Origin of the sequence: Kribbella sp. NPDC048915, assembly GCF_040649595.1 — a bacterium.
Lineage (GTDB): Bacteria > Actinomycetota > Actinomycetes > Propionibacteriales > Kribbellaceae > Kribbella.
Window position 1 is genome coordinate 1 of the sequence record NZ_JBEZFT010000057.1, and the last position, 45,054, is coordinate 45,054.

At 69.1% G+C, this 45,054-nt stretch carries 41 protein-coding genes and 1 pseudogene; 35 read left to right on the forward strand and 7 right to left on the reverse strand.

Annotated features, from left to right (window positions below; genetic code table 11):
• Positions 1-851: 851 nt before the first annotated feature.
• The 8 genes from hemW (at position 852) to AB0B82_RS24770 (ending at position 11,988) form a co-directional block, all read left to right on the forward strand.
• Positions 852-2,063 carry a radical SAM family heme chaperone HemW gene (gene hemW / locus AB0B82_RS24735; RefSeq protein ID WP_360172948.1) on the forward strand — a complete coding sequence of 404 codons (1,212 nt, stop codon included), beginning with the start codon at positions 852-854 and terminating at the stop codon, positions 2,061-2,063.
• Between the two features lie 101 nt (positions 2,064-2,164).
• Positions 2,165-4,558 carry a polysaccharide lyase 8 family protein gene (locus AB0B82_RS24740; RefSeq protein WP_360172951.1) on the forward strand — a complete coding sequence of 798 codons (2,394 nt, stop codon included), beginning with the start codon at positions 2,165-2,167 and terminating at the stop codon, positions 4,556-4,558.
• An 80-nt stretch (positions 4,559-4,638) separates the two neighbouring features.
• The gene (locus AB0B82_RS24745) at positions 4,639-5,484 is read left to right on the forward strand and encodes a M60 family metallopeptidase (protein ID WP_360172954.1); all 846 of its coding nucleotides are present in this window, start codon (positions 4,639-4,641) and stop codon (positions 5,482-5,484) included.
• Complete coding sequence (locus tag AB0B82_RS24750) at positions 5,481-5,672, forward strand: hypothetical protein (protein WP_360172957.1); 192 nt, start codon at positions 5,481-5,483, stop codon at positions 5,670-5,672. The genes AB0B82_RS24745 and AB0B82_RS24750 overlap by 4 nt, the downstream gene beginning before the upstream one ends.
• Entirely contained in the window at positions 5,632-6,732 is a 1,101-nt protein-coding gene (locus AB0B82_RS24755) for a LacI family DNA-binding transcriptional regulator (protein WP_360172960.1), read from the forward strand. Before AB0B82_RS24750 ends, AB0B82_RS24755 begins: the two co-directional genes overlap by 41 nt.
• Before the next feature lie 214 nt (positions 6,733-6,946).
• The gene (locus AB0B82_RS24760; RefSeq protein ID WP_360172963.1) at positions 6,947-8,266 is read left to right on the forward strand and encodes an ABC transporter substrate-binding protein; all 1,320 of its coding nucleotides are present in this window, start codon (positions 6,947-6,949) and stop codon (positions 8,264-8,266) included.
• An 86-nt stretch (positions 8,267-8,352) separates the two neighbouring features.
• Positions 8,353-9,360, forward strand: coding sequence for a LacI family DNA-binding transcriptional regulator (locus AB0B82_RS24765; protein WP_360172966.1), 1,008 nt, complete (start codon positions 8,353-8,355; stop codon positions 9,358-9,360).
• A gap of 48 nt (positions 9,361-9,408) precedes the next feature.
• Positions 9,409-11,988, forward strand: coding sequence for a DUF3376 domain-containing protein (locus AB0B82_RS24770; RefSeq protein WP_360172969.1), 2,580 nt, complete (start codon positions 9,409-9,411; stop codon positions 11,986-11,988).
• Here AB0B82_RS24770 and AB0B82_RS24775 read toward each other — a convergent pair.
• The 3 genes from AB0B82_RS24775 to AB0B82_RS24785 form a co-directional block, all read right to left on the reverse strand.
• Complete coding sequence (locus AB0B82_RS24775; protein ID WP_360172972.1) at positions 11,963-12,832, reverse strand: DUF3097 domain-containing protein; 870 nt, start codon at positions 12,830-12,832, stop codon at positions 11,963-11,965. The genes AB0B82_RS24770 and AB0B82_RS24775 overlap by 26 nt on opposite strands.
• Positions 12,833-12,945: 113 nt before the next feature.
• Positions 12,946-13,716 carry an MBL fold metallo-hydrolase gene (locus tag AB0B82_RS24780; RefSeq protein WP_360172975.1) on the reverse strand — a complete coding sequence of 257 codons (771 nt, stop codon included), beginning with the start codon at positions 13,714-13,716 and terminating at the stop codon, positions 12,946-12,948.
• A gap of 22 nt (positions 13,717-13,738) precedes the next feature.
• Complete coding sequence (locus tag AB0B82_RS24785; RefSeq protein WP_360172978.1) at positions 13,739-14,125, reverse strand: EF-Tu/IF-2/RF-3 family GTPase; 387 nt, start codon at positions 14,123-14,125, stop codon at positions 13,739-13,741.
• 130 nt (positions 14,126-14,255) lie between these two features.
• On the opposite strand from AB0B82_RS24785, the gene AB0B82_RS24790 reads away from it, so the two are divergent.
• The 6 genes from AB0B82_RS24790 to AB0B82_RS24815 all read left to right on the forward strand — a co-directional run bounded on the left by AB0B82_RS24790 (position 14,256) and on the right by AB0B82_RS24815 (position 20,187).
• Positions 14,256-14,906, forward strand: coding sequence for a ThuA domain-containing protein (locus tag AB0B82_RS24790; protein WP_360172981.1), 651 nt, complete (start codon positions 14,256-14,258; stop codon positions 14,904-14,906).
• Complete coding sequence (locus tag AB0B82_RS24795; protein WP_360172984.1) at positions 14,903-15,994, forward strand: Gfo/Idh/MocA family oxidoreductase; 1,092 nt, start codon at positions 14,903-14,905, stop codon at positions 15,992-15,994. The genes AB0B82_RS24790 and AB0B82_RS24795 overlap by 4 nt, the downstream gene beginning before the upstream one ends.
• Before the next feature lie 59 nt (positions 15,995-16,053).
• Positions 16,054-17,076, forward strand: coding sequence for a heat-inducible transcriptional repressor HrcA (hrcA, locus tag AB0B82_RS24800; protein WP_360172987.1), 1,023 nt, complete (start codon positions 16,054-16,056; stop codon positions 17,074-17,076).
• A gap of 24 nt (positions 17,077-17,100) precedes the next feature.
• A complete protein-coding gene (dnaJ, locus tag AB0B82_RS24805; RefSeq protein WP_360172990.1) occupies positions 17,101-18,243 on the forward strand; it encodes a molecular chaperone DnaJ in 1,143 nt (380 codons plus the stop codon).
• Between the two features lie 695 nt (positions 18,244-18,938).
• The gene (locus AB0B82_RS24810) at positions 18,939-19,655 is read left to right on the forward strand and encodes a 16S rRNA (uracil(1498)-N(3))-methyltransferase (RefSeq protein WP_360172993.1); all 717 of its coding nucleotides are present in this window, start codon (positions 18,939-18,941) and stop codon (positions 19,653-19,655) included.
• 202 nt (positions 19,656-19,857) lie between these two features.
• Entirely contained in the window at positions 19,858-20,187 is a 330-nt protein-coding gene (locus AB0B82_RS24815) for a helix-turn-helix domain-containing protein (RefSeq protein ID WP_360172996.1), read from the forward strand.
• A gap of 136 nt (positions 20,188-20,323) precedes the next feature.
• Here AB0B82_RS24815 and AB0B82_RS24820 read toward each other — a convergent pair whose 3' ends face one another.
• On the reverse strand, positions 20,324-21,496 hold the full coding sequence (locus tag AB0B82_RS24820; RefSeq protein WP_360172999.1) for a Gmad2 immunoglobulin-like domain-containing protein: 1,173 nt from the start codon (positions 21,494-21,496) through the stop codon (positions 20,324-20,326).
• Positions 21,493-22,002, reverse strand: coding sequence for a SigE family RNA polymerase sigma factor (locus AB0B82_RS24825; RefSeq protein WP_360173002.1), 510 nt, complete (start codon positions 22,000-22,002; stop codon positions 21,493-21,495). The genes AB0B82_RS24820 and AB0B82_RS24825 overlap by 4 nt, the downstream gene beginning before the upstream one ends.
• A 283-nt stretch (positions 22,003-22,285) precedes the next feature.
• Between AB0B82_RS24825 and AB0B82_RS24830 the strand changes: the two genes are divergently transcribed.
• From AB0B82_RS24830 to AB0B82_RS24855, 6 genes are read left to right on the forward strand one after another with little or no spacing between them, the layout of a single operon-like run.
• Positions 22,286-23,212: a PhoH family protein gene (locus tag AB0B82_RS24830; RefSeq protein WP_360173069.1), complete on the forward strand. Its 927-nt coding sequence runs from the start codon at positions 22,286-22,288 to the stop codon at positions 23,210-23,212.
• A complete protein-coding gene (gene ybeY / locus AB0B82_RS24835; RefSeq protein WP_360173005.1) occupies positions 23,209-23,688 on the forward strand; it encodes an rRNA maturation RNase YbeY in 480 nt (159 codons plus the stop codon). Before AB0B82_RS24830 ends, ybeY begins: the two co-directional genes overlap by 4 nt.
• Positions 23,689-23,721: 33 nt before the next feature.
• Complete coding sequence (locus AB0B82_RS24840; protein ID WP_360173008.1) at positions 23,722-25,026, forward strand: hemolysin family protein; 1,305 nt, start codon at positions 23,722-23,724, stop codon at positions 25,024-25,026.
• A gap of 32 nt (positions 25,027-25,058) precedes the next feature.
• On the forward strand, positions 25,059-25,391 hold the full coding sequence (locus AB0B82_RS24845) for a cytidine deaminase (protein ID WP_360173011.1): 333 nt from the start codon (positions 25,059-25,061) through the stop codon (positions 25,389-25,391).
• Positions 25,375-26,304, forward strand: a complete 930-nt coding sequence (gene era / locus AB0B82_RS24850; RefSeq protein ID WP_360173014.1) for a GTPase Era — start codon at positions 25,375-25,377, stop codon at positions 26,302-26,304. Before AB0B82_RS24845 ends, era begins: the two co-directional genes overlap by 17 nt.
• Entirely contained in the window at positions 26,304-27,023 is a 720-nt protein-coding gene (locus AB0B82_RS24855; RefSeq protein WP_360173017.1) for a GNAT family N-acetyltransferase, read from the forward strand. The genes era and AB0B82_RS24855 overlap by 1 nt, the downstream gene beginning before the upstream one ends.
• A 76-nt stretch (positions 27,024-27,099) precedes the next feature.
• Here AB0B82_RS24855 and AB0B82_RS24860 read toward each other — a convergent pair whose 3' ends face one another.
• Positions 27,100-28,086 carry a GNAT family N-acetyltransferase gene (locus AB0B82_RS24860; protein ID WP_360173020.1) on the reverse strand — a complete coding sequence of 329 codons (987 nt, stop codon included), beginning with the start codon at positions 28,084-28,086 and terminating at the stop codon, positions 27,100-27,102.
• Between the two features lie 149 nt (positions 28,087-28,235).
• On the opposite strand from AB0B82_RS24860, the pseudogene AB0B82_RS24865 reads away from it, so the two are divergent.
• Positions 28,236-28,690, forward strand: a pseudogene (locus AB0B82_RS24865) (Fur family transcriptional regulator).
• Complete coding sequence (katG, locus tag AB0B82_RS24870; protein WP_360173023.1) at positions 28,683-30,890, forward strand: catalase/peroxidase HPI; 2,208 nt, start codon at positions 28,683-28,685, stop codon at positions 30,888-30,890. Before AB0B82_RS24865 ends, katG begins: the two are co-directional and overlap by 8 nt.
• A gap of 12 nt (positions 30,891-30,902) precedes the next feature.
• Here katG and AB0B82_RS24875 read toward each other — a convergent pair whose 3' ends face one another.
• On the reverse strand, positions 30,903-31,322 hold the full coding sequence (locus AB0B82_RS24875) for a PPOX class F420-dependent oxidoreductase (protein WP_360173026.1): 420 nt from the start codon (positions 31,320-31,322) through the stop codon (positions 30,903-30,905).
• 274 nt (positions 31,323-31,596) lie between these two features.
• On the opposite strand from AB0B82_RS24875, the gene leuA reads away from it, so the two are divergent.
• The 13 genes from leuA to AB0B82_RS24940 all read left to right on the forward strand — a co-directional run bounded on the left by leuA (position 31,597) and on the right by AB0B82_RS24940 (position 44,855).
• Entirely contained in the window at positions 31,597-33,270 is a 1,674-nt protein-coding gene (gene leuA, locus AB0B82_RS24880; RefSeq protein WP_360173029.1) for a 2-isopropylmalate synthase, read from the forward strand.
• 246 nt (positions 33,271-33,516) lie between these two features.
• A complete protein-coding gene (locus AB0B82_RS24885; RefSeq protein WP_360173032.1) occupies positions 33,517-34,617 on the forward strand; it encodes an ABC transporter permease in 1,101 nt (366 codons plus the stop codon).
• A 4-nt stretch (positions 34,618-34,621) separates the two neighbouring features.
• Positions 34,622-35,518: an ABC transporter permease gene (locus tag AB0B82_RS24890; protein WP_360173035.1), complete on the forward strand. Its 897-nt coding sequence runs from the start codon at positions 34,622-34,624 to the stop codon at positions 35,516-35,518.
• A 5-nt stretch (positions 35,519-35,523) separates the two neighbouring features.
• Complete coding sequence (locus AB0B82_RS24895; RefSeq protein ID WP_360173038.1) at positions 35,524-36,606, forward strand: ABC transporter ATP-binding protein; 1,083 nt, start codon at positions 35,524-35,526, stop codon at positions 36,604-36,606.
• Complete coding sequence (locus AB0B82_RS24900) at positions 36,603-37,664, forward strand: ABC transporter ATP-binding protein (protein WP_360173041.1); 1,062 nt, start codon at positions 36,603-36,605, stop codon at positions 37,662-37,664. Before AB0B82_RS24895 ends, AB0B82_RS24900 begins: the two co-directional genes overlap by 4 nt.
• Positions 37,664-37,867 (forward strand): hypothetical protein, encoded by a 204-nt coding sequence (locus tag AB0B82_RS24905; RefSeq protein ID WP_360173044.1) that lies wholly within the window; start codon positions 37,664-37,666, stop codon positions 37,865-37,867. The genes AB0B82_RS24900 and AB0B82_RS24905 overlap by 1 nt, the downstream gene beginning before the upstream one ends.
• Positions 37,868-37,924: 57 nt before the next feature.
• Positions 37,925-39,790: an ABC transporter substrate-binding protein gene (locus tag AB0B82_RS24910; RefSeq protein WP_360173047.1), complete on the forward strand. Its 1,866-nt coding sequence runs from the start codon at positions 37,925-37,927 to the stop codon at positions 39,788-39,790.
• 42 nt (positions 39,791-39,832) lie between these two features.
• Complete coding sequence (locus AB0B82_RS24915) at positions 39,833-41,275, forward strand: bifunctional GNAT family N-acetyltransferase/NUDIX hydrolase (RefSeq protein ID WP_360173050.1); 1,443 nt, start codon at positions 39,833-39,835, stop codon at positions 41,273-41,275.
• Positions 41,276-41,324: 49 nt separating this feature from the next.
• Complete coding sequence (locus tag AB0B82_RS24920; protein ID WP_360173053.1) at positions 41,325-42,314, forward strand: aldo/keto reductase; 990 nt, start codon at positions 41,325-41,327, stop codon at positions 42,312-42,314.
• Positions 42,311-43,132 (forward strand): SDR family oxidoreductase, encoded by an 822-nt coding sequence (locus AB0B82_RS24925; RefSeq protein WP_360173056.1) that lies wholly within the window; start codon positions 42,311-42,313, stop codon positions 43,130-43,132. Before AB0B82_RS24920 ends, AB0B82_RS24925 begins: the two co-directional genes overlap by 4 nt.
• Before the next feature lie 12 nt (positions 43,133-43,144).
• Complete coding sequence (recO, locus tag AB0B82_RS24930) at positions 43,145-43,888, forward strand: DNA repair protein RecO (protein ID WP_360173059.1); 744 nt, start codon at positions 43,145-43,147, stop codon at positions 43,886-43,888.
• Positions 43,888-44,073 (forward strand): antitoxin VbhA family protein, encoded by a 186-nt coding sequence (locus AB0B82_RS24935; RefSeq protein ID WP_360173062.1) that lies wholly within the window; start codon positions 43,888-43,890, stop codon positions 44,071-44,073. The genes recO and AB0B82_RS24935 overlap by 1 nt, the downstream gene beginning before the upstream one ends.
• Entirely contained in the window at positions 44,073-44,855 is a 783-nt protein-coding gene (locus tag AB0B82_RS24940; protein ID WP_360173066.1) for a Fic family protein, read from the forward strand. Before AB0B82_RS24935 ends, AB0B82_RS24940 begins: the two co-directional genes overlap by 1 nt.
• The last annotated feature ends 199 nt before the right edge of the window (positions 44,856-45,054 follow it).

Genomic DNA, 45,054 nt, shown 5'->3' on the forward strand with positions numbered 1-45,054 from the left:
CGTGCTGTGCCGTGCTGTGCCGTGCTGTGCCGTGCTGTGCCGTGCTGTGCCGTGCTGTGCCGTGCTGTGCCGTGCTGTGCCGTGCTGTGCCGTGCTGTGCCGTGCTGTGCCGTGCTGTGCCGTGCTGTGCCGTGCTGTGCCGCGCTGTGCTGGACGACCGCGTGCGTTCCCGCACGGTGGGTTCACCCACGGTGTTGTGGGTTCCTGACCCGTGTGAAGGGTGCGGAACCCACAACACGGTGGGTGAACCCACCGTGTTGTGGAAACCCGGAAGCCCCGACGACCGCACCGCATCGCCGCGGCACCGCATCACCGCGGCACCGCGGCACCGCATCGCGGCACCGCATCACCACGGCACCACGCCAGGGGAGGGGCATCCGGTTATCTGGGTCCGCTGATTCGTGTGTGGGTTGGCTTCTGCCCGAGCAGATGTGGTCGCGGGGCGAGGGATAGCCGGGGTGATAGGGCGCGGTGATCGGGCGCGGTGATCGGGCGTGGGGTGATCGGGCGTGGGGTGATCGGGGCGTGGGGTTGTTGGAGCCGCGTCTGTGGAGGGTTTTCCCCCGTATGGCGGGTAAAAGCCTCCAGTGTCGTGCGGAAAACTCTCCTGGGAGAGTTTTCGCGGGTCAGCATTCCAAGGTTCCGGGAAGGTGTGCAAAGGTCCCGGGAAGTGTGCAAAGGTCCCGGGAAGGTGTGCAAAGGTCCCGGGAAGGTGTGCAAAGGTCCCGGGCGGGGTGCACTGTCCCGGGCGGGGTGCATTGTCCCGGGTGGCGTGCACTGTCCCAGGTGGGGCGCCCCGCGAGCCCACGGGCGGAGGGGGCGGGGGTTTGGGGCGTCCGTACCATGGGTGGGTGCCGTCGACTTTGTCTGAGGGGGAGGTTGCGCCTCGGGACGGGGCGTTGCCGGATGCTGCTGTGCAGGAGGCGGCCGGGCGGCCGTTGGGGTTCTACCTGCATGTGCCGTTCTGCGCGTCGCGCTGCGGGTACTGCGACTTCAACACCTACACCGCGACCGAGTTGGGCGGTGGTGGTTCGCAGGCGTCGTACGCCGACACCGCGGTCGCCGAAGTACGGCTGGCACGGCAGGTGCTGCGGGATCTCGACCGGCCGGTCGACACGGTGTTCTTCGGAGGTGGTACGCCGACTCTGCTGCCGGCCGCGGACCTGGGCAAGATGCTCAAGGCTGTGCGCGACGAGTTCGGGTTCGCGCCGGACGCGGAGGTGACGACCGAGGCGAACCCGGAGTCGGTGGACCCCGCGTATCTGGAGGGGTTGCTGGAGGCCGGATTCACCCGCGTGAGCTTCGGGATGCAGAGCGCGGCGTCGCACGTGTTGCGGATCCTCGACCGGCAGCACACGCCGGGCCGCGCGTTGCAGGCCGTCAAAGAGGCAACGGCCGCGGGCTTCGAGCACGTCAACCTCGACCTGATCTACGGCACGCCGGGCGAGTCGCTCGACGACTGGCGTGCGTCCCTCGAGTCGGCGTTGTCGGCGCAACCCGACCACGTCAGCGCCTATGCCTTGATCGTCGAGGACGGTACGCAGCTCGCGCGCCGGATCCGTCGCGGTGAGCTGCCGATGCCGGACGACGACGACCTCGCCGACAAGTACGTGCTGGCCGACGAGCTGCTGTCCGCCGAGGGCCTGCGATGGTACGAGGTGTCCAACTGGGCCCGCAGTACGGCGGCGCGCTGCCGGCACAACGAGTTGTACTGGCGGGGCGATACGTGGTGGGGCGTCGGCCCTGGTGCGCACAGCCATGTCGGCGGTGTGCGCTGGTGGAACGTCAAGCACCCGAGCGCGTACGCGGAGCGGATCACCGCCGGCGAGAGCCCGGCGTACGCCCGCGAGACCCTCGACGCGGAGACCCGCCGGATCGAACGCGTCCTGCTCGAGGTCCGGCTGTCCGCCGGCCTGCCGCTGGACGTGCTGGACCCGGCCGGCCGCGCCGCCGTCGGCCGGATCGTCACCGCCGGCCTCGCCGGTCTGTCCGGCGACCGGCTGGTCCTGACCGACCGCGGCCGCCTCCTGGCTGACGCGGTGGTCCGCGATCTGCTGCCCTGAGAACTGATCAAAACTGATCACAATGACCTGTTGACGACTGTTGTGAACACCCGGCAGGCTACGGGGTAAGCGTTTACTACCCGCCGCCCGAGGAGTCCGCGATGCCGCCCTTCATCCGTCGTCGACTGTTGCTCCAGGCCGGGCTCGCCGCCGGCGCGCTCACCAGCCTCGGCCTGCCGACGCACGCGTTCGCCACTCAAGAGCCCGACGAGTTCGACGTCCTCCGCGCCCGCTGGGCCGAACTCGCCACCGGCGGAGCGATCGACGCCGCGGATCCGGCGTACGCCGGCGCGCTCGCCGGCCTGAGCACGCAGGCGCAGGAGCTGATCGACACGATGCTCACCGCGCCCGACCGGACCGCGTTGTGGCCCGACCTCCCGCTGAGTCCGTCGAGCGGCAACTTCTCGATCAGCTACACCCGCCTGAAGACGATCGCCCTGGCGCGCGCGACGGCGGGTACGACGGTGACCGACGCCGGCCCGCAGCTCGCCGCAGCACTCGACTTCCTCAACGCCACCTCCTACAACGAGACGCTCAAGGAGACCGGAAACTGGTGGTTCTGGGAGATCGGCGCGCCGCGCGCCCTCCTGGACACCTGCGTCCTGGCGGACGACGCGCTCACAGCCGAGCAGCTCACCAACTACCTCCGGGCCGTCGACCGCTTCGTCCCCGATCCGAACCGCCGGACCAACTCGCCCTCGCTCCGCGAGACCGGCGCGAACCGCGTCGACAAGGCACTGATCGTCGCTCTGCGCGGCATCGTCGGCAAGTCCGCGGACAAGCTGGCGGCCGCCCGCGATGCACTGAGCGACGTCGCCGAGTCCGGCAAGAACAGCGTCTTCACCTACGTCACCAGCGGCGACGGCTTCTACCGGGACGGATCGTTCGTCCAGCACGGCAACCTCGCGTACGTCGGAACGTACGGCAACGTCGCGCTCGGCGGCGTCGCGAACCTGATCGCCCTGCTCGGCGGCTCCACCTGGGAGATCACCGACCCGAGCCGCGCCGTACTCCTGGACGCCGTCGAGGCGAGCTTCGCCCCGTTCATGGTCGACGGCCGGATGATGGACTGTGTCTCCGGTCGCGCGATCTCCCGCGAACGCGCCGGCGACCACGGCAACGGCCACGGCACGACGTCGACCGTCCTGCTGCTCGCGAGTGGCGTGGCCGAGCCGTACGCGAGTCGGTACAAGGCGCTCGCCAAGGGCTGGATCACCCGCGACACGCTCGGCGATTACTTGCCCGGAGCATCGATTCCGGAGATCTCCCGCGCGCAGGCGCTACTGGCCGACGGTACGATCGCGCCCGCCCCGGCCGAGCCACGGCACTTCCAGTTCTACAACCAGGATCGCGTCGTGCACCGCCGCCCGGGCTGGACGTTCGCGATCGCGCTGTCGTCGAAGCGGATGGCCCGGTACGAGTGGGGCAACGGCGAGAACCTGCGCGGCTGGTACGTCGGCGACGGCATGACGTACCTGTACAACGCCGACCAGTCCCAGTTCACCGACGCCTACTGGCCGACGGTCGACGCGCACCGGATGCCAGGGACGACGGTGAGCACGAAACCCCGGCAACCCGGCGGAACGGGCGGCGGCACCGGCACGGTCGCCGCGCATGCCGAGTGGGTGGGCGGAGCGTCGTACCGCAACGAGGCCGGCGCGGTCGGGATGCACCTGATCAACCACGACAAGACGTTGCAGGCCCGGAAGTCCTGGTTCTGCCTGCGGGACTCGATCGTTGCGCTCGGCGCCGGAATCACCGGCACCGACGGTTTCGCGGTCGAGACGATCGTGGAGAACCGCAACCTGCACGAGGACGGCACGGCCGAACTCCGGCTCGACGGTGCCGCAGCGGTCGACGGGACGTACGGCGATCCGCGCTGGGCGCACCTCGAGGGCGTCGGGGGCTACCTCTTCCCGGCGGGCGGCGTACTGCGCGTGCAACGCGAGGACCGTACCGGATCGTGGTCGGAGATCAACGTCGGCAACGACACGGCCGGCTCGACCACACCGCACACGCGCCGCTACGCGAAGCTGATCCTGGAGCACGGTACGACGACCGGCGCGTACACGTACGTCGTTCTGCCCAACGCCACGCACCGGCGCACCGCCGAGCTCGCGGCCGATCCGGGGATGGCGATCTGTGCCAACACCGCCGACGTCCAGGCGATCACGTCGTACCGCGAGAATCTGGTGCTGGCGAACTTCTGGACCGCCGGCGCCGTGACCGAGATCGTCGGAGGCACCGGTGTGCGCGCCGTGACCACCGACCGGCCGGCTTCGGTCGTCATTGGCCGGCGCGGGCCGGTGACGACCGTCGCCGTGTCCGATCCGAGCCGTACCGCCCAGACGGTCCGCCTGACCGTCGACTGCCGGGCCGGCGAGGTGCTCGCCAAGGACCCGGCCGTCACGGTGGTTGCCACCGGCAAGCAGCTGGTCCTGGACGTCGCTGTGGGCGGCTCCAGAGGCGCCACCCACAGCATGTCCTTCCACTAAGTTTCGCAAGCAACCGGGGCCGGCCATCCAGGGCCGGCCGGGTCGCCGGGTGCTGGCAAGTTCAACCAGGAGGTTGTTCGATGATGCCGCACGCCCGCCCACTGCAGTTCACCAGGCGACGTGTCCTCCAAGCAGCCGGCGCCGGGGTCGCGCTGGCCGCCGTACCAGGTCTGGCCCAGGCCACGACCGGCCGCACCATCACCGTCCAGGCATTGCCGTCGGCGCGCACGACCGAGCTCGAACGGACGCAGAACTCGCTGAGCGCCAGCGAGCTCCGCACCACCGGCTGCTACCTTCCGGCGGACACCGCCCTCAACGTGGTCGTGCACGCCGGGAGCCTGGCGCCGACGCTCGTGATCGGCGCTCCCGACGCCGACGCCCGCAAGGAGTTCAAGTCCCCGCGGCAGTACCCGCTTCAGGTCGGCCGCAACACCGTCACCGACGCCGGCGGCGGAGTCGTGTACCTGAAGCTGATCGGTACCTCCGGTCAGGCCAAGGTGTCGATCGGGGACCAGGCGCAGGCGATGCCGTACTTCGTCCTCGGCCGCACCGGCGAGGCCGAGTTCCAGCGCCAGCTCGATGAGCGCACCACGCCGTACGTCGAACTCGTCGGGCCGCACGCGATGCTCACGGTGGAACGCGCGTCCGCACTGATCTACCGCACCGAGAACCACGCGCAGCTGCTGTCCACCTACGAGGAAATCATCGCGATCGAGGACGCCACCAGCGGGTACGACGGATCCGCACCGCAGCACGTCCGGCTGCCGCACCGGTACCACTTCGTCGGGTACCCGGCCGCGATCACCGGCGTCGGGGCGTACGCGACACACGGGCACATGTCGTTCCCGCCGCCGATCCAGGACCGGATGCTGACCGTGGAAGCGCTGCGGACCCGGGGCTGCAACTGGCGGAGAGCATCGAGGTGACGGTGGACGGGCTGCGTGTCACGCTGCGGTTCGCCGACGGCACGATGGAAACGGTCGAGCTGGGCCGGCCGGAAGCGGCTGCGGGCGAGGCTGATGGCGAGGCTGCGAGTGTGGCCGAGAGTGTGGCCGAGGGTGAGGAGGTAGGCGATGGCGGCGGAACCGCCCCGGGCGCGGGCGCGCCGGCGTGATCCCGAGGCGGCGCGGACGATCCGCGACGTGGCCGCGCGGGCCGGCGTCTCCACCGCGACCGTCTCCCGTGTTGTCAACGGCAACTATCCGGTCGCGGCCTCGACCCGGGCTGCGGTCGAGCGGGCGATGCGCGACCTCGGGTACGTCGCGAACGCGCACGCCCGGGCGCTGGCCGGGTCCACCGCCCGCATCGTCGGCATCGTGGTCAGCGAGATCGTCGACCCGTTCTTTGCCTATATCGCCCGTGGCGTCCAGGCCGAGGCGCTCGCGTCCGGCCGCCTCTGCCTGGTCTGCTCGACGCAGGGCGGTGAATCCGCCGAGCTGCGGTTCGTCGACCTGCTGCTGGAGCAGCGCGCCGACGCGGTGATCCTGGTCGGCGGCGCGGTCGAGGACAAGGAGTACTTCGCCGCGGTCGGACAGCGCGCCCGGCAGTTGGCGAGCAGCGGATCCAGCCTGGTGCTCTGCGGGCGGCCCGGTTTGACCGACGACGTCCCGGCGTACGCGGTGGAGTACGACAACACCGGCGGCGCGGCCGCGATCACCGACCACCTGCTCAGCGCAGGCCACACGAGGATCCTGTACCTCGGCGGCCCGACGGCGCTGTCCACGACGACCGCCCGGCTGCGCGGCTTCCGCCAGGCCTTCGCCGCGCGCAAGCTCGAGCACGACCCCGCCCTGGTCCGGACCGGCGCGTTCGGTCGGCAGTGGGGTTATCAGGAGACGCTGCGTGCGCTTGACGACGGCCTCGACTTCACCGCGATCTTCGCCGCCAACGACATCGTCGCCGCCGGTGTGTACGCCGCGGTTCGGGAACGCGGCCTGCGGATCCCGGACGACCTGTCGGTGGTCGGGTACGACGACGTACCGGTGGCGACCGAGCTGCAGCCGGCCCTGACCACCGTCCGGGTGCCGTTGGAGGAGCTGGGGCGGGCCGCCGTACGGGCCGGGCTGGCGGGTCAGCAGCCGAGCGCGGACCCGTTCGCGCACCAGCAGCCGATGACCACGCTGGGCACCGTCGTGGTGGTCCGCGACTCGGTCGGCCCGCCGCGCCGGAACTGATCACGCACAGCGAGCGCACCGGGTTTCAGCGCCCTGGGTGATCGCGAGGATTCGCTGCGTGAGCAGGGATGACGGTATGTCAGGACTTTCCCGGCGGTGGTGTCTCAGAGTGACGGTGCGGTGCTTGACATCTCCCGCGCGGAGCGTTGAGACTCAGCTCACTTTCGTGATCCGAGAGCGCTCTCAACTCCGTCCAAGTTCCAGGGAGCTTTTCATGCGGCCCAGTGCCCGCTATCGGCCCGTAGCCGGCGTGCTGGTGTGCGCCGCGATCCTGCTCGCCACCGCCTGCGCCGGCGACGGTACCCCTCAGGCGGCCAAGGCCGACAAGGCCGGGCCGAAGATCGAGCTCACCGTCGCCACCTTCAACGAGTTCGGCTACACCGACCTGTACGCCGAGTACGAGGCCGAGCATCCGAACATCTCGATCGTGGAGGAGCGCGCCAAGACCGTCGACGACCACGTCAAGAACCTGGACGCGAACCTCACCCGGGGCTCCGGCCTGGCCGACATCGAGGCGATGGAGGTCAGCTGGATCTACAAGTACCTGGCCAAGGAGGACAAGTTCGTCGACCTGCGCAAGTACGGCGCGGACGACCTGCGGAACCGCTGGCTGGACTGGAAGGTGGCCGGCGCGACCACCCCGAGCGGGAAGATCATCGGCTACGGCACCGACATCGGCCCGGAGGCGATCTGCTACCGCCGCGATCTGTTCGCGAAGGCCGGCCTGCCGACCGACCGCGCCAAGGTCGCCGAGCTGTTCCAGGACTGGCCGTCGTACTTCGCTACCGGCCGCAAGTTCAAGCAGCGGGTGCCGGACTCGGCCTGGTACGACTCCGCGGTGCTGACCTGGGAAGCGATGCGCAACCAGCTGATCGAGGCGTACTACTCCAACGAGGACCGGTTCCTCGGCAACGAGAACCCGTTGCTGAAGAAGACCTGGGACCAGGTCGTCGCGGGCAGCAAGGACGGCCTGTCCGCACAGCTGCCGGCCTGGAGCGACGCGTGGAACGCGGCCTTCAAGAGCGACAGGTTCGCGACGATCGCGTGCCCCGGCTGGCTGCTCGGCGTGATTCAGGACAAGGCGGGGGCCTACGGCAAGGGCAAGTGGGACGTCGCCGACGTGTTCCCGGGCGGCGGCGGCAACTGGGGTGGGTCGTACCTGACCGTGCCGGCGCAGTCGCCGCACCCGGAGGAGGCCGCCAAGCTGGCCGCCTGGCTGACCGCTCCGGAGCAGCAGGTCAAGGTGTTCAAGAAGATCGGTTCGTTCCCCTCGACGGTCGACGCGTACGAGGATCCGCAGGTGAAGTCGCAGGTCAACCCGTACTTCAACAACGCCCCGGTCGGGGAGATCTTCGTGAACCGCGCGAAGAACGTGATCCTCAAGCAGCACAAGGGTCCGCGCGACGGTGAGATCAACCAGATCTTCAGCGCGGCGCTGAACCGGGTCGACGACGGCAAGCAGGCGCCGGGCGTCGCGTGGAAGCAAGCTCTCACCGAGGCGTGGAAGGCGGCCAACACGCGGGCCGGCAGCTGACGACTGGCGCGCGTTCGCCCGGGGGAGGTACTACGGTGTGAACGCGGGTTGATCAGGCGCACAGTCGAGAACACAGAGGAGGGCCGATGAACGAGTCCGGTTCTCCGACCTTGGAGCAGGTCGCGGCACTGGCGGGGGTGTCGAGGGCGACCGTTTCGCGGGTGGTGAACGGGTCGCCGAAGGTGCTGCCGGACACCGTCGCCGCGGTCGAGCAGGCGATCCGCCAGCTCGGGTATGTACCGAACCGTGCGGCGCGGGCCCTGGTGACCCGCCGGACCGACTCGGTCGCGATCGTCGTCCCCGAACCGGACAGCCGGGTGTTCTCCGACCCGTTCTTCGCGCGCATGCTGAGCGGCGTCAGCCGGACCCTCGCGCCGACGTCGTCGCAGCTGGTGCTGCTGATCGAGCCGGCCGAGGCCGACGACCAGCGGCTGCTGCGGTACCTGCGCGGCGGGCACGTGGACGGCGCGATCGTGATCAGCCACCACGGCCGGGACAACGTCCTGCAGGAGCTCGCGCAGATGCCGCTGCCGATCGTGTTCAGCGCGCGGCCGCTCGGCGTCGACGTACCGGTGGCCAGTGTCGACGTGGACAACGTCGCCGGCGCCCGGACCGCGGTCGAGCACCTGCTGTCGATCGGGCGCCGCACGATCGGGACGGTCGCCGGGCCGCTCGACATGACGGCCGGTCTCGACCGCCTCACCGGCTACCAGGAAGTGATGAAGGAGGCCGGGCTGCCGGCCATGATCGGGTACGGCGACTTCACCGCCGACGGTGGTGAGCAGGCGACGTTGCGGCTGCTGGACGACCATCCCGATCTGGACGGGCTGTTCGTGGCCTCCGACCTGATGGCGACGGCGGCGCTGCGCGTGCTGTCGCAGCGTGGGCGACGCGTCCCGGCGGATGTGGCCGTGGTCGGCTTCGACGACTCGGTGCTCGCCACCACGACGACGCCGAAGCTCACCACGGTCCGCCAGCCGGTGGAACAGCTCGGCGCCCGGCTGGCCGAGATCCTGCTCGCGAAGATCGCCGGCGCCGACCACACCGATCCGGAGATCTACGACACCGAACTCATCATCCGCGACAGTGCTTGATCAGACCCCGATCCCTCCGCTCGCCAGCAATGCTTCGGGAGACCACGCATGACGACCGACCATGAGATCCGGATCGCCCTGGTGCTGAACGGGGGTGTCAGTCTCGCGGTCTGGATGGGCGGCGTCACGCACGAGCTGGATCTGATCCGGCGGGCGTCCGGTGCCGAGGATGCGCCCGGCCCGCAGCCGTACGACTCGGTGCTCGCGGATCGGTGGCGCGAACTGTGCCGGCGCGGACAGGAACGCCGCCGCGTGGTGGTCGACGTGATCGCGGGCACGAGCGCCGGCGGGCTGAACGGCTCGCTGCTGGCGACCGCGATCGCGAACGGCTCGACCCTCGACCCGGACGGCGACGACGGCCCGTGGCTGCGGAAGAAATGGGTCGGCCTCGGGTCGCTCGACGTCGGCAAGCTGGTACCGCCGGCGGGCGTGCGGTCGACGTCGGTCCTCGACGGCAACTACTTCCTGCGCCAGCTCGAGGAACTGCTGAAGGGCGTCGCCGCCGCGGGAGACCGGTCCGCCGAGGAGCCGGTCACATTGTTCGTCACCGCGTCGGGCCTGGGGGTGCAGCAGTTCGAGGCGCGGGACGCCGCCGGCCAGGCATTCGTCGTTCCCGATCATCGGTACCTGTTCGGCTTCACGAGTGAGAACGCGCCGACGTACGACGGAGCGCGGCGAGAGTTCACCGTCACGGCGAAGAACGCCCTGAAGGACACCGACCTGCTGGCGCGCGCGGCCCGGGCGTCCGCGTCGTTCCCGGCCGCGTTCGGTCCGGTGCTCGAGACCCCCGAGCTGGCCGCGCAACCGCCGCGCATCCAGCCCGGCCCGGCCGAGGGCGGTTCCTGGCTGATCGACGGCGGCGTACTCGACAACGCCCCGTTCGGGCCGGTGCTGGACGTCGTGGCGCGGCGCCCGGTCACCAGTAAGGCGACCCGCTACGTGCTGTATGTCGTACCGTCGGCCGGCATCGGACACGCGTCGACCGCGCTGCCAGGGTCGGAGGAGCCGAGCTGGCGGGTCGCGGCGCTGTCCGCGGTGCAGTACCCCCGTGAGGTGGACTTCCGCTCCGACGTCGAGCAGCTCGAACACCTGCTGCTGGAGGCGGACGCGTCCTGGTCCGACACCCAGCGCCTGTTCGATCGTTGCCTGACGCAACCAGAGGAGCGGGCGCGATTGACGGCCGCGGCCACGGCGTTGCAGCCGACGTACTCGCGCGGCCGCGCAGCGGGTGGCGTGTGGGAGGCCGTGACGATCGCGAGCCACGACCAGTCGACCGTCCTGGATGCCGCGACCGCACTGTCGGAGTCGGAGATCGACGAGATCTTGAAGACCGAGCACCCGTGGGTGCCCGCGCCGGACGGCTCGACCGCGGCGCTCCGCAACGACACCGACGGGAACCCGAACTGGCTGTGGGGGACCGGCGCGGCCGAGCGCATCGTCCGGCTGATCCTGCGTTCGCTGCGCAACCAGGTCAGCGCGGCCGCGCAGGACGAGCGCGCCGACCTGGAGAAGCAGCTCAGCGCGGCGAGCGACTGCCTGCTGAAGGTCCAGGCCGTTCGCGACGCGTTGACCGCCGAGCTCGCCGACGCCGACCTCGACCTGCGTCCGGCCGGCGGCGGTGAAGCGGTCGCGGTCGGGCTGAACGACATCTTCGAACAGTTGCAGATCCAGCGGGCGCTCGGGGACGCGTTCGCCGCCTTGATCGCCGAGGTCGGTCAAGAGCTCGTCGACACCGCGCTCGAGGTCGAGATCGTCTCGCGCTGTACGTCGGCGCGCACGCCGCAGCAGCGCAGCGCCCCGTTCCAGTTCCTCCGCCTCGGGCCGGACATCCCGCTCGCCGTCCTCGACGACCTGCCGGAAGGGACGGTCGCCGACCAGCTGAAGGACCGCATCCTGTACGGCAGCCAGGTCGGCCACTTCGGTGCCTTCGGCGCCGCGGACTGGCGGCGCTGGGACTGGCTGATGGGCCGGCTGCACAGCGTCGCGCACCTCGGCGCGATGCTCGGCGCGGACGCCGACTGGATCCGCGAGACGCAACGCGAGGTGCTGCGCGCCGAGGGCTGGGAACTCGACGCGGTCGCCGAGCGGATCCAGCGGCTGGCCCGGGACTTCCCGGTCGACGCGGGGATGGGCGCCCTGGTGACGATGCGGGACGAGCTCAACGCCTCACCCGAAGGACGCGCGATCACCAAGGGCCTCGCGGACCGGATGGTCGACGTATCGAGCGGTCTCGGTCCGCAGGTCGGCACCTGGGTCAAGGCGGTGGCCGGCCGCAAGCAGCAGCCCGCCTCGTGGCTGCTGCGGACCGCTCGCTGGTTCACCGAGCCCGCCCGGCAGGCGGTCTGGGAGCGACTGGTCCGCGGTGCGAAGCTGAGCCCGGCCCGGCGGCCGTGGATCTTCGAGCCATGGTTGCCTGCGGCAACGGCTGCCGCGGGCATCGTGCTGCTCGTTGTGGCCGGTCTGGTCGGCGCCGTACGGCTCCCGGTCGCGGCGTTGGCCGGCGCCGTCCTGGCGCTCAGTGCGGTGCTCGGGATCGTGACCTGGTCGGTCCGGCGGACGCGCCGCCGGATCCGCGCGTGGATCGAGCAGCGGCTGCCCGAGATCAGTCGAGCGTCACGAAATCGATGAGCTCCTCGACGCGGCCGAGCAGCGCCGGGTCGAGGTCGGCGAAGCTGTTCACCTTGGACAGGATGTGCTTCCAGGCGGCCGCCACGTCGGCCTGGTCGGTGGCCGGCCAGCCGAACGCCTGCAGTACACCCTTCTTCCAGTCCTGACCGTGCGGGATCCGCGGCCACGCCTTGATCCCGACCGACGACGGCTTGACCGCCTCCCAGATGTCGATGAACGGGTGGCCGACCACGTGCACGTACTTGTTCGACACCTGCGCGGCGATCTTCGACTCCTTCGAGCCCTCGACCAGGTGGTCGACGAGTACGCCGAGCCGCCGTCCGGGACCGGGCTGGAAGCGGTTGACGATCTCGACCAGATCGTCGACGCCTTCCAGGTATTCGACCACGACGCCCTCGATCCGCAGGTCGTCGCCCCACACCTTCTCGACCAGTTCCGCGTCGTGCCGGCCCTCGACGTAGATCCGGCTGGCCCGGGCGACCCGCGCGCGGACGTTGTCCACGGCCACCGAGCCGGACGCCGTCCTGGTCTTCTTGGCCGGACCGGCCTTCTTCGGCGGTTTCAGGCTGACCGGCTTGCTGTCCAGCCAGAACCCCGGTCCGAGCGGATACGTGCGGATCTTGCCGTGCCGGTCCTCGAGGTCGACCACACCGTGTTCCCAGCGCACGATCGCGCCGACGAACCCGGAGCTGGGCTCCTCGACGACCATGCCCTTCTCGATCTCGACCTCGACGGTTCGGCCGTTCTTGGGCTTGCGCCAGTCGCCGGCGAGGACGTCGTTCCCATACCTGTCAGCCACCGGACAACCGTATGCCGTGCCGGACCGCGGGGACCGGCACGACATCCGGGTGGTTCCTGGCGACAGGATGTATCGCCTACCGGGCGGTGGTCCAAGCGGTATCCGAGCGTGCGGCTCGCGGCGACCGGCGGAGACGTCCTGTTCGTTGGTACCTCAGGTCAGCTGGGGCCGAGCAGCGGGAGGCTCGGGCGTTGCGGCGTACCGAGGGCGGCGTACCCGCGGCGGATCGCGTCTTGCAGCTTGTCCACCGGCCAGGGCCAGTCCTCGGTGTGCTTCAGCGCGTCCTCGAGCGGCGTGCCGGCGTGATGCAGTGTCGAGATCGTGTTCGCGACCTTGCCCAGGTCGATCGCCTGGTTGTGCGCGAACTCGACGTCCACGACCGCGCCGTGCCCCGGAACGACCGTCGCGTCGGCCGGCATCATGCCGATCGCGGCCTGGATCGTGTCCGGCCACTCCAGCGGGAACGAGTCCTCGCCGTACGACGGCGGCGCCGACTCCTCGAGCAGGTCGCCGACGAAGAACACCCGCACATCCGGTACGACGACCACGGTGTCGCCGGAGGTGTGCGCGTTACCGACGTGCAGCAGCTCGACGCGGCGATCACCGAGGTCGAGCACCTTGGCGGCGGCGAACGTCGTACCGGCCAGGTTCTCTTCGGCCGCGGCGTTCTCGTGCAGGTAGACGGTCGCGTCGGTGAAGACACTGTTGCCGACCACGTGGTCGAAGTGGGCGTGAGTGTTGACCACCCACTTCACCGGTGCGTCGGTCAGCTCCCGGATGTGCTCACGGAGCTGCTCGGCCTCCTCGGCGGTGGCCCGGGTGTCGATCACCAGCGCGCCGTCGGCACCGACGACCAGGCCGACGTTCAGGTCCCATTCGTCGTACCGGCGGACCCAGGTGCGGTCGCCGATCTCGGCCCATGCGCTCATGGGTCCGACAGTACTTGCGCGGCTATTTGCTCAGTGCGTCGCCCTGGAGCACCTGGTCGCGGTCGACGCCGCGGAGCAGCAGCCCGATGTTCTCGCCGGCCTTGGCGGTCCGCACGGTTTTGCGGAACATTTCGATACCGGTCACCTCGACCTGCAGCAGCGGCTGGCCGGCCCGGGTGATCAGCACCTGCTCACCGACCGACACCGTCCCGGCCTGCACCCGCCCGGTCACCACAGTGCCGCGGCCGGTGATCGAGAACACGTCCTCGACGGTCATCCCGAACGACCCCACCGGCAGCGTGTCCTGCGGCCGCGGCGGCGCCGGGAAGCTGTTCGCCTCGGCGTGCCCGCGGACGAGCATTTCCTGCGGATCCATCGGGTTCGACCGCTTCCAGAACTTCCAGCCCATCTCTCGACCCTAAAGGTTCGATGGTCACCCCTCGGTCAGACAGGCCCGGGCGGTTGGCAACCCCTCGGCTGCGGATCTAGAGTCGCAACAGTTCCGATCGGAATCTCGAAACTTTCGAAGGGTGGCCGGTGTGACGACACGACGTGCTGTGGTGGTCCGGGGCGGCTGGGAAGGGCACTCGCCGGTCGAGGCGACCGACCTGTTCATCCCGTTCCTCAAGGAGAACGGGTACGACGTCACCGTCTCCGACTCGACCGCCGCCTATCTGGACCTGGACGGCGTCGATCTGGTGCTGCAGTGCGTCACGATGAGCACCATCGAGACGGACCACTTCAAGGGCCTCGAGGCCGCGATCCGGCGCGGTACCGGGTTCGCCGGCTGGCACGGCGGGATCGCGGACTCGTTCCGCGACAACGCCGACTACAGCTTCATCACCGGCGGGCAGTTCATCTCGCACCCGCACGGGTTCACCGACTACCGGGTGAACATCCTGCCCGAGCAGGCCGATCACCCGATCGTGCAGGGCATCTCCCACTTCGACGTGCACACCGAGCAGTACTACGTGCACTACGACCCGACCAACACGGTGCTGGCGACGACGCAGTTCGAGTCGCACCCGGATTACCCGTGGATCGAGGGCGCGGTGATGCCGGCCATCTGGACCCGCACCTGGGGCGAAGGCAAGGTCTTCGTCTGCACGGTCGGCCACAAGCTGGACGACCTGGAGACTCCCGAGGTACGCACGATCATCGAGCGGGGGCTGCTGTGGGCGAGCAAATGACACGCGTTGGCATCGTCGGTACGGGCGTCATCTCCGGGACGTACCTCGAGCACCTCGGCAAGCTCCCGGGGGTCGAGGTGGTCGCGGTCGCCGATCTCGATGTGAGCCGCGCTCAGGCGGTCGCCGAGAAGAACCCGGGCGTCCGCGCGGTCGCGCCGGACGAGCTGTACGCCGCCGACGACGTCGAGATCGTGGTCAACCTGACGATCCCCGCCGCGCACGCCCCCGTGCATCAGGCCGCGATGGAGGCCGGCAAGCACGTGTACGGCGAGAAGCCGCTCGCCGTCGACCGCGCCGAGGCCGAGCCGCTGCTCAAGTACGCCGCCGCGAACAACCTCCGCGTCGGCTGCGCGCCGGACACCGTCCTCGGCACCGGCACCCAGACCGCGCGAGCGGTGATCGACCGCGGCGACATCGGCGTACCGCACGCCGCGACCGCGTCGTTCGTCACGCCAGGGCACGAGCTGTGGCACCCGGCGCCGGAGTTCTACTACCAGCCCGGCGGCGGCCCGGTCCTCGACATGGGTCCGTACTACGTGACCAGCCTGGTCACCCTGCTCGGTCCGGTCCGCCGGGTCACCGCGCGCGCCGGCCGGTCCAAGGAGGAGCGCAAGATCCACACCGGTCCGCGGGCCGGTACGACGTTCCCGGTCGAGGTACCGACGCACGTCACCGGCGTCCTGGAGCACGAGTCCGGTGCGCTCACGACCGTACTGATGTCGTTCGACGTGTGGGCGGCGCGGCTGCCGCGGATCGAGGTCCACGGCACCGAGGGCAGCCTGTCGGTCCCGGACCCGAACAACTTCGACGGCACGGTCGAGATCGCGACGTCTGCGCAGCGTGAGTGGACCGAGGTCCCGGTGGCCGGCGGGTACGCTGGAGCGGGCCGCGGCGTAGGTGTCGCGGACATGGCCCGCGCGATCCGGCGCGGTGAACCGCACCGGGCCGACGGGGCACTGGCCTTCCACGTGCTCGACGTACTCGAGTCGCTGCTGGAGGCCGCGGTACAGGACCAGCCGGTGGATGTGACGAGCACCGTGGCGCGTCCGGCGCCGGTTCCGTTGGGAGCGTCGCCCGAGAGCGCCTAGACTGGCACTCTGAAGGACTGAGTGCCAAGGCCGGCCACGAGGCTGAGAGGGTGATGCGCGTGCTCGACGAACGCAAGCTCGACGTTCTCCGCGCCATCGTCGAGGACTACGTCGCCACCCATGAGCCGGTCGGCTCGAAGACGCTGGTCGACCGGCACAATCTCGGCGTGTCACCGGCTACGGTGCGTAACGACATGGCCGCGCTGGAGGAGGAGGGGTACATCACCCAGCCGCACACCAGCGCGGGCCGTATTCCCACCGACGCCGGGTACCGGCTGTTCGTGGACAAGCTGAGCACGGTCAAGACGCTGTCGGTCGCCGAGAAGAAGGCGATCACGTCGTTCCTGGCCGGGGCGGTCGACCTGGAGGACGTCGTCCGCCGTACCGTCCGGCTGCTGGCCCAGATCACCCGCCAGGTGGCCATCGTGCAGTACCCGTCGCTGAACCGGTCGAGCGTGCGGCACATCGAGGTCGTCACGATGAGCCCGCGCCGCCTGCTGCTGGTTCTGATCACCAGCAACGGCCGGGTCGAGCAACGGCTCGTCGAGCACCCGAACGAGATCGACGAGCAGGTCATCGCCGACCTGCGCTCGCGGCTGAACACGGCGGTGTCCGGGCAGCGGCTGACCGAGGCGACCGCGTCGCTGGCCGGCGTCCCGGAGCTGTTCGCGCCGCACGACCGCTCGCTGGTCTCGGCGATCGTCACCACGCTGCTGGAGGCGTTCACCGACGAGGTCGGCGAGCAGCGCATCGCGGTCGGCGGCGCCGCCAACCTGACCCGGTACGGCGACGACTTCGAGCGGAACGTGAAGCCGGTGCTGGAGGCGCTGGAGGAGCATGTCGTCCTGCTGAAACTGCTGGGGGAGGCGACCAACCCGCAGACGCTGACGGTGCGGATCGGCCACGAGAACCCGTTCGAGGAACTGGCCACCACCTCCGTGGTCGCCACCGGCTACGGGTCGAAGTCCGAGGCGCTGGCCACCCTGGGCATCGTCGGCCCGACCCACATGGACTACCCCAGCACGATGGGCGCCGTCCGCGCCGTCGCCCGCTACGTCAGCCAAATTCTGGCTGAATCCTAACGAAGACAACCCCTGGTCTGGAGTATGAGCACCGATTACTACGCCGTCCTGGGCGTCAGCCGTGACGCGTCGCCGGACGAGATCAAGAAGGCGTACCGCAAACTGGCACGCCAGTACCACCCGGACGTGAACGACTCCGAGGACGCCCACCAGAAGTTCCAGGAGATCGGGCGCGCGTTCCAGGTTCTCAGCGACCCGCAGAAGCGGCAGATGCACGACCTCGGCGGCGACCCGTTCGCCACCGCGGGGGCCGGCCCGGGCGGCGCCGGCTTCGGTCAGGCGTTCACGTTCACCGACATCATGGACGCCTTCTTCGGCCAGACCGGCGGCGCGACCCGCGGGCCGCGGCCGCGCACCCGGCGCGGTCAGGACGCGCTGATCCCGCTGCGCATCGACCTGGCCGAGGCGGCCTTCGGGACGACGCGTGAGCTCAAGGTCGACACCGCCGTACTGTGCCCGACCTGTAGCGGCACCGGCGCGGCAGCCGGCTCCGAGCCGGTCACCTGCGAGATCTGCCACGGCCGCGGCGAGGTCACCCACACCCAGCGGTCGTTCCTCGGCGAGGTGCGCACGATGCGCCCCTGCCCGAACTGCCGCGGCTACGGCACCACCATCCCGAACCCGTGCGTCGAGTGCTCCGGCGACGGCCGCGTGCGCTCCCGCCGTACCGTCACCGTGAAGATCCCCGGCGGCGTCGACACCGGCACCCGCGTCCAGCTTTCCGGCCAGGGCGAGGTCGGCCCCGGCGGCGGCCCGGCCGGCGACCTGTACGTCGAGATCGAGGTCGAACCGCACGAGATCTTCACCCGCAACGGCGACGACCTGCACTGCACGGTCACACTGCCGATGACCGCCGCCGCGCTCGGCACCACGATCGACCTGCCGACCCTCGAGGGCGAGCCGGTCCCGCTGGAGATCCGCCCCGGCACCCAGTCCGGCACCGCGATCACCCTCGCCGCCCGCGGCGTCCCCCGCCTCCGCCACGCCGGCCGCGGCGACCTGATCGTCCAGGTCATCGTCGAGACGCCGACCAAACTCGACGAGTCCCAGGTCGACCTCCTCAAACAGTTGGCCGCCCTCCGCGACGAAGAACGCCCCGAAGGCCAAGTCCAAGCCGCCCACAAAGGCGTCTTCGGCCGCCTGAGAGACGCCTTCGGCGCCCACTGACCCGCCCCACCGCCGGCTGCACCCGCTCGCCCTACCGCCGCCGGTCGCACCACCGTGGCCTGACCGGCGGTTGCACCACCGTGCCCCGGCCGAGGCCGGCCCCCGCTCGTGCCGCCCGGCCTCGCGCGCCCCGCCTGTCCGCCGGCCGACGCTCCTGCTCACTCCACCCCAACAGCACGGGATATCCGTTCCTGTTGGGGGTTCTCTGCTGGTGTACGCACGAAGAACCCCCAACGGGAACGGATATCCCGTGCTGTTGGAGCAGCCGGCGCCGCTCAGGCACGCTCAACCGCCCACACAGCCAGTCACGAGAGCCGATGCCCCTTCAAGTGGAGGGTTGCCCATTGAAATTTCCAGGGGGCAACCCTCGAGTTCAGTGGGCAACCCTCGAGTTCAGTGGGCAACCCTCGAGTTCAGTGGGCAACCCTCGAGTTCAGTGGGCAACCCTCGAGTTCAGTGGGCAACCCTCCAGTTCAGTGGGCAACCCTCCAGTTCAGCGGGCAACCCTCCAGTTCAGGGGGAACCTCGCTCTGAGGGCATGCTTCGGTGGGCGTCGAGAGTGGGCGTGAGAGTGTTGGGGCGGCTGGGTGGTGGTGGGTCGGTAGGTGCTCTGCGGCCGAGCGATCGAATGGCCGGGTGGTCGATGGTCGGTTGGTGGGTGATGAGCGGGGTAGCGGTAGGTGGAGGTGTGGCAGGTGGGTGTGGCGGTGTTCTTCCGGGCCGAGCTCGGTGAGGGCGAGTTGGTGCTGGACGGTGCCGAGGGGCGGCATGCGGCGGTTGTACGGCGAATTGGGCCGGGCGAGCGGGTACGCCTGACGGACGGGCGTGGCGCGTGGGTCGAGGGACCGGTGGTTGCCGCGAGCAAGTCCGGTGTGACGGTCGCCGTCGACGAGCGCGGGGCGGACGGTGCGCCGACGCCGCGGTTGATCGCCGTCCAGGCGGTACCGAAGGGGGAGCGCGCCGAACTGGCGGTCGAGATGTTGACCGAGGTCGGCACCGACGTGATCGTGCCGTGGAACGCGGAGCGCAGTCAGTTCCGCGCCAACCCCGAACGGGTCGAGAAGACGCTGGCGAAGTGGCGTGCGTGGGCGTTCGAGGCGAGCAAGCAGTCGCGCCGTACGTGGTTCGCCGAGGTCGCCCCGCTCGCGTCGACGGCGGATGTTGCGAAGTTGCTGGCCGACGCGGCGCTGCCGGTCGTGCTGCACGAAGCGGCGACCCAGCCCCTCGCATCGCTGGAGCTCCCGCCGACCGGCGACGTTGTACTCGTGATCGGCCCGGAAGGCGGTATCGCGCCCGCCGAACTCACCGCCTTCGCCGTGCCTCCGGTCCGCCTGGGCCGCACAGTCCTCCGCACGTCCACCGCCGGCGTCGCCGCAGCCGCCGCCCTCCTGGCCACCAACCGCTGGACCTAGGGCATGTCATCACCTGGTTCGGTGTGCAATCTCTCATTAGGTAGTGCACCTCGAAACGGTGTACGCGGGGAGCGATTCACGCTCAGGTGCACTACCTGTTGGCGGAGACGTCCTGTTGAGCCGACACACCTCCGCGCCGGCTGGGGCGGGGTGGGTACGCTGTTGGACGGGGGACGAACTGTTGTGCGGAGGATCGGACGCTATGCCTGTCGAATCGGCTCGGGCTCGGACGTTGCTGCATGTTCACCCGACTGAGGTGTCGCTGCAGGTGGCGCTCGATGCGCTCGCGGATCCGGTCCGGCGGGCGATCCTGCGGGACCTGGCCGCGCACGACGACTGGACGCGGGCCTGCGGCACGTTCGATCTGCCGGTGAAGAAGGCGACCGCGAGTCATCATTTCGCGGTACTGCGGGCCGCCGGGCTGATCGAGCAGCGCGACGAAGGCGCTCGCCGGCTGAACCGCCTGCGCCGCGACGAGTTCGAGTCCGCGTTCCCCGGTCTCCTCGCCGCCACCGTCGACCGCCCCGACTAACACCCCGCCGATCGCCCCGACCGGCCACCTCGTCGATCGGCCCTGACCGGCGCACTGCCGACCAACCCGACCGGCACCCCGGCGACGACCTCGACCGGCATTCCGGCGTCCGTGCGGCCGGGCTGCGGCTGGGGGGTTATTTGACGACGATCGATTTGGTGTCGGTGTCGGTGATGCTGCCGTCGGCGGGGGAGATGAGGTAGACGCTGAGTTCCCAGGGGCCGGGGCTGAGCTTCAGCCGGAACGAGAACGGCGAGAACTTCTGGCCTTCCTTGGTGTTGGCGTAGCTCTTCACGGTCTCGCGCGTCTTCAGGTTCGTGACCTGGTAGTTGACTGTGGCTTCGTAGGCGGCGGCGACGCCCTGGACCGTGATGTTGGGCTCGACGGCCGCGGCTTCGGTGGGGCTGTCGATCCAGACGAGCGCCTGGACGTCGGCGGCCTGCGCGCGGCCCAGCGGCGTGGCGGTGTCGACGTGGCCGAAGAGCGCCCCGACCGGACGGCCGGCCTCGGTCACCCGGATGGGTGTGTGGTTGTCCTGCAGCGCGCCCTGAACCGTGTACACGAGCTGCTGCACGGCGACCCGGGCGAGGTTGCGGTCCAGCGCGCCCTGCGGCAGGCGTTTGAAGTCGACGGTGACGACGTCGTTCGAGCGGGTGACGGTGTTGAGCGCGGCGCCGCGCCACACGGAGAAGTAGTCGGGGTCGCTCGGCTGCTTGGACGTCATGATCCGGACCGCCTGCTCGGCCGGCCGGCCGCTCACCTTCGCCCAGGTGCGGTACAGGCGGGCTGACGTCTTGTCCGCGCCGACCTGCTGACCGAGCCAATAGACCGGTACGACGGCACTCTTCACTGCCGGCTCCGGTACGCCGCGTGTCGCGGGCGCCGTGGTGTCCCCGGCCGACGGCACCGAGGTGATCGCCGGCTCGGTCGGCCCGGCAGTCGGCCCGGCAGTCGACCCGGCGGAAGGTGCAGTCGACGGCGCGGTCGACGGGACGGTGGACGGGACCGGAGAAGCGCTCGGCCCGGTCCCCGGCAGCTCCGGACCTGACGCCTCGGGGCCGGGCCCGGCGACTTCGTTGTCGGCGATGTCGTGGGCGCCGTTCAGCATGGTGAACGCGCCGATGGCGGCGGCGGTACCGACCGCGGCCAGGCCGGCGGTGATCAGCCACGGGCGCCGCGCGGCGGGGCGCTGGGCGTGCGCGCGGGCACGGATCTCCGGCAGCGCGTCGGACGGTTCGATCCGGTCCGCCTCCTCGTGCAGGGACCGTCGCATCAGCTCGTCGAACGGGTCGTTCTGGTTGTCACTCATACGGTCTGCTCCAGGAGCTGGCGCAGCGACTTGGTCGCGCGCGCGGCATGACTCTTCACGGATCCCCGGCTGATGCCCATCGTGTCCGCGATTTCCGCCTCTGACAGGTCACCGTAGTAGCGCAGGACCATCACGGTGCGTTGCTTTTCCGGCAGCGAGCGCATCGCCTCGATCACCCGGTCGGTCTCGGCGGTGCGCAGTACGGCGTGTTCGGCGCTCGGTTCGTCCGGGAGCGTGCGTGGGGTGTGTTTGTCCACCACCACGAGGTGGCGCTGACGGGATCGGCACCGGTTGACCACCGTGGTCCGCAGGTACGCGAGCGCCTTGTGCGGGTCACGCAGCCGGTTCCAGCGACCGTGCATCGCGACGAATGCGTCCTGCACGATCTCCTCCGCCGTGCCGACGTCGCGCAGCAGCAGCGCCCCGAGCCGGACCAGCGAGGTGTAGTGGGCGGTGTAGACAGCCGTCAGCGCCTCGTCGGCATCCCACGAGGACTCATGTGTCACGCACTCTTCGTACACCACCGCCGGTTGTGCCACGAAAAGACGACGCGGAGACCCTGTCCCAGGTTGACAACGAAGACGGGCCGCCAGGGCGTGTCCGGGGGAAACCACGTGAGGCTGTCGGAGCGGGCGGCTAGCATGGACAGGTCACATCATTGATTTCAGGAGGAACAGCCTGTCCAGGCCACGCAGTATCGAACCGGAGGCGCGCGCGAACGGCACTGTGGCCGGCGCCGCCACCAGCACCCAGGCGTCGCACAAGATCGTCGTACCGAACAGCATCGACATGGTGGCCCTGCTCGGAGCCCGGGACGAGTTCCTCCGCATCGTCGAGAAGGAGTTCGCCGCCGACATCCTGGTCCGCGGCAACGAGATCACGCTGGCCGGGGAGCCCGCCGAGCTGGCGCTGGCCGAGCGGCTGATCGACGAGCTGATCGCGGTGGTGCGGACCGGGCACGGCCTGACCGCCGACTCCGTCGAGCGCAGTATCGCGATGATCAAGGCCGCCACGGTCGAGAGCCCGCGCGACGTGCTGACGCAGAACATCCTGTCCAGCCGCGGCCGCACGATCCGGCCGAAGACGCTGAACCAGAAGCGCTACGTCGACGCGATCGACAAGAACACGATCGTCTTCGGCATCGGCCCGGCCGGTACCGGTAAGACGTACCTCGCAGTCGCGAAGGCGGTCCAGGCGTTGCAGGCCAAGGAGGTCAACCGGATCATCCTGACCCGGCCGGCCGTCGAGGCCGGTGAGCGGCTCGGGTTCTTGCCCGGCACGCTCTCGGAGAAGATCGACCCGTACCTGCGGCCGCTGTACGACGCTTTGCACGACATGCTCGACCCGGAGTCCATCCCGCGGCTGATGACGGCCGGCACGATCGAGATCGCGCCGCTGGCCTATATGCGCGGCCGGACGCTGAACGACGCCTACATCATTCTCGACGAGGCGCAGAACACCTCGCCGGAGCAGATGAAGATGTTCCTCACCCGGCTCGGGTTCGGCTCGAAGATGGTTGTCACCGGTGACGTCACCCAGGTCGACCTGCCGAACGGGACCAATTCCGGCCTCCGGGTGGTGCAGGAAATTCTCGACGGGGTGCAGGATCTGGCATTCTGCCGTTTGACGTCGCACGACGTGGTTCGGCACAAGCTCGTCGGCCGGATCGTGTCGGCCTACGAAAACTACGAAGGCAGTGCTGATTCCCACCGATGAACGTCGAGGTCAACAACGAGTCCGGAGTCGAGATCGACGCGAACGGACTGATGCGGCTCAGCCGGTTCGTGATGTCGTCGCTGCGGCTGCACCCGGAGTGTGAGCTGTCGATCAAGCTGGTCGACGAGGACACCATGGCGCGGTATCACGTCGAGTTCCTGGACCTGCCGGGGCCGACCGACGTGATGTCGTGGCCGATGGACGAGCTGCGCCCGGGGTCCGACGGCGAGGCCGACGAGGACCTGCCGCTCGGGCACCTGGGCGACATCGCGCTCTGCCCGACGGTCGCCGCCGCGCAGGGTGCGAAGGCCGGCCACGGCACGTGGGCCGAGCTGGAACTGCTCACCGTGCACGGCATCCTGCATCTGCTCGGGTACGACCACGCCGAACCCGAGGAGAAGGCGGAGATGTGGGACGTCCAGGGGCGCCTGCTGGAAGCATGGCGGGCACCTGGCAACCATTTGCAGGGTGTCTGATGACCCCCGCACCCGATCAGGAGTGACCCTACGATGACGTCCCACGACCTGGTTCTGCTGGTTGTGGCTGCGGTGCTCGTACTGCTTGCCGGGCTGTTCGCCGGTGCCGAGGCGGCGCTGTCGTCGTACTCGAAGGTGCGGGCGAACGAACAGGTCGAGCAGGGCAATCTGCGCGCGGTCCGGCTGCGCGACCTGCTCTCCGACGCCCCGCGGTACCTGAACTCGCTGCTGCTGCTCCGGCTGAGCTGCGAGATCACTGCGATCGTGCTGGTCGCCCAGGCGCTGTCCGAGCTGCTGACCGTGACCTGGCAGCACATCCTGATCACCGCGGTGATCATGGTGTTGGTCTCGTACGTGATCATCGGGGTCGCCCCGCGCACCCTCGGCCGCCAGCACTCGGACCGGTTCGCGATCGTGTCGGCGGGCCCGGTGATGGCGGTGACCCGGATCCTCGGGCCGCTGCCGAAGGTGCTGATCATGCTCGGCAACGCGCTGACGCCCGGCAAGGGATTCGCCGAGGGCCCGTTCGCGACCGAGGCCGAGCTGCGCGCGCTGGTCGACTACGCGGAGAAGTCCGCGGTGATCGAGTCCGGCGAGCGGCAGATGATCCACTCGGTGTTCGAGCTCGGCGACACCATCGTCCGTGAGGTGATGGTGCCGCGCACCGACATGGTCTACATCGAGCGGCACAAGAAGCTCCGCCAGCTCACGTCGCTGGCGTTGCGATCGGGGTTCTCGCGGATCCCGGTGATCGGCGAGTCGCTGGACGACATCGTCGGCGTCGTCTACCTCAAGGACGTGATGCGCCGGGTGTACGACAACGCCCAGGCGGACTCCACCGAGCGGGTCGAGTCGGTGATGCGGCCGTGTATGTATGTCCCGGACTCCAAGCCGGTCGACGAGCTGCTGCGCGAGATGCAGGCGGCCCGGATGCACCTGGCGATCGTCGTCGACGAGTACGGCGGTACGGCGGGCCTGGTCGCGATCGAGGACATCCTCGAGGAGATCGTCGGCGAGATCACCGACGAGTACGACGAGGTCCCGGACTCGGTGCAGCGGCTGTCCGACGGGGCGTACCGGGTGTCGAGCCGGCTGCCGATCGACGAGCTCGGCGAGTTGTTCGGCGTACCGCTGAACGACGACGACGTGGACACCGTCGGCGGCCTGATGGCCAAGTGGCTCGGCAAGGTGCCGATCCCCGGCGCCGAGGTGACGATCGAGGGCCTGGAGCTGACCGCGGAGCGCCCGTCCGGCCGCCGGAACCAGGTCGGTACGGTGCTGGTACGGCGGGCCGAGCCCGCGCCGGAGTCGCAGGACCAGAACCACCAGCACGCCTGAGCGCGTACCCGATCACCCGAGGAGCACCGAACTTGTCCGACCTTTCGGCGGAAGACGCCAAACTCGTCACGCTCGCCCGTGCCGCGCGGGCCCGGACCCGCGCCGCCGAGGGCGCGGCGGTCCGGGACACCGACGGCCGGACGTACGCCGCCTGTACGGTCGCGCTCGACACCGTCGAGCTGACCGCGCTGCAGCTGGCGGTGGCGATGGCGCTGTCGTCCGGGGTGAAGGGGCTCGAGGCGGCCGCGGTCGTCACCGACGCCGAGTCCGCCGATGTCGGTGTCGTCCGGCACTTCGCCGGCGCCAACGTTCCCGTCGTCCTTGCGCTCGGCACTGGAGAGGTCCGCGATGTCGTCCACACCTGAAGACTTCAAGGCGGGATTCGCCTGTTTCGTCGGCCGTCCGAACGCAGGCAAGTCGACTCTCACCAACGCCCTGGTGGGCAAGAAGATCGTCATCACGTCGTCGAAGCCGCAGACCACCCGGCACGCGGTCCGCGGCATCGTGCACCGCCCGGACGCGCAGCTGGTGCTGGTCGACACACCCGGGCTGCACAAGCCGCGCACCTTGCTCGGTGAGCGCCTGAACGACCTGGTGAAGACCACCTGGGCCGAGGTCGACGTGATCGCGGTGTGCCTGCCGGCCAGCGACAAGATCGGTCCGGGGGACCGTTTCCTGGTCGGCGAGGCGGCGAAGGTCGCGAAGACGCCGAAGGTCGCGCTCGCCACCAAGGCCGATCTGGTCGACCCCGAGCGGATGGTCCAGCACCTGGCCGACATCCAGGCGCTGGGCGAGTCGGCCGGGATCGAGTGGGCGTCGATCGTGCCGGTGTCCGCGACGTCCGGCTACCAGGTCGACCTGGTCGCCGACGAGCTCGTGAAGCTGCTGCCGCAGGGCTTCCCGCTGTACCCGGACGGCGACATCACCGACGAGCCGGAGGAGACGCTGGTCGCGGAGCTGATCCGCGAGGCCGCGCTCGAAGGGGTCCGCGACGAGCTGCCGCATTCGATCGCGGTGACGATCGACGAGATGGGGCTGCGCGAGGGCCGGCCCGAGGACAAGCCGCTGCTCGACATCTACGCGAACATCTTCCTCGAACGGGACAGCCAGAAGGGCATCGTGATCGGGCACAAGGGCGCGCGCCTGCGTGAGGTCGGCGCGGCCGCCCGGCGCCAGATCGAGGCCCTGCTCGGTACGCCGGTGTACCTGGACCTGCACGTCAAGATCGCCAAGAACTGGCAGACCGACGCGAAGCACCTGCGCAAACTGGGCTTCTGATGAGCCTGCGCAACCCGGCGTACGCCGCCCTCACCGGCGCGCACGCCCAGCTCGCCGAGACCCGCGGTAACGTCCGGCGGTATCCGGCCGACGTCGCGCCGTTCCTCGGGCTGCCCGACGAGCCGACCGCCGAGGACTGGTCCGACGCGGCAGCCCTGATCGGCCCGGGGCGGACGGCCGCCCTGATGCGGCCGCCGATCGAGGTGCCGGACAGCTTCAAGGTCCAGTTCGACCTCGAGCTGCCACAGTTCGTCGCGCCGGCCTCGCTGCCCGCGGTCGACGCGGAGGCGGTCCGGCTGGGGCCGGACGACGTACCCGAGATGCTCGAGCTGGTGGCGCTGACCGATCCGGGGCCGTTCCGCAACCGCACGATCGAGCTGGGTGAGTACGTAGGCATTCGCCGCGACGGTGCATTGATCGCGATGGCCGGTACCCGGTTCGCGTTGCCGGGGCACACCGAGATCAGTGCGGTGTGCACGCACCCGTCGTACCAGGGTCAGGGTCTGGCCAGTCGGCTGATCCGCGACGTCGCCGCGCACATCACCGCGACCGGCCGGACCCCGTTCCTGCACACCGGCGGCTCCAACGCCACCGCGATCCGGCTCTACACCTCGCTCGGCTTCACCAGAACCGACGGGATGCGCGTCACGGTCGTCGAGGTCAGGCAGCTCGGGTTCGGCGCCGATCGAGGGGGTGACTGGGGAGCGCAGCACACCTGAAACGACCAGCAGAGCTCCCCAATCCCATCGCCTGGCAGGCGCGCCGCATGCCCGTGCCGTGGTCCCGCAGCGTCGGCTAGATCGTCTTCTGGTAGATCAGGAAGCGGGCCACGATCCGGTACCCGAGCTGCTCGTTGATGCCGATCATGTGGTCGTTGGACTCGGCGTTCCAGGTGTCGATCTGGGACAGCGCGGGCTCCTCGGCACGTAACCGGAGCAGCATCGCGGACTTGAGCAGCGCGCCGAGCCGGTGGCCGCGATGGTCGCGGGACACGGCGGTGTCGTGCTGCTCGGCGATGTGCGGGCGCTCCCGCTCGACCGCGACGACAGTGTGTCCGGCCAGCTCGCCGGTGTCTTTCGCGCGGGCGATCACCCGGTAGAGCGTGCGGTCGCTCTTCGCCTGGGCCTCCTCGTACGCACGCAGCCGCTCCGGGCTGTACACGTCGTCCTCGATCTCGAGGTCGTCCGTGGGCGCGTCGTTGATCGACTCGGTGACCGCGACCATGCCGTCGAGCAGTTCGTCCGGGAGCGATCCGGTCAGCTGCACCAGTTCGTACCCCGACGCCGCCGCGGCGGATTCGTCGTACAGCCGCTGGACCAGGTCCCAGTCGAGGCCGGTCAGCTCCTGGCGCCGGTTCACCTCGACGGCCTTCTGCTCGTAGCCGTGCCGGCGGGCGAACGCGTCCGCCTTCGGCAGGTCGATCTGGTCGAAGCCGACCGTGGTCCGGCCGAGTTCACGGCTCAGGTTCTCGCCGTACGTGATCAGCGCCGACCCGACGCCGCGACCGCGATGGTCGGGGTGCACCTTGACGTCGAGCCAGGTCTGGTCGGTGTTGTCGTACTGCGGCGTGTGAACCATGAGCAGGCCGACCGGGGTGCCGTCCTCGCGGGCCAGGAAGGCCCGCGGCGGCACCAGGTCCCAGCCGTACCGCAGCTGGTTCGCGAAACTCCGCGGGGTGTGCTGGACCAGCTCCGGGCAGTCCAGCTTCCAGCAGGCCGAATCCACGGCGACGGCTTCCGCGCAGCCGACCTCGTCGTCGGCGAACAGTTCGGTGATCTCCACGTCCACAGGGTCCACCAGCACTCCGGTTACCGCGAGTGGTTTTCTGCAGGTGGTTGGTTCACAGGTACGACGGGTGATTCGGATGTGTCCGGATGGGTACAGCGCGGGCGACGTACTCTTGACCGACTCAGACCTGGGGGACCCGCGACGTGGCCGTCGAGCCTGAACTCGAGCACGCGCTGCGGACCGCCGCGCTCCGGGTCACGCGCCCCCGGCTGGCTGTCCTGCGGGCCGTGCACGAGCACCCGCACTCCGACACCGACGGCATCATCCAGGCGGCCCGGACCGAGCTGCCCGCCGTCTCGCACCAGGCCGTGTACGACGTCCTGCGCGCGCTGGATGCGGCGGGCCTGGTACGGCGGATCCAGCCGGCCGGATCGGTGGCGCGCTACGAGGCGCGTGTGGGTGACAACCACCATCACGTGGTCTGCCGGTCCTGCGGCGCCATCGCCGACGTCGACTGCGCGGTGGGCACGCGCCGTGCCTGACCGCGTCCGACGACCGGGACTTCGTCATCGACGAGGCCGAGGTCGTCTACTGGGGCCGCTGCCCCGACTGTTCCGCCGATCATCTGAAGCACCAGGGAAAGGGCCAGCATGTCTGACACGTCCGGAGTGACCCCGCAAGGCAGCGAGAGCGAGAACCCGGCGATCGATTCGCCGACGCCGCAGGTCGCCCGGCCGCGGACGAACCGGGACTGGTGGCCCGATCAACTCGACCTCACGATCCTGCATCCGCACGCCGCGAAGTCGAACCCGATGGCGGCCGACTTCGACTACGCGGAAGAGTTCGCCAAGATCGACGTCGAGGAGCTCAAGCGCGACCTCGTCGAGGTGATGCGGACGTCGCAGGACTGGTGGCCGGCCGACTTCGGCCACTACGGCCCGTTGTTCATCCGGATGAGCTGGCACTCGGCCGGGACGTACCGGATCGAGGACGGTCGCGGCGGTGCGGGCGACGGCGCTCAGCGGTTCGCGCCGCTGAACAGCTGGCCCGACAACGCCAACCTGGACAAGGCCCGTCGGCTGCTCTGGCCGGTCAAGCAGAAGTATGGCCGGAGCGTTTCGTGGGCCGACCTGCTGGTGCTGGCCGGCAACGTCGCCATCGAGGACATGGGGCTGCCCACCTTCGGATTCGGTTTCGGCCGCGAGGACATCTGGGAGCCGGAGGAGATCTACTGGGGTCCCGAGGACACCTGGCTCGGTGACGAGCGGTACAGCGGCGACCGGGAACTGGGCGGCCCGCTCGGCGCGGTCCAGATGGGCCTGATCTACGTGAACCCGGAGGGCCCGAACGGCAACCCGGACCCGCTGGCAGCCGCCCGGGACATCCGCGAGACGTTCCGCCGGATGGCGATGAACGACGAGGAGACGGTCGCGCTGATCGCCGGCGGTCACACGTTCGGCAAGACGCACGGCGCCGGACCCGCAGAGAGCGTCGGACCGGAGCCGGAGGCCGCGCCGATCGAGGCGCAGGGCCTCGGCTGGGAGAGCAGCTACCGCAGCGGCAAGGGTCCCGACACGATCACCAGCGGGCTCGAGGTGACCTGGACGAACACGCCGACCCAGTGGGGGAACGGCTTCTTCACGAATCTGTTCGAGCACGAGTGGGAGCTGACCGAGAGCCCGGCCGGCGCCAAGCAGTGGGTCGCCAAGGACGCCGCGGAAACGGTGCCGGACGCCCACGACCCGTCGCGCAAGCACCGGCCGACGATGCTCACGACGGACCTCGCGCTGCGGTTCGACCCGGCGTACGGCCCGATCTCGCGGCGGTTCTACGAGCACCCCGACGAGTTCGCGCTCGCCTTCGCCAAGGCCTGGTACAAGCTGCTGCACCGTGACATGGGGCCGGTCTCGCGGTTCCTCGGTCCGTGGGTGCCGGAGCCGCAGCTCTGGCAGGACCCGGTGCCGGCTGTCGACCACGAGTTGATCGACGACTCCGACGTGGCCACGTTGAAGGAGGCGATTCTCGCGTCCGGGCTGTCGGTGTCCCAGCTGGTCTCGACCGCGTGGGCCTCGGCGGCGTCGTACCGGACCACTGACAAGCGCGGCGGCGCGAACGGCGCCCGGATCCGGCTCGAGCCGCAGCGCAGCTGGGAGGTCAACCAGCCGGCCGAGCTCACGAAGGTTTTGGCGAAGCTAGAGCAGGTGCAGCGAGAGTTCAACGCCACCCGGTCCGATGGCAAGCAGGTCTCGCTGGCCGACCTGATCGTGCTCGGCGGCAGCGCGGCGGTCGAGCTGGCCGCGCAGAACGCCGGCCACGACCTCACGGTCCCGTTCCACCCGGGCCGGACCGACGCGTCGCAGGAGCAGACCGACGTCGAGTCGTTCGCCATGCTCGAGCCACGGGCAGACGGCTTCCGCAACTATCTGCGCGCGGGCGAGAAGCTGTCACCCGAGACGCTGTTGCTGGACCGGGCGTACAACCTCGGCCTGACCGCACCCGAGATGACCGTGCTCGTCGGCGGTCTACGGGTCCTCGGCGCGAACACCGGTGGCACGCCGTACGGCGTCTTCACCGACCGTACGGACACCTTGTCGACCGACTTCTTCGTGAACCTGCTCGCGCCGGGGACGCAATGGCGCGCGGCCGCATCGGGCGAGAACCTGTTCGAGATCCGGGACCACGCGAGCGGAGAGGTGAAGTGGACGGCGACCGCCGCCGACCTGATCTTCGGGTCGAACTCGCAGCTGCGGTCGCTGTCCGAGGTGTACGCGAGTGCCGACGCGCAGGAGAAGTTCGCGACCGACTTCGTCGACGCGTGGGTCAAGGTGATGGAGCTGGACCGCTTCGACCTGCGCTGACGAGGACAGGGCTCAGGCCGGCGACGGCATCCCATAGGCGTGATCGACAGTCATGGTGAACAGCAGTCGCCGGTCCTGGACCATCACCGCGCGGTACTCGTCCCAGTCCGGGTGCTCACCCGACGCGGCCCGGTAGTACTCGACCAGGCTGTCGACGACCGCGTCGTCCGGTGCCGCGGCCACCGGGCTGAGCTCGGCCTTGCCCTCGATGACGACGTACGAGCCGCCGCCGGGGCCGTTCACGTACAGGCTGGCGCGCGGGTCGCGGCGCAGGTTCTTGGTCTTCGCGCGACCGTCGGTGAGCGAGATCGTCACCTGCGTCCCGTCGAACACATAGGTCACATTGGACAGCTGCGGCCGGCCGTCGCGCTTGAGCGTGACCAGCACGCCGAGGCCGTGCGTACCGAGCCGATCGAGGAGGGATTCCGTCATGCCGTCACCCTAGAATCTCAACCGCACTTCAGGGCAAGAACGTCTCGGCGCGTGACCCCGGGTTCGACGGGGCGGGGCCGGTGGGCTTAGACTCGCTGGCATCATGCGGCACCAGCTTCTCCTCCTTCGCTGCCGCGGCGAGGCCTGACAAGGCCGGTTCCCTCGCCGCGGAGTTCTGACGTACGCCGGTCGTCCCTCACGACACCGTACTTTCCGAGGAGAACCTCTCGTGGCACCGAAGAACCAGCCCCAGCCTGTTCAGCAGCCGTCCGGTATGCCCATCCACCGGTACCGCGCGTTCCCGCCGATCGACCTGCCGGACCGCACCTGGCCGGCCGGATCCGTCGACCGCGCGCCGCGCTGGCTGTCCACCGACCTCCGCGACGGCAACCAGGCCCTGGTCGAGCCGATGTCGCCGGCCCGCAAGCGGCGGATGTTCGACCTGCTGGTGAAGATGGGCTACAAGGAGATCGAGGTCGGTTTCCCGAGCGCCAGCCAGTACGACTTCGACTTCGTCCGCAGCCTGATCGAGGACGAGGTGATCCCGGACGACGTGACGATCTCGGTGCTGACCCAGGCGCGGGAGGAGCTGATCGAGCGCACCGTGCAGTCGCTGCAGGGGTCGCCGAAGGCAACCATCCACCTGTACAACGCGACCGCGCCGCTGTTCCGCCGCGTGGTGTTCAACGTCGATCGCGCCGAGTGCCGCGCGATCGCGGTCCGTGGCACCGAGACCGTGATGAAGTACGCCGACGAGCTGCTGGGGGACTGCGAGTTCGGCTACCAGTACAGCCCGGAGATCTTCACCGGCACCGAGCTGGAGTTCGCGCTCGAGGTCTGCGAGGCGGTCAGCGACGTCTGGCAGCCCGATGAGGGCCGCGAGATCATCCTGAACCTGCCGGCCACCGTCGAGATGTCCACCCCGAACGTGTACGCCGACCAGATCGAGTGGTTCGGCCGCAACCTGACCCGGCGCGCGCACAGCACGATCAGCCTGCACCCGCACAACGACCGCGGTACGGCGGTGGCCGCCACCGAGCTGGCCCTGATGGCCGGCGCGGACCGGGTCGAGGGCTGCCTGTTCGGCCACGGCGAGCGGACCGGCAACGTCGACCTGGTCACGCTGGGGATGAACCTGTTCAGCCAGGGCATCGACCCGCAGATCGACTTCTCCGACATCGACGAGATCCGCCGCACGGTCGAGTACTGCACGCAGATGCGCGTCCCGGAGCGGCAGCCGTACGCCGGTGACCTGGTCTACACCGCCTTCTCGGGATCCCACCAGGACGCGATCAAGAAGGGCCTGGAGGCGCTCGACAAGCAGGCCGCGGCCGAGGGCAAGCCGGTCGGCGAGATCACGTGGGAGGCGCCGTACCTGCCGATCGACCCGAAGGACGTCGGCCGCAGCTACGAGGCCGTGATCCGGGTGAACTCGCAGTCCGGCAAGGGCGGCGTCGCGTACATCATGAAGTCCGAGCACCGGCTCGACCTGCCGCGCCGGCTGCAGATCGAGTTCAGCCGGGTGATCCAGCAGCACACCGACTCCGAGGGCGGTGAGGTCGGCCCGCAGCAGATGTGGGACATCTTCGCGGCCGAGTACCTGGCGCCGGGCGGGCTGTCGCTGCTGAGCGTCAACTCGACGTCCGGTGAGGGGCAGGGCGACCAGCTCCGCGTTCAGGTCTATTCCAACGGCGTCCCGCACGAGCTGGTTGGCGAAGGCAACGGCCCGGTGTCGGCGTTCGTGGACGCGATCAAGCCGCTGAAGTACGACGTTCGCGTGCTCGACTACCACGAGCACGCGCTCTCGGCGGGCGGCGACGCGCTGGCCGCGGCGTACGTCGAGTGCGAGGTCGGCGACGAGGTCTACTGGGGTGTCGGCCGGGACGCGAACATCCTCACCGCATCGCTGAAGGCCGTGGTATCAGCTGTCAACCGCGCCACGCGCTGACAACATCTCGATCTTTACACCGAATTGCCCGTCTTCGTGTCGAAGGCGGGCAATTTCCGTACGCCCCGATACCGTTAGGTCACAGTCTGCAACGTTGTCTCACTGTTGCCTCAAGTCGTTGACTCGCTGACCAAGGTTGCGCACACTGTCGTCACTATGCGCAGATCCTTGCAAGACAGTGTTACTAAGTCGAGCTGATCAGGGTCTGCGCCACCGACTTTCCCTGTAGTCGCGTGGAGGTGAGCAGTGAGCGGTGCGGTCGACACGTCCGCGACGAAGCTGATCGAAGGACCGGTTGTCGAACCGAGACCCTCGGCTGCTCGGCGTTTCGTCAACGCCTGGCTGGTGCGACGTCTGTTCAAAGCGGTGCTGACGGTCTTCATCGTCACCACCGGCACGTTCTTCCTGGTCCGGTTGCTGCCGGGCAACCCGGTGGAGACGTACATCCAGACACAGATCGCGCAGACCGGTATCTCGTACGAGGCGGCGGCCGCGCAGGCGCAGAACCTGTTCTCGCTGGACCCGGACGCGCCGCTGATCTCGCAGTACTTCACGTACATGCTGAATCTGCTGCACGGTGACTTCGGCAACTCGGTGCTGTCGCCGGGCACCACGGTCGCGGAGGTGATCAAGACCTACCTGCCCTGGACGCTGTTCTCGGTCGGCGTCGCGACCGTGTTCAGCTTCATCATCGGCATCGTGGCCGGGATGATCATGGCCTACCGCCGGGAGAGCTGGATCGACCACGCCCTGACCTCGATCGGGTCGCTGCTGCACGCGATCCCGAACTACATCCTGGCGATCCTGATCGTGGTGTTCCTCGGCGTGAAGCTGCAGGTGTTCAACCTGACCGAGGCGCGCGGCTCGTACACCCCAGGTGTCGAGCCGTCGTTCAGTCTGAGCTTCCTGAACGACATCTTCTACCACGCGACCTTGCCGATCCTGGCCTATGCGCTGACCACCGTCGGCTCCTGGGCGCTGGTGATGAAGTCGTCCACGGTCGAAACCCTCGGCGAGGACTACGTCACGGTGGCCCGGGCTCGGGGCCTGTCCGACTCGCGGATCCGCAGCGGGTACGTCGGGCGCAACGCCGTACTGCCGCTGTTCAGCCAACTCGCGGTCTCGCTGGGCTTCGTGGTCGGCGGCTCGATCTTCGTCGAGCGGATCTTCGGCTACCAGGGCATCGGGTTCAGCCTGTTCAACGCGGTCAACGGCCGCGACTACCCGGTCCTGCAGGGCATCTTCCTGGTGGTCACGATCTCGGTCGTGGTGGCGAACCTGATCGCCGATCTGCTCTACAGCAGACTCGATCCGCGGATCCGGGTCAGCGGCAAGGGTCAGGGGTGACGAGATGACCGAGGCAACCATTCCCGTCTCCGCGGTCGGCACTCCCGGGGCCTCCCGGTTCGCCGGCATCCTCAGCGCGCTGCGCCGCAGCCCGGCCGGGTTCATCGGCTTCGTGATCGTCGGCCTGCTGGTGCTGATCAGCGCGATCGTGCCGTTCTTCCTGCCGGAAGTGACCCCGAACGTCAAGGAAATCCTGCTCCCCGCCGGTTCACCCGGGCACCTGCTCGGCACCGACAACGAGGGCAAGGACGTCCTGATCCAGATGATCGGCGGCGGCCGGACGGTGATCTTCGTCGGCTTCGTCGCCGCCGCGATCTCGACCGCGCTGGCGATCGTCCTCGGGTCGCTGGCGGCGTACCTCGGCGGCTGGGTCGACTCGGTCGTGGTCACGCTGGCCGACGTCTTCCTGACCGTGCCGCAGATCGTGCTGCTCGCCGTGCTCGGCGCCTTCTTCCGGCTCGATTCGCCGATCCTGCTGGCCCTGCTGGTCGGCGGGCTGTCCTGGCCGGTGCTGACTCGCGCGGTCCGGGCCCAGGTCTTCTCGCTGAAGGAACGCGAGTTCGTCGAGGCGGCGCGGCTGCTCGATCTCGGCACGGCGAGGGTCGTGTTCGTCGAGATCCTGCCGAACATGGCCAGCTTCATCCTGATGAACTTCATGATCGGCGTGACCAACGCGATCTACCAGCTGGTCGGCCTCTACCTGCTCGGTCTGGCGCCGTTGACCGGATCGAACTGGGGCATCATGCTCAACCGCGCCTGGATCGCCGGCGCGATCTTCAACGACGCGAGCCTGGCCTGGATCCTCAGCCCGGTCATCGCGATCACCCTGCTGCTGCTCGGACTGGTGATGATGACGCGATCGCTCGAAGAGATCCTCAACCCGCGGCTCCGGGACCGGTGAGCACGATGACGACGACGACACCCGCCGCCGCTCGCGCCAAGCGGGGCGGCGAAGGCAAACCACTGCTGTCGGTGCGCGACTTCAAGGTCGAGTACCGGACCGGTTCCGGGACGACCGTGGAGGCGGTTCGCGGCGTCGACCTGGACCTGTTCCCGGGCGAGAGCCTCGCGCTGGTGGGGGAGAGCGGCTGCGGCAAGACGACGTTCGGTCTCGGCCTGCTGCGGCTGCTGCCGCGCCTCGGTCACGCGAGCGGCAAGGTGATCTTCAACCGCGGCGACGGCACCGAGATCGACGTCCTCGGCCTCGAGGGCAAGGACCTGCGGCAGTTCCGCTGGCGGGACGCGGCGATGGTGTTCCAGGGCGCGATGAACGCGTTCAACCCGGTGCTCAAGATCCGCGCCCACATGCACGACACGATGCGGGCGCACACCAAGGCGAGCAAGCAGGAGATCGAGGAGCGCGCCTCCGAGCTGCTCCGGCTGGTCCGGCTGGAGCCGTCCCGGGTGCTCGACTGCTACCCGCACGAGCTGTCCGGCGGTATGCGGCAGCGCGTGCTGATCGCGATGAGCCTGCTGCTCGAGCCCGAGGTGCTGATCCTCGACGAGCCGACCACCGCGCTCGACATCCTCACCCAGCGTTCGGTCGTCGACGTGCTGCACGAGGTGCGTGAACGCCTCGGGTTCTCGATGATCTTCATCTCCCACGACCTGTCGCTGGCCGCCGAGCTCGCGGACCGGGTCGCCACCATGTACGCCGGGCGCATCATCGAGACCGGTGGCGTCCGGGACATGTTCTACAAGCCGCGCCACCCGTACACGCTCGGCCTGATCAAGGCCGTACCGCCGATCGTCGGCGACCTGCCCGACATGGAGTCGATCCCGGGCGGCCCGCCGAGCCTGGCCGCGCTGCCGAAGGGCTGTACGTTCAGCCCACGCTGCAAGTTCGCGACCGACGAGTGCAAGGAGTCCGACCCGCCGCTGCTTCCGATCACCGACGAGCCGGGTGACGCGCACGAGGCGGCCTGCATCCATTGGAAGGACGTGCATTTGAACCGCGAGGTGCCGACCGACCTGGGGACCGCGTCATGAGCGCGCTCGAGCAGTCTCCCGAAACCACCGGCACGACGCCGCTGATGACGCTGGGCGGTGTCAGCCAGGTCTTCGAGACCAAGGCCGGCCCGATCCGCGCCGTCGACGACATCGATCTGTCGGTCAACCCCGGCGAGGTGCTCTGCCTGGTCGGCGAGAGCGGCTCCGGGAAGACCACCGCGGCCCGGATGGCTGCCGGACTGGCCCGGCCGAGCAGCGGCCAGGTCGCCTTCAACGGCACCGACATCTGGTCGATGAACCGGCAGGACTTCACCAGTTTCCGGCGCAGCGTGCAGTACGTCCACCAGGATCCGTACGCGTCGCTGAACCCGACCCGGACGATCCAGCAGACGATCACCGCGCCGCTGCTCAAACACGGCGTGGTGAAGTCGAAGAAGGCGGCGGCGGAACGCGCCGCCGAGCTGCTCACCAAGGTCGACCTGACCCCGCCGGAGAACTACCTGCCGAAGTACCCGCACCAGCTGTCCGGCGGTCAGCGGCAGCGGGTCTCGGTCGCGCGGGCGCTGACCCTGGACCCGAAGCTGATCATCGCCGACGAGTCCACCTCGATGCTGGACGTGTCGATCCGGATCAGCGTGCTCGCGATGCTCGGCCGGCTGCGCGACGAGCTCGGTGTCGGCTTCCTGTTCATCACCCACGACCTCGCGATCGCGAAGTACTTCGGGTGGAACGGCAAGACCGCGGTGATGTACCTCGGCCGGATCGTCGAGTTCGGTCCGACGCCGAAGATCATCAACGCGCCGACCCACCCGTACACACGGGCGCTGATCGACGCGATCCCCGAGCCGGACCCGGATCTCACCAAGACCAAGGGCCGCGAATCGCTGCGCAGCCTGGAGATCCCGAGTCTGGCGCACCTGCCGTCGGGGTGCTCGTTCCATCCACGCTGCCCGTTGTACGAGGACGGGCTGTGCGATGCGACGGTGCCTCAGCTCACCACGATCCGAACCGGTCAGTCCGCCGCGTGCCACGTGGTCGCGCGCGACGGCGCACCGGCGCTCGACGACGGTCCGCGGCCGGATGAACCGGGGGCCTGATGTCCCCTCAGCTCGGGCGGATGGCGCTGGGCTGGTCAGCCTTTCTGGTGCTGGCCAGCGGAGTGCTGCTGCTCACGCTGTCCCCGGGCACCCCGGAGTTCGTCGTCACCCTGTTCACCTTGTGTTTGGGCCTGTTCCTGGGCCTGGTGGTCGTCGTCGGGATCTTCGTGACCCGGCGCCGGGAGAAACGCGAGGGCAGTTAATCCACCGGCAGTGCCTGACCCACATGGGCGTGTGGTCAGTTCAGAAAGGACGAAGGAATGAGTCCCACCGACACCAACGATCCCGGCACCAACGGTCAGGGCGCCAGTGCGCTGACCAACGCGGTCTCCCGCCGGCACGTTCTCCAGCTGTTCGGCATCGCCGGTGTCGGCGCCGCCGGCATCGGGTCGCTGACGGCGTGCTCGCCGAGCACGCCGAACAGCAACAACGAGGGCGGCGGCGACGCGAAAGGCGGCGAGTTCCACGGGGCGTACCCGTACCAGCTCCCGCCGAAGGGCCACTTCAACCTGGCCGCCGGTGTCACCGACGGCATCCAGGCCAGCACCAGCCCGTACTTCGACCTCGTCTACCCCAGCGCCGGCATGTACTACTGGGCCGACAAGAAGTGGGAATGGATGATGGCCGAGTCCGGCACGCTCGACGAGGCGAACAAGACCTACACGATGAAGCTGCGCTCCGGACTGAAGTGGAGCGACGACAAGCCGGTGACCGCGAAGGACGTCGTGTCGACGTTCAACCTGCGCTGGCTGATGCGCCAGCAGGACTGGACCTTCCTGTCCGACGTCAAGGCGCAGGACGACACCACGGTCGTGTTCACGATCGGTACGCCGTCCACCGTGCTCGAGCGCTACATCCTGCGCGCCGGCATCCTGCCGGACTCGGTGTACGGCGAGTGGGCCACCAAGGCCGAGGCGCTGCGCAAGGCCAACACCAGCCTGGACAGTGCCGAGGGCAAGCAGCTGAACGGTGACTTCCAGAAGTTCCGCCCGGAGAACCCACCGGTGTCGGGTCCGTTCAACTACGACGTGAAGAGCATGACCAACGCGCAGATGACGCTGGTCAAGAACGACAAGGGCCTGTTCGCCGACAAGATCGGCTTCACCAAGGTCGTGCTGTACAACGGTGAGACCTCGGACATCACGCCGGTCGTGATGAACAAGGACGTCGACTACGCGACCCACGGTTTCGCCGTGGCCAGCGAGAAGACCATGCTGGGCAGCGGTTTCCGGATTCTCCGGCCGCCGGTGTACTCGGGCCCGTCGCTGGTGTTCAACTACACCACCCACCCGGAGCTGGCCGACGCCCGCGTCCGGCAGGCGATCGCCTACGTGCTGGACCGCAACGAGAACGGCACCGTCGCGCTCGGCGACTCCGGCAAGCCCTGCAAGTTCATGGCCGGTTTCTCCGACATCCTCGTCCCGGACTGGATCTCGGACGAGGACCAGAAGAAGCTGCAGGCCTACGAGAAGGACGAGGCCAAGGCCACCCAGCTGCTGCAAGAGGCGGGCTGGAAGAAGAACGGCGGCAAGTGGACGCTGCCGAACGGCAAGCCGGCCGCGTACGACATCAAGTTCCCGACCGAGTTCGCCGACTGGAACCCGGCTGCCACCAACGCGGCCGACCAGCTGAACAAGTTCGGCTTCAACATCACCAAGCGGGGTATCACCTTCACCCAGCTGAACCCCGACGTCCTGGCCGGCAAGTTCGACATCGCGATCCAGGGCTGGGGCGCGTCGAACCACCCGCACCCGTACTTCGCGTTCGTCCAGGACCTGTACACGTTCAACTACGTGATCGCGGCGAACTCCGGCGGCAAGGGCATGAACTTCCCGCTGAAGCAGACCACCTCGGCCGGTCCGATCGACCTCAAGGACGTGGTGGACAAGTCGGCGCAGGGCCTGAACGTCGACGAGCAGAAGAAGAACATCACCGCCGCGGCGATGGCGTTCAACGAATTGCTCCCGATCATCCCGCTCTGGGAGCGCTACGGTAACAACCCCGCGCTCGAGGGCACCCGGGTCGCGAAGTTCCCCGCCGACGACGACCCGATCCTGAAGAACGCGCCGTACGCGGACAACTTCGTGATCATGGGCATGTACGCCGGGAAGATCACGCCGGCTTAATTCGCTGGCGTACTGACCCCGAGGTTTGGTTGGGTCGGCCGGGTGATCGACGTACGCGAGATCGACCCGGCCGACCTTTCCTTGTTCGACGAATGGTACGACGCCTTCCGGGCCGGCGCGGTGGCCGGCCGGGAGGCGCCGCTGGTGGTGCCGCGGGAAGCACTCGGCACGTCGCTGCGCAATCCCAGTCCGTTGAATGCGCGGCTTGCGGTCGGCGCCTTCGAGGACGGGCGGGTCGTCGGCGCGATGCTGTTCGAGTACCGGCTGGAGGACAATCTCGACACGGTCGAGGTGGAGATCGACGTACCACCCGCGCAGCGCCGGCGGGGGATCGGTACCGCGCTGTGGCAATGGGCGATGACCCGCGCGGCGCAACTCGGACGGACGATCGTTCAGGCGGAGGTCGCCGTACCTGCTGATGGGTCGGCCGGTGCTGCGTTTGCCGAGCGGCTCGGCTTCGCGCTGGAGCATGTCGAGGAGCATCTCGTCGTACCGCTGCCGTACGACGACTCGTTGCTGCCGTCGGTGCCGGTCGACGGGTACACATTGACGTCGTGGGCGGGGCCTTGTCCGCCGGAGCATCGGCAGGCGTACGCCGATCTGCACACGGCGATGGATCTCGACGTACCGACCGGTGGCATGACCCGGGAGGTCGTGCCGTGGACCGTGGAGAAGCTGCAGGCGAGCGAGGCGCGGATCGACCGGAGCTACCTCGCGCTGGTGACGATGGCGCACACGCTGGACGGCGCACCGGCCGGGTACACGCTGATGTATCTGCCGCGTACGGATGCCGACCATGTGCAGCAGGACGACACGCTGGTGCTCCGCGCTCATCGCGGACACAACCTCGGGACGTTCCTGAAGCTGGCGAATCTGTCGCAGCTGGCGAAACACCGTACGACTCAGCGCTTCCTGCACACCTGGACGGCGTTGTCGAACGCGCCGATGCGGGTGGTCAATGCCCGGTTCGGCTTCCGAGCGGTCGAGGAGCATCGCGAACTCCAGCTGCGGATCCCGCGGCTGCGTCCGGGGGCGCGCGGGGTGATCCTGGACGAGCAGGACCGGGTCCTGCTGGTGCGATTCGAGTTCTCCAGCGGTCCGGTCTGGGCGACGCCGGGCGGCGGCCTGGAGGCGGGGGAGAGCCCGATCGACGGGCTGCGGCGGGAACTGGTCGAAGAGGTCGGCCTCACAGACTTCCCTCCGCCCGTCCAGGTCTGGCACCAAGAGGTCGTTGCCGACGGCCACGCTGCTGGTTACGAGGGCGTGCTGAACGACTTCTACCTGATCCGTACCGCGTCGTTCACCCCCGGCGGCACACTGTCGGCCGCCGAACTGGCAGCGGAGAACGTCCACGAGCTGCGCTGGTGGACCCTGGACGAACTGGATGCCGCCACTGACCGCTTCGCACCCCGCCAACTACCCGCACTGGTCCGCCGCCTACTGACCGAAGGCCCACCCAGCGTCCCGACCGCCGTGGGCCTCTGATCGAGGGGGAGTTGGCCTCCTGCGGGGGGAGCGGCGTAGGTTCGGAGACATGCGTGAATCCCAGCTCGGTGATCTGACCGTTTCCTGCCTCGGCCTCGGTTGTATGGGGATGTCCCAGTCGTACGGCGTGCGCGCCGACGACGACGAGTCGATCGCGACCCTGCACGCGGCGCTGGACGCCGGATGCACCTTCATCGACACCGCCGATGTGTACGGCGACGGTGAGAACGAACAGCTCGTCGGCCGCGCGATCGCCGGCCGCCGCGACGAGGTCGTGCTCGCGACGAAGTTCGGTTTCAAGAAGCCGGCGTCGGCCACGGCGCTACCGTCCGTCGTCGACGGTTCGCCGGAGTACGCCGCTCAGGCGCTGGACGCCTCGCTGCGCCGGCTCGGTGTCGATCACATCGACCTGTGGTACTTGCACCGCCGCGACCCGCAGGTGCCGATCGAGGAGACCGTGGGGGCGATGGCCGCCGCGGTTCAGGCCGGCAAGGTGCGGTACCTCGGTCTGTCCGAGGTCAACGGCGACACGGTGCGCGCGGCCCACGCGGTCCACCCGATCACCGCCGTACAGAGCGAGTGGTCGCTGTGGACGCGGGACCCGGAGACCGTCGTGCTGCCGACACTGCGTGAGCTCGGCATCGGGTTCGTGCCGTTCAGCCCGCTCGGGCGCGGGTTCCTGACCGGGCAGATCAAGTCCCCGGCCGACTTCCCCGAGGACGACATGCGGCGCGGGCTGCCGCGGTTCCAGGGCGAGAACTTCCAGCGCAACCTGGATCTGGTGGCCGCTGTCCAGTCGCTGGCCGCGGCGAAGGGCGTGACGCCGGGTCAGCTCGCGCTCGCATGGTTGCTTGCTCAGGGCAATGACGTTGCGCCGATCCCCGGGACGAAGCGGCGTCAGTACCTGGCCGAGAACCTGGCCGCCGTGGACATCACGCTGACGGCTGCCGAGCTGGCCGAGCTCGACGCGGCGTTCCCGCCCGAGGCGGTCGCGGGGCAGCGGTACCAGCAGGGCGGAATGGACCTGGTGGGCAAGTGATCGGCGTCACCGGCTCGACGGGCCAGCTCGGCTCCCGGATCGTCGCACGATTGACCGACGTACCACTGCGGCTGATCGTGCGGGACCCGGCGCGCGCCCCGTCGGTGCCGGGGGCCACCGTCGCGCAGGCGGCGTACGGAGAACACGCCGCGTTGCTGGCCGCGCTGGACGGGGTCGACGTACTGATGCTGCTCAGCGCGACCGAGTCCCCGGACCGCGTCGCACTGCACAAGGCCACCGTCGACGCGGCGGTCGCTGCCGGGGTGCAGCGGATCGTGTACACGTCGTTCGTCGGGGCGGCGCCCGATGCGACGTTCACGTTCGCGCGTGACCATTGGCACACGGAGCAGCACATTCGGTCGACCGGGGTCGATTTCACGTTCTTGCGGGACAACCTGTATCTGGATTTCGTGGTCGACTTCGCCGCCGACGGCGTGATCCGCGGGCCCGCGGGGGACGGGCGGGTCGCTGCGGTGTCCCGCGACGACGTGGCCGCGGTGGCGGCGCAGGTGCTTCGTGGCGGGCCGGAGTTTTCGGGGGCGACGTACGACCTGACCGGGCCGCATGCTTTTACTTTGGCCGAGGCGGCCTCCGTGCTCTCGTCCGCCCGGGGCCGGAAGGTGCGGTACGAGCCGGAGACGCTCGACGAGGCATACCGCTCGCGCGAGCCGTACGGTGCCCCCGCGTGGGAGGTCGCCGGCTGGGTCACGTCGTACGCCGCCATCGCCAGCGGTGAACTGTCGCACGTGTCGACCGCGGTGCGCGACATCACCGGCGTCGAACCGACCAGTCTCGAGGAGTATGTCCGGGCTCGGTGAGACACTGGTCAGGTGCCGCTCTACCGGGATCAGGCGATCGTGCTGCGCACCCAGAAGCTGGGTGAGGCGGACCGGATCGCCACGCTGCTGACCCGGACCAACGGAAAGGTCCGGGCCGTCGCCAAGGGCGTCCGGCGGACCTCTTCCCGCTTCGGTGCCCGGCTGGAGCCGTTCAGCTACGTCGACCTGCAGCTCGCCACCGGCCGCACCCTCGACGTCGTCACTCAGGCCGAATCGATCGCGGCGTACGGCGAAGGCATCGTCAACGACTACGCCCGATACACCACCGGCACCGTCCTGCTCGAAACCGCCGACCGCCTCGTCGTCGAGGAGAAGGAACCCGCCACCCAGCACCACCTTCTCCTGGCCGGCGCCCTCCGCGTCCTCTCCACCGGCGAACGCTCACCCGGCCTGGTCCTCGACTCGTTCCTGCTCCGCTCGCTGGCGATCTCCGGCTACGCCCCCTCCTTCGACGACTGCGCCCGCTGCGGCGAACCAGGCCCCCACCGAGCCTTCAACCCCGCCGCCGGCGGCATGGTCTGCACCTCCTGCCGCCCACCCGCCTCTGCCATGCCGTCCCCAGCCACCGTCACCCACCTGGCCGCCCTTCTCACCGGCGACTGGCCGACCGCCGTCCAGGCAGACGCAAGAACGCGCCGAGAATCCACGGGTTTGATCGCCGCCTTCTTCACCTACCACCAAGACAACCAACTCCGCTCCCTGCCCCACCTGGACCTCACCTCAGGAGCACCCTGATGCCCCCGAACCGCGCGGTGGACCGCCTCGACCCCGAGAAACGCCATCAGCTCGACAACCTGGTCGCCTCCTGGCGCATGGAGAACATGCCCCTCACCGACACCGAAATCGAGATCTTCGCCCGCTACCTCCTGGGCGAGATCACCGCCGAAGAGCGCCGCCGGCTCCTGGACGAACAGCTCTGATGCCGAAGTTCGAGAACTGGGGAGACTACTTCTGGCCTGATCAGATCGACGAGTGCAGGATCAACAAGCTCGGCATCCGCGACGCGGACCGGCTGGAGCGCGTTGAGCGCTCGCGTACTGCGGAGCGAGCGGTGGAGATCATCGCCGGCGACGTGGAGATCCCCAGGACATTCGATCTGGATCATCTGCGGGCGATCCACCGGCACTTGTTCCAGGACGTGTACGACTGGGCCGGAGACCTGCGGGTCACGGAGCTGGTTCGGCCGTCCCGCGATCCAGACGGGCCCGGGCACGAGTTCGTCAAACCGGACGACATCGAGCGTCTCGCGCCGGTGATCTTCTCCCAGCTCGGCGATCCGGCAGATCTCCGGAACCGCCCGACGCACGAGGTGGTTGACGTTCTTGCCAAGACGTACGCGGGCGTGAACGTGCTCCATCCGTTCGTCGAGGGCAACGGTCGGACGCAGCGCATCTTCCTGGACCACGTCGCGGAGGCCGCGGGCTACCGCATCGACTGGACCCGGATCGCCGACCGCCAGAACGAGGTCATGGCGGAGGCCTTCGACATCGGCCCGGAACCGATTCGCGAGGCCCTGGCCGAGTGCATAGAACCTGCTCCCGACACCGTGGCCCGGCAAGACACCCTGCACTCGCTACGTCTCACCAGCGAGGGCATGCCGGGCGCGGCCACAGCCCCGGCACGCGGCGCTACAGGCTCGAACGCCTCAGCCGGCTACCGCAGCTCCAACGCACGCAAGCGTGGCCCGGACGAACGCCACTGACCCGCCGACCCGCGCCCCCAACCCGACCAGCGCCCTTCTCGCGCTTGACCTCGTCCAACGCGGCTTGCTGCTCGGCGTACCGTCGGTTGTCCCATTCGATAAGGGGCTCTTCACGATCCAGGGTGTAGTCGGGGTCTGAATCCGCCGGTCTCCAGGAGTGATCGTGCGATGTAGTTGGTGAGGTTGCGGAATCCGAGAG

What these genes read in the sequence shown, in the direction of transcription:
- AB0B82_RS24740 (WP_360172951.1), top strand. Translation starts at nt 2,165, where the DNA reads ATGCCGCCCTTCATCCGTCGTCGACTGTTGCTCCAGGCCGGGCTCGCC.
- AB0B82_RS24745 (WP_360172954.1), top strand. Translation starts at nt 4,639, where the DNA reads ATGATGCCGCACGCCCGCCCACTGCAGTTCACCAGGCGACGTGTCCTC.
- AB0B82_RS24755 (WP_360172960.1), top strand. Translation starts at nt 5,632, where the DNA reads ATGGCGGCGGAACCGCCCCGGGCGCGGGCGCGCCGGCGTGATCCCGAG.
- AB0B82_RS24760 (WP_360172963.1), top strand. Translation starts at nt 6,947, where the DNA reads ATGCGGCCCAGTGCCCGCTATCGGCCCGTAGCCGGCGTGCTGGTGTGC.
- AB0B82_RS24765 (WP_360172966.1), top strand. Translation starts at nt 8,353, where the DNA reads ATGAACGAGTCCGGTTCTCCGACCTTGGAGCAGGTCGCGGCACTGGCG.
- AB0B82_RS24770 (WP_360172969.1), top strand. Translation starts at nt 9,409, where the DNA reads ATGACGACCGACCATGAGATCCGGATCGCCCTGGTGCTGAACGGGGGT.
- AB0B82_RS24775 (WP_360172972.1), bottom strand. Translation starts at nt 12,832, where the DNA reads ATGTCGTGCCGGTCCCCGCGGTCCGGCACGGCATACGGTTGTCCGGTG.
- AB0B82_RS24780 (WP_360172975.1), bottom strand. Translation starts at nt 13,716, where the DNA reads ATGAGCGCATGGGCCGAGATCGGCGACCGCACCTGGGTCCGCCGGTAC.
- AB0B82_RS24785 (WP_360172978.1), bottom strand. Translation starts at nt 14,125, where the DNA reads ATGGGCTGGAAGTTCTGGAAGCGGTCGAACCCGATGGATCCGCAGGAA.
- AB0B82_RS24795 (WP_360172984.1), top strand. Translation starts at nt 14,903, where the DNA reads ATGACACGCGTTGGCATCGTCGGTACGGGCGTCATCTCCGGGACGTAC.
- dnaJ (WP_360172990.1), top strand. Translation starts at nt 17,101, where the DNA reads ATGAGCACCGATTACTACGCCGTCCTGGGCGTCAGCCGTGACGCGTCG.
- AB0B82_RS24815 (WP_360172996.1), top strand. Translation starts at nt 19,858, where the DNA reads ATGCCTGTCGAATCGGCTCGGGCTCGGACGTTGCTGCATGTTCACCCG.
- AB0B82_RS24820 (WP_360172999.1), bottom strand. Translation starts at nt 21,496, where the DNA reads ATGAGTGACAACCAGAACGACCCGTTCGACGAGCTGATGCGACGGTCC.
- AB0B82_RS24830 (WP_360173069.1), top strand. Translation starts at nt 22,286, where the DNA reads ATGGTGGCCCTGCTCGGAGCCCGGGACGAGTTCCTCCGCATCGTCGAG.
- ybeY (WP_360173005.1), top strand. Translation starts at nt 23,209, where the DNA reads ATGAACGTCGAGGTCAACAACGAGTCCGGAGTCGAGATCGACGCGAAC.
- AB0B82_RS24840 (WP_360173008.1), top strand. Translation starts at nt 23,722, where the DNA reads ATGACGTCCCACGACCTGGTTCTGCTGGTTGTGGCTGCGGTGCTCGTA.
- era (WP_360173014.1), top strand. Translation starts at nt 25,375, where the DNA reads ATGTCGTCCACACCTGAAGACTTCAAGGCGGGATTCGCCTGTTTCGTC.
- AB0B82_RS24855 (WP_360173017.1), top strand. Translation starts at nt 26,304, where the DNA reads ATGAGCCTGCGCAACCCGGCGTACGCCGCCCTCACCGGCGCGCACGCC.
- katG (WP_360173023.1), top strand. Translation starts at nt 28,683, where the DNA reads ATGTCTGACACGTCCGGAGTGACCCCGCAAGGCAGCGAGAGCGAGAAC.
- AB0B82_RS24875 (WP_360173026.1), bottom strand. Translation starts at nt 31,322, where the DNA reads ATGACGGAATCCCTCCTCGATCGGCTCGGTACGCACGGCCTCGGCGTG.
- leuA (WP_360173029.1), top strand. Translation starts at nt 31,597, where the DNA reads ATGCCCATCCACCGGTACCGCGCGTTCCCGCCGATCGACCTGCCGGAC.
- AB0B82_RS24890 (WP_360173035.1), top strand. Translation starts at nt 34,622, where the DNA reads ATGACCGAGGCAACCATTCCCGTCTCCGCGGTCGGCACTCCCGGGGCC.
- AB0B82_RS24895 (WP_360173038.1), top strand. Translation starts at nt 35,524, where the DNA reads ATGACGACGACGACACCCGCCGCCGCTCGCGCCAAGCGGGGCGGCGAA.
- AB0B82_RS24900 (WP_360173041.1), top strand. Translation starts at nt 36,603, where the DNA reads ATGAGCGCGCTCGAGCAGTCTCCCGAAACCACCGGCACGACGCCGCTG.
- AB0B82_RS24905 (WP_360173044.1), top strand. Translation starts at nt 37,664, where the DNA reads ATGTCCCCTCAGCTCGGGCGGATGGCGCTGGGCTGGTCAGCCTTTCTG.
- AB0B82_RS24910 (WP_360173047.1), top strand. Translation starts at nt 37,925, where the DNA reads ATGAGTCCCACCGACACCAACGATCCCGGCACCAACGGTCAGGGCGCC.
- AB0B82_RS24920 (WP_360173053.1), top strand. Translation starts at nt 41,325, where the DNA reads ATGCGTGAATCCCAGCTCGGTGATCTGACCGTTTCCTGCCTCGGCCTC.
- AB0B82_RS24935 (WP_360173062.1), top strand. Translation starts at nt 43,888, where the DNA reads ATGCCCCCGAACCGCGCGGTGGACCGCCTCGACCCCGAGAAACGCCAT.
- AB0B82_RS24940 (WP_360173066.1), top strand. Translation starts at nt 44,073, where the DNA reads ATGCCGAAGTTCGAGAACTGGGGAGACTACTTCTGGCCTGATCAGATC.